The sequence below is a fragment of the Vibrio sp. Evd11 genome (assembly GCF_900382755.1).
Taxonomy (GTDB): Bacteria; Pseudomonadota; Gammaproteobacteria; order Enterobacterales; family Vibrionaceae; genus Vibrio; species Vibrio lentus.
On sequence record NZ_OSDX01000008.1, the window covers coordinates 57,672 to 115,342 of the forward strand.

The window sequence follows — 57,671 nt, forward strand, 5'->3', positions numbered from 1 at the left end:
CCGCGTTGAAAGGCGATCGAGAAACCTACTCGCAACAGTGGAACACAATGCGTGGTGGCATTGACTTGCTAGCCGAAGCCGACGAAAAGAAACTGGTCGCGATTGCCGATAGCTATACTCAGTACCTTCATACTTGTAAGGATAACGGATTGCACTGGGTACAACCGGGTCGATTCGTATTGCCGGGTGAGCTTGAAGGTGCGCCTGTGCTGCAATTCTTCCCGTGTGCTGCGCCCGAGGGTAAGTTCTCGAAAACCAGCAACTATGCAGTGCTAAAAGCTCGTTATGAAGAGTACCAACAGAAGGTCGTGAAAGCGTTCTACAAGAATCACTTTGCCACGTTCGACAGACAAATCGTGCTGGTGGATTGCTTACAACCACTTAACGCAGGCTATGACTCTTTCATGGACATGCGTGGTGCATTAGAACAGTTATTGAAGAGCTTTAAGTACGGGCGAAGCAATATGCTAAGACGCTTGTTTGCACCGAAGATCGACAAGATTTTGTTTGCAGCCACCAAAGCTGACCATGTGACACCGGATCAACATCCGAACTTAGTATCACTGTTACAGCAGATGGTACACCCTGCTTGGCAACAGGCGGCGTTTGAACATATCGACATGAGTTGTATGAGCATCGCGTCTATTCAAGCGACCAGTGCGGGATATATTTCGTCGGGTTCAGACAATGTTCCAGCACTGCAAGGTGTCACTTTAAATAACGAGCCTCAAACCATGTATCCGGGTGAGGTGCCGCGCAAACTGCCGAACAAACAGTATTGGGAAACCAACCAATTTGATTTCACGAGCTTTAGGCCAATGGAGCAACACTCCGATGAGCCTTGTCAGCATCTGAGAGTCGACAAGGTTTTAGAGTATCTCATTGGCGACAAGTTGAAGTAATTGAGGCAATTGAAATGAGTGAATTAAAAACAAAGCAGGTCTTTGATGAACCGTTGAAGACCTCGTTCGATGAGCCGGATAAGAATGAAGTTACCCCAGATTTGGGTGCTCAAAAGCTATTTACGGAACAAGAGAAGTTTGTACCCGTCGCGCCACAAGTGGAAATAGACCTTGATGGTGACGCTGAGCTGCAATTGGAACAAGTGATTCGACCGAACAAAAAGAAAAAGTGGTTTGGAACGGGTTTACTGGTCGCTTTCTCCGGTCTGGTGGGCTGGCAAGCGATTGACTCTGTCATTACTGCTATTCAAACCGCTGACTGGCTCGCGTTAGGTTGGGCAGGTTTCATCGCTGCCATTGCTTCATTAGGTTTAGGCGCGATAGGCAAAGAGTTGTGGAAGCTGCGTTCGCTGAAGGACCATTTCAGTGTGCAAGAGCAGAGTGAAGAGCTGTTACAAAGCCAGAGTGTTGGTAAAGGCAAAGCGTTCTGTGAAAACATTGCCAAGCAGGGCGGTATAGTTGCTGAGTCTCCTTCGTACGATAAGTGGCGAAATAGCATTAATCCGGCGCACAGCGATGCTGAAGTGTTGGATATGTACGATGCGTTGGTCGTGAGTCAGCAAGATAAGGTCGCTACTCAAATCGTCACTAAGTTCTCGACCGAATCTGCGGCCTTGGTTGCTGTGAGCCCGTTAGCAGCAGCAGATATGTTGCTGGTGGCGTGGCGTAATTTCACTATGATAGACAAGCTTGCCGACGTCTATGGTATTGAGCTTGGCTATTGGTCTCGCATTAAGTTGTTCAAGTTGGTGTTAATCAACATGGCAGCGGCAGGGGCAAGTGAGCTGGCGATTGATGCGAGTATGGACTTAGTCTCGATGGATCTTGCGGGTAAAGTATCAGCAAGAGCAGGGCAAGGGCTCGGTGTTGGTATTCTTACTGCACGACTTGGCCTCAAAGCCATGTCATTGCTTCGACCTATGCCTTGGCACAATGACCGAAAAGTAAAACTATCAGACCTCCGCAAAGCCGTCCTTTCTGAAATAAAGCGTATCACTCTCAAATAAAGCATTGAAAGCTCAATAGTTTGAGAAGAAGAGTAAACATATGTTTACTCTTCTTCTTGACTGAACTCAGAGCTTAATCCACACTACTGTCAACTTATCCTGACACCTATAATAGGACTATTTGTGCGTCTTGAAGTATTGTGTGAAGACAGACTCGGCTTAACGCGTGAGTTGCTCGATATCTTGGCCTCAAAAAGCATTGATTTAAGAGGAATCGAAATTGATGTTAAAGGCATTATTTACCTAAATTGCCCTGATATTAATTTTGATGCTTTTAGTGAACTTATGGCTGAAATTCGTCGAATTTCAGGTGTGAAGGATGTACGTAAAATCCAATTTATGCCGAGCGAAAGGCATAATACCGAGCTGATTGCTCTGCTGGCTAATCTGCCAGATCCCGTGATTGCGATTGACCTTAAAGGCTCTGTCGACATGGCGAACCACGCTGCATTGAACCTATTCGGCAAGCAAGAAGACGAAGTCATCGGTGAGCCGCTAGCGACGTTTGTGCCTAGCTTTAACTTTGCTCGTTGGATCGAAGGCGATGTAACGCGACACCGTGAAGTCGTGGTGTTAGAAGGTTTGGACTTCTCTATCGAGATACTACCGATTTATCTTGGCGGTGACGTTAACGAAGCGGTACTGGCGAGCGCAGTAATGACGATTCGTTCTTGTAATCAAGAGATGAACTCGCCAGATTCAATCCCTGAACAGAACAACCTAGGTTTTGAACACTTTGTTGGTGTCTCTAATCGCCATAAAGCCTTGATCAGCCAAGCTAAGAAATTGGCTATGCTGGATCAGCCTCTACTTATTGAAGGGGACACAGGTACGGGCAAAGAGATGTTGGCTAAAGCGTGTCATAACCGTTCGAACCGAGCGTCTTTCCCATTCTTGATTCTAAGCTGTGCATCAATGCCTGATGACGTGGCTGAAACTGAGCTGTTTGGTCATGCTCCGGGTTCATTCAATCATGAACAAGGTCATAAAGGAATTTTCGAACAAGCGAATGGCGGCACAGTATTTTTAGATGAGATCGGCGAAATGAGCCCGCATCTACAAATAAAATTGCTGCGTTTCCTGCAAGATGGTTCATTCCGACGCGTAGGCGAAGAAGAAGAGATGCACGCCGATGTGCGTATTATCGCTTCAACACGTCATCGTCTTTCTGAATTAGCCGACTCAGGTTCATTCCGTGAAGATTTGTTCTACCGCTTAAACGTTTTGACTCTGTCTATTCCGGCACTGCGTGAACGCTCAAACGACGTAGCACCTTTGTTGGAACTCTTTGTCGCAAAATACGCACAGCAATTGGGCATGTTAAAACCAAAACTGACGGTAGAACTTATCGATCAGTTAGGGAACTACCAATGGCCGGGCAACATCCGTCAACTTGATAACATGGTGCTGCGTGCATTGACTGAGCTGGATTCAGACACGTTAACCGTTGAGCAATTCCACTTGCCTCAACTAGAAACTATGACGGCAGGAATGGCGAACTTAAGCTTAGACGGTTCACTCGATGAGATCATGAAAGACTACGAGTCGCAGATTCTAGAGAAGCTGTATCAGTCGTTCCCATCGAGCCGTAAGTTAGCAAAACGTCTGAATGTTTCTCACACCTCAATTGCGAACAAACTTCGCGATTACGGTATCAGAAAGAACTGATCGAATAAGAACATGATTATGGAAGATTTGAGCACACCAGAACGCATTTATAAGCGCGATGGAAACCTGATTCTACGCACCGCAGAGATAGACGATGCGAATATGATCAGTGATTACTTTCAAACTAACCGAGAGTACCTTAAGCCTTGGGAACCAATTCGTGAAGATGTGTTTTTTGATAGAACGGGTTGGGCGCAGCGCCTGATTAAGCTAAATGAGCTTCATAAAATGGGGCTAGGTTATTACTGTTTGCTTGTTAATGATGACACTAACGAAATGTTGGGCACCATTTCATTCAGTAATCTGTCTCGATTCCCTTTCTATGCGTGTAACGTGGGCTATTCGCTTGCTGAAAGTGCACAAGGCCACGGTTACATGCGCAGAGGCTTAAGCATGGCAAAGGACTACATGTTTGATGTTCAGAACATGCATCGTTTGATGGCGGGTTATATGCCTCATAATGAGCGTAGCGCTGGTGTATTGGATCATTTAGGTTTTGTTCGTGAAGGCTTTGCCAAAGATTATTTGCAGATCAACGGTAAATGGGAAGACCATATACTGACTGCATTAGTTAACCCGAACTGGGAAGATAGGCGCGCTGTTTAGATACCAATAGTCATTAGGCGTAAGTATCAATTAAACGTAAATACAGATTTAGAGGCAGTGACGAACATAGATAAAATGAAACCGTCACTGTATCAAAAAGAGCATATAGGCATGGTAACCCATAAGCCTAAGAAGAAATTTGAGGAATTTTGATGTCATATACAACTTTGGACGAATACCAAAGAAAATGGATTTTTACTCACCAGTCGATGCCATTACCGGCAGAGGACTTGGAAAAGATTAAACCAATGACACAGGCAAGGGCGTCTCAGTTTTGGAAAGAGAACGTAAGCCCTCAAAGCCCGGACGCAGAAAGACTAAGTTCACAAGACTGGCCAAGCAAGGCATCCAACTGGAACGAAGAGATCAGCTGGATGGCAAATTGGGAAGCCGATGAGCCTGAAATGCCAGAAGAGATCCTTAACTTCATTGATTGGCAAGATGACGTAACTGTTTATTTTTGTTATGAAAAATATAACATTCTCGAAACTAAGTGGTCAGTTTTTAAGAAACACTGGAAGAACTTTTTGTTCTACGATGATGGCCCAATTTTGCTAGGTCGCCGCCGTTCAGAAGCACTTTGGTTTGCAACAAACGGCACCGTTAAAATTGGTAACCGAGCTTAAGTAAGACATTATTTATTTAAGTCGATATTGGACAAACGATCGATAAAAAGCGAGCTCTGAGCTCGCTTTTTTTGTACCTAAAGATCGTCGAAGATCATTGATAAATACCCGCTATTTGAAGTCGATTTATGATGAGAGTTTTCGTTAGCTCAGAGTGGGTAATTTTCGAAATTGAGATCGCTATCTCATTGGCTTAGTTGAAGTTTTGTGGGTTTGGGTTATCTTTAAAGTACTGCCTTAGTGGAGGTGAAGTATTATGATTTGGGATACTCTCGAACGTGTAAATAAACTTCGCAAGGAAGCAATGGAGGATCCGGATTTTCTGGATTCGGCAAAAATGCATGAGCAATGGCTTTTAAGCGAAACTCATAATCAATCTAAGAATGGAGAGAAAGAGAAGAAACCGAAAAAGTTATCAGACATCTATGAAAACACTGAATTTCCTATTAACCCAACCGGAACGAAACATTAATAATGATTAACTGCAACACGGCTAAGGCTCTTAACCCAAAAGCTATAAGTCGATTAAACATACCAGCCTTAAGCCACCAATAAAAAAGCCACTTTCAACGAACCGAAAGTGGCTTTTTCTTTTCTCGTTAGCTTCTTTACTCATTAACAACGAAAGCTAATCGTTTTGAATGCTAGCTATTGATCAGGCTTAAGCCGCTTGGCAATGCATCACCAAACACGCGCTTAGACTCGCTCTCAGAAAGCTCAGTGACTTCACTTACTAGCGTTAGCCAAGACTCTGGCACCTTGCTTTGCTTTAACTTTTCAAGAACTTGAGCACGGTAGTCATCAGAGATATCGAACTGACGGTCACCCGTCTTACGACAAATCATTACAGCCGCGAAGGCAATCATCTGCTCTTTCTGCCAATTCTGGTCAAGCAGCTTTGGTAACCACTGTTCTGCTTGCTCTCTTGGAATGACGCTGTGTTGGCTTCCGTATAACGGTGTGCGAGACGCTAAGCGACCCAGAGCCCACCAGTGAGCCTGTTCGAACTGATTATGGTTAATCGCTTTGCTTAAGAACCAAGTCGCTAATAGAACCTTGTCTTCCACTTCAAGTTGCTCAAGTGATGCTGCCAATCTCACCATGGCTTCATAACCATTGTCTTGTGCATCTTTAGCCGTTTTAGGGTTCTTCATTGCACCTGGGTGAAGGTACTTCGCGATATCAGCCAAGATGGTCTCTTGGTGCTCTTGATTCAGGCCACCCGCAACACGACGCCAGAATACCCACCAGTCTGTCCAACCTTGGTGGTTCTCGAACTGGATATTCTGTTGGTAAAGGCCCCAAATTTGTTCGATACGCCATGAGTCCGTTGGATCACCGAAGCCAGGTCGCATAGAGTAACCCGCTAAACGGAGCCAGTTTTTTTCGTGTGCTTCAGAGCGACGGCGACGCTTACGACCTAGTGAGAAGGTATCAAACAGATGACGAAGGGTCGTGAAGTCCCATTCATCGCGTTTACCCAGTCGCTTCTCAAGATCTTTAGATAGTGTCTTGATCTCTTTTGATTCAGCACTCTTTTTGTTGCCGCTGTAGAGACGAGAAATTAATTCCTTGCACTCTTCCAATCTTGGATGAAGTGTGGGTGTATCAGATTCATCTCCTTGCTTGTTTCTTACTTCAAACTCAAGCAACCAACGCTTACTGTCATCTTCCGTACTCACACATTCCATTTTCAATGTGCCGACTTCGGTTAATTGACAAGCGAGCAATACTTCAACGCGCTCCTTTTGGTTGGCTTGAAGCTCTGCAGTACCAGACCCTTCCAGCGTAGAAATATAAGGTGGAAGAGGGGAGAACAAGTCAGCGTCGACATTGACCATCACACCGTTTTGAATGGCGGTGTCGTGAGCAATTTGATCGTGTGTTGAAGTCAGTAGATTGAAACGTACCGGCTCACCTAAAGTCAGTGAGAAACGACGGCTGTTCAAGCGTATCTCTTGGCCTTCTTCTGTCCCTTTGGCAAGCAAACAAAGCGCTTTGCCCATCTTGTTCTTCTCTTGTAGATGCAAGAAGTAAGAACGAGCAGCGCCGCCACCGATTTTCAGTTGTGCACCACGACGAGCTTTACTAAAAGCAACCGCGCCAAGGGCTACAGACCAATCGGGGTGAGGGTTGTCTAAGACAGTGATTGGAGAACCATTCCAATTGCCAAGTAACTTAGTAATACGTTCAGTAACAAGTTCACTGTTGAACACACCACCGTTGAGTAGTACACCGACAGGAATAGCCGGTTTTGTCTCATCAAATTCGATTGCGCCAGATTTCTCTAATGCCGCTTTTGATACTTGTTGATGTGTCGCTAGGAATTCGGCAACGTGCTTACTTACCGCAGGATCTGCAGCGTAAGGTAGGCCGAACTCTACAACCGCGCTACGGCGTTTGTCTGGTACTTCAGTGAATTCAGAAAGCGGGAAGAAACCTTCGAGTGCAATCTGATGAACTTCTTGTTTCGTTAAACCAATACTCTTGGTACCGCCAAGTAGCTTTGAACCACTGCCCAGCATGGTGATCTTTACATCGTCTGGCGCGTTAGCAGAAAGCAGGCTCTCTTTTGCGGCGCGCGTCTGTTGAATCAGTTTGGTTAGGCTAGAGGCGTTTAGTTTCTTGTTTTGATTGAAGCGTTGCTCAGCAAGGTGAGCAAGCGCTAAATCGAGGTTATCCCCCCCTAGCATTAAGTGTTCACCAACGCCGATACGGTCGAGTGCGAGTTCTTGGTCATCGCCATTGCTTGAGTTGAAGCTCGCTTCGATCAAACTTAAATCGGTAGTACCGCCACCAACATCACACACTAAAATAAGCGGAATCTGTTGAAGTTCGTCTGCAGCGGTTTGTTGGTGACGTGCATACCAGTCATAACAAACGGCTTGCGGCTCTTCGAGTAACAGAATCTTACCTAAGCCCGCCAGTTCTGCCGCTTCGAGTGTTAGCTTACGTGCTGTCTCATCGAATGAAGCGGGAACAGTTACCACAACGTCTTGGTCTTCAAGCTTATTGCTTGGGTTACGGTAGTTCCATGCTTGACGGATGTGGTTCAGGTAGCTTGCGCTTGCAACAACAGGGGACACCTTATCGACGTCAGTTGCGCCTGCCCAAGGCAGAATATCGGAGTTACGATCAACCGCTTGGTGAGATAGCCAGCTTTTAGCACTGGATACTTGGCGGCCTTCAACCTTAGCGCCAAGTTCGCGAGCCCATTCACCTACGATGACGTGTTGAATATCACCTTCAACTAAGCTCGGTTCCCAAGGCATGGTGAGATCGGAAGGGGAGATCTGACCTTGTGCTGGGTGGTAACGAAATGATGGAAGTAAGGGTTTACGAACCACTTCACCGGGGCCGATGAGCTGGTCAATATCGAAAAGAGAAACGGGAGCATGTTGTAGGTCGTCGTTGATTTCACAGTAGGCAACCACAGTGTTGGTTGTGCCTAAGTCAATGCCGACTAAAAAACGAGGAGATGCCATACAAAACCTTATTCTGCCAAAGTGATGACCAGTTAATGGATAATCTTGGTCTTATTATTGTCTTTGTAATGCTTTAATACAGGGCTAGGGAGTCGCATTGATAAAGTAACGGCACCCGTTAAGGTACCGTTGATTCATTATGCTTGTTCGTTTGAGTCGCTATTCGTATCTTCACGAACGTCGAACTCAACGTGCCATTTCTGACCATTGTCAGTGGCAATCGCTTCTAGGTATAACGTGCCTAATTCAGTAACACGAGAAGCTAAAGTCACGGGAACCACTTCACCTTCGCGACGACCTTCAGATACAGGCAGTGTCACTTGGATCTCAGGAAGTTCATCAAGATCTTCTGGAGCCCAATGATCAAGGTGCGTACCGGCTTCGTCTTCACGACGTGTTGTTGAACCGAAGAACTGGAAGTGTACGGGCTGACCAATCACTAGACCAAACTCTTGGCTAGGCACTTGAACGCTTGAGCCTTCTTCCATACCAAATGGTGCAACACACAGTGCTTCCATCGGAGGAGCCATACCTGGGATTGCAGGCATCGCGCTTTCAATTCCTACGTAGTAAGAAGAAGCAATACCACCGCGGATACGAACGCCTTGGCCACGACGAACTGCACCGTAGTAAGAAGCGCCACTTGCAACTGCTAAGTCTAGATCCAATCCAGTAAGTTGTTTGGCAAACTCAGCGTCAGCATTGATCAACCATTCGTTGATCGTATCTGAAAGGCGTTCTGACAGTAGGTTCGATTTTAGAACACCACCATTGAACAGTACCGCTGTTGGTTTGATGAAGTCTGCCGCTGGCGCTTCTGACCCTTGCGCTTCTGTACCGGGCATACCGGGCATGTTTGCAAACGGGTTGAAATCTTGTTGAGCAGCTTCACCATTTCCAGAAAGCGCATTCGCTTGCTTAGAAAGGAACGCGGCAATATGACGAGTAATACCTGCATCTTGAGCGTAAGGCAGACCCATCTGAGTTAATGCACCACGAGTTTTCTGTACCGGATGATCCGTTACAGCGACCTGTGGGAAGAAGCCATCCACCAATGTTTGTTGTACTTCTTGCTGAGTCAGATCTGTTTTCAGTGTAGCGCCAAGTAGCTTAGAACCACGGCTTGGAACAACGATCGGCACAGATTGCAGTTCACCATCGTTTAACAGTGCTTCTTTCGCGTCACGACAAGCGTGAGTCATTGCCTGAACCTGCCAAGGAGCCAGTTCTTTGCCTTCTTGAGCCAGCTTCATTTTCAGACGGTATGCTAGCGCTAAATCCATGTTGTCGCCGCCAAGTAGAATATGTTCACCTACTGCGATACGGTTCAGGCTTAGATTGCCATCGTCTTGTGTTACTTCAACTAACGAAAGGTCGGTTGTACCACCACCGATATCGACTACAAGCACGATGTCACCCACGTCTACTTCATCACGCCATGTGTCGTTGCTGTTATCAATCCAACTATAAAGTGCGGCTTGTGGTTCTTCTAGAAGCGTCAGGTGAGTGAAGCCCACATTACGCGCAGCTTCAGCCGTTAGGTCACGAGCGGCAGGATCGAACGAAGCAGGGACGGTGATCGTTACATCTTGGTCTGCCAGTTTGTGCTCTGGATTCGCGTGATTCCAAGCATCTTTCAGGTGCTCTAGGTACAACTCAGTTGTCTTAAGCGGAGATACTTTTTCAACTTCTTCAGGGCTACCTGCAGGAAGGAAAGCATCACGACGGTTCACACCACCGTGGCATAGCCAAGATTTAGCACTCGCGACTAAACGGATAGGAGTTTTAGAGCCAAGGTTACGAGCAATTGCACCAACCAAGGCTTTAGGTTCAGATGACCAAGGAAGAACGCGAGAACCCGCATTCATTTCATGTTCGTGCGGCTGGTATAGGAACGAGCCAAGTTGGCTACGAGTTTCTACCGTACCAGGAGCCGTAAGTTGAGGAATTGGCATCACCTTGACGCGAGCGTCCTCATTGCTTGTGTCGATGTAAGACAAAACGCAGTGTGTTGTACCTAAATCGATACCAACACTGAACTTAGGCGCCTGATGTTGCTCTTGAGAAGATAGCTCTTGTGAATGCGTCTGTGCAGATGACTCGTGCGATGATGGCTGAGTTTGGTGTTCCATTATAGCTCCACCTCTGCCGGTGCAATTACAGATGCGTCGTAGTTTTGAGCTAGCTTAGGCAGGTTCATGTCAGTTGCTTTCCAGCCTTTATGAACCAGTGTGCCGTTGAATGGAGCATTGCCTGTTACGTTGCCTGTTAGACGGATTTCTTGAGGGTTAAAGCCTTCAACTACAGTAATACGAGTCTCTTCATCTTCATTACGGATGTGTGCAAGTGTTACGTAGTCTGCTAATACTTTTTGGCCGCCAGTGTGAATAACACGTGCTGCGGCACCAACTTCTTCATCAGAGAATGAAGTCAGGTCTTCTTTTAGGAAGTCGATTAAACGTGCTTCTTGCTGCATGATTGACAATAGTTGCATTGCAGAATCTGTTGGTGCTGTTGCCAGCTTAGATTCAACTTCTACTACTTTTTCGATCACACGTTCAACTTCAACAACTTTCTCTACTTCGACAATTTTCTCAACTGGCTTTTCAACTTCAACGATCTTTTCTACTGGTTTTTCGACGACTTTCTCAACCACTTTGGTTTTACGAGAAACGGCAATGAGCAGTAGTAAAACGCTTGATGCAGTTAGGCCTGCGTGAAGCATATCAAACGTTTGTGGGATTAGGTTCAAATCAACGATCATAGTGATTTCTCTTTAAAATTGATTTAACGGTATATTCGTCGGTTTAAAGGAATATACAGGTTGGAAAGAAACTCAGTGGCATAAGGCCGAAATGGTCACTTTCAAGCTATAAATATGGGTGGATACTAGCATATTCAAGGCTTAAGGGCTTTATTTAATGTTTTCAATAAACTGGCTTTTTGGTGAGTTAGCTTGAAAATTAATCGAGATTTGTTGGTTTGTTAGCCGCAAATGTCCATGGGTTGTAAATAGTGTTAGTTTTATCCCATTGTAAGAGCCAAAGATAAATAGAGCCTAGCATTCCGGCAGTGTATACTTTCGAATCGAAATAACATCACATGGGAAGCTGTATGCCCCACACTACCGACCCTATAACAGGGTTGAAGAAACGAACGTTGCCGTTAGTTGTCTTTTTTGCCACATTTTTGATGACGGTGTTGTGTTTTGTTTTGGTTGCATTGAATCAAAATAGGTCTTTGAATGAGAATCTGGATAGCTTTTCTCAGCATCAAACGCTCAGTTTAAAAGCGTTTATTGATAACGATGTCGCTTATATCGGTTCCGGTGCGAATTTTTTCTATTCTAATGATGTCGATAGTCGATAGTCGATAGTCGAGATCGATTTGATCGTTTTGCTCAGCAAACGATTAACGGTTCGAAAAGCCTGATCGGATTGCAGTGGATGCAAAAAGTAGCGGTAGAAGATATCGCCGAGCACACAGCCAAAATGAAAGCTCAATACCCATCCTATAGAATGTTTACTATCCCTAAACATGGGCCAAAAACTTATGGTTATGTCTTGGATGGCGAGCCCGTGTTTATCGCGACAGATATTTATCCGAATGATCCAGTGAACAACGGTGTTTTGGGTTTTTACTCTTCTCGTGAGCGGTTTAATCTGGTCATTGATAACATTAAAAAAACACGTGAAGCGAATATTTCAGACAAAGTTCGTCTGTTGCAAGACGGTTTAGACAGCAACACACCTAAGAGCGGAATGTTGGTCTACCACCCTGTGTTTGATGGTCAAACGGACAATTTGTTAGGGGTTGTGATTGGTGTTGTTCGTACCACATACTATTTTGAGAAACTTCTGGCATCTACTGTCGGCGATATGGACGTTTATGTGCGTGTTACCGATAGCGGTTTTGAAGCTGAAGATGCCCCGATAATGTTCGAAACCAATGGTTATGAAGCGGTAACTGGGCAACACATTACAAAGACGATTACATTAACTAACCGTGAATGGATTATCGACTTCAAGATAGATGCATGTATTTCATTTAATGGTTACTTAGTGTTGGCGGGAATCGGCATAGTTGGTACCACTATCTCATTACTGCTTGCTTATATTGTGAACCTGCAAATTCGAGAGAAAGAGCGCTTGTATCGAATGATTGATGAAAGAACAGAAGAACTTCGCTTTCTTGCCAATCATGACAGTTTAACGGAAATTTATAATCGCCGAGCTTTTAATAAGATGCTTGGTCAATCGATACAAAGCGATAAGCCGTTTAGCTTAATAGTGTTTGATGTTGATAAGTTTAAAGAGATCAATGATAAGTTTGGGCACCCAGCCGGTGATGCGTTACTTATCCATGTGATTAAGGTTATCTCAGTGAGCTTGAAGTCTGGAGATAACCTATTTCGGATGGGAGGGGATGAGTTCGGTATCATTTCGAGCATCACTGAACATGACTCATTGTCTCGCTATTTAGAATGTATTTTAGAGACTGTGAGTGAGTCTCATTGCGAGCATTCTGGCCAGCTATTGAGTTGCACTCTAAGCATCGGGGCTACCATCCGCACTAATGAAGACATTGAAGCGCTCCTTCAAAAAACTGACAGCATGTTATACCTAAGTAAGTCAAATGGCCGAAATCGAGTCACAATTGCAGGCTAAATGAGCACTTGATGCAACTGGGGTCGAGTTCTTTATTAGGCTCATGTACAATTTCACGAAATTTTTGACGAGAGAATTAGGCGACGTATGAATCACAATCGAGTGGTGTGTTTCGATTTGGAAATGTGCTGTTGGAGCGAAGACGGTGTAGGAACAACAGGGGAGATCATTGAAATTGGTCTTGCTGAGATCGATCTTGTATCTGGAACCATCGTGAAGCGCGCGCAATATTACGTTAAGCCCGAAAAAGACGAAGTCTCTCTATTCTGCGCCGAGTTAACGGGCATTACACCTCGTAAAATCGAAAAACAGGGTCGCCCATTAGAGTCTGTTATCAAGTCGATGATCAAGAACTTCGGTGGCCCCAAGAAGATCTATGCAGCTTGGGGGCGTGACGACCTTATCTTACACAAAGAGTGTATTGAGAAAGGCATCGAACCTCCGTTCAGCGAGTTCTTGAATATTGCCACGCTTTATCGAGTTCAGAATCGATTGAAAGAGAAACGTATTGGTCACCGTGCTGCTCAAGAAGCGAAAAACATTGAGTGGGAAGGTCGTCAGCACTCTGGTTATGTTGACGCTTATAACTTGGCAAAGCTTGCGCTTACGATGTTGTAATCGTTTGTATTTCAGAGAGGCGCTTAGTTAAAAACTGAAAGGTTAAACACTGAAAGGTTAAACACTTAAAGTTAGCCTGAATCTTGTGAGTTATTAAAATGAAGAGCCACCTACTTATTAGGTGGTTTTTTTGTGCCTGTTGTTTGAGGGTAGTGACGATCCAAATTGAGGGCAATGACTATTCACGTTAAGGGCAATGACTATTCCAAGAAACCTAATTTCAACAAGTGGTTTATCAATAGTGAATGGCTACATCGCTTATTTTACGAGTGAATAATATTCGTTTGAAATTTAGCTTTTTAATTAATATTAAATCGCAGGTTTCGACCTTGATTGGGTAGAGCTAGGTGGTAGCGTTAGCTCACCCAAAACAAGGAGAATAGGATGAAGAGCATTATTAAGTATGGATTGGCACTGGGGGCGCTAAGCGTAAGTGCGTTGGTTTCGGCACAACCCGTTGTATTGATAAACACTTTTTCAGTCGAGCCAGCCCATGAAGCCGCTACGTTAACGTATTGGGAAGATGCGCGAGACGTATTGGTGAAGCAACCAGGATATATCTCTACCAAATTGCACCGCTCGTTAAGCTCGGATGCGACATACCGTTTTATTAATGTTGCAGAGTGGGAAAGCAAAAAGCATTTCCATGATGCGATACAGGCGATGAGAAAAGAATTACCACCTTTAAAAATTGAAGGGGTTTCTGCTGACCCTAACTTGTATGAAATTATTCGCGACTAATTAGGAAGCCACCACAATGAAAACAACTCTAGGAACCTTTTTAGCTATTTTTAGCTTTCTATTTTCAGCCATTCTTTTTTCAACCCATGCCCACGCAGCGGCATACGGCGTGTCAGTGGCTTGGAAAACCGATGACGCCCAAGCCGTATTTGAGGCAATGCCTCATCAGAAAAAAGCATTTGCCAACCTGATTGATGCGGGCTTGGTCCACGATATGTTCGTATCACAAAGCTTTATTGGGGATAAAAAGTTTCCGATGATTAAGTTTGTGATTGAAGCGGACAGTGAGCAGCACGTTAGAGACTTGATTGGTAACTTACCATTCCAATTTAAAGAGCTTGTAGAGGTGACTGAAATCAGAGACATCGGTAATAAGTGGTTAAACACGGATGTCGCTTTCACAAACTACGCAGTAGAGCTCGCTTGGAAAGAGCCTGAGAATCAATTCATTGTCGATGAGGTTATTAGCAAAGATTTGCAAATGGTTGTCGATTGGAGTGCTCAAGGTGTGATTACGTCTGCTTACTTAAAACATCAAGAAATAGCAGAAGAGAAACCAAACCAAAAAGCGATGATCAGGCCAGTCTATTCAATGGCAATATTGGCTAAAAACGAAGAGCAAGCGCGCGAAGTTGCTAATCAGTTGAATGCAGTAAAGCTAGGCTTCGCTGAAGTTATGGTAAGTGAACTTGGATTCAAACTGGAACTCTAATTTCGCTAGAACAGAATTGTGACCTCGTTTTCAGATTGCGTAACGACGAGGTTTTAATATAGGGCCATGACCAGTTTAGAGTTAAACCTTGGCTATGTTCAAAGGTGAGTGAGTTTACGTGACTGACTCACCTTGTTGCTATTTTATATTGTTACTCACTGAGTTTATATTGTTACTCGCTGAGCTTATATTTAGCTTAATTATTGGCTAAACTTATCACTACTCTTTTCTATGTATGGTTTGCTATTAATTCGACCAAACAAACACTTTTTTGATGACCTTTTTATTTATGAACACCTCGCCGAAATGAACGCCAATAACCATGAAAAAATCACCTTAGACGCTTCGGGCATCGAGTTGATTAATAACACACTTATTGATTCGGAATCTGGTAAGCGGGTCACCTTATCCCCCTCAGAAGGTCTGATCCTTGAGCATCTAGTGAAGAACAGCCCAAAAGCCGTTGGTCGAGACTTTTTACTTGAGCATTGCTGGCCGGGCAGGGTTGTGACGGGCAGTTCACTTAATGTCGCGGTTAAGAACATTCGTACTGCATTACATTCGTTTGAGTGTGATTGCAAAATCTTAACGGTTCAAAAGGAAGGGTACAGCTTCAATGGTTTGAAACAGGTCGGTAGTTATTTATCGATGCCAACACCTACCGCTGAAGCGTATGTTGAAGCTGCGTTTTCAGAGAAAGCCGCCATCGTTTCAGAGAAAAACATCATCGTTTCAGAGAAAGGTGCCATCGTCGATGAATTGACATCAGCGCCACCGTTTAAGCCTTCAGGTATGAACCAACAAGCTGGGCAATCAAAGCAACAGGATCCACAATCACGTCAGTTCAAGGCGAAGCACTTTATCGTTCGTCACCAATCTCGTATTGCCGGAATTGTAGTCAGCGCGCTTCTTCTCATGCTGTTTTATCAGTTTGCATTTTTTATAGATAAGAGTGCCTACCGAGGTATGGATGTTTATCACGACAGTTTGAATTTTGATGAAGCCGTCATAAAAGAGTTGGATGCCGTGTCAGAGCTCGGTGTTGATTCGCTCTATCTGCATCGCATTGGCGTTGGGTGTCAAAATATCCAAGCCGTCGCCTTGATAAATGGACATTGGAAAGAGATAAGCCATCAGTTTAAAACTGTCTCTTGCGAAGGCGACAACAACAATGAGCGAGGGCAATAAGTATGAATCGTAAGTTTTGGATGCCTATCTTATTGACGCTGTTTGTAATTCTAAATGTAGGCTTAATCTCTGGGCTCGCAACCAAAAGTACCTATCGATTTTCTGCGGAATACCCGATGGTTGGGTGGGAGAGAATTTCGCTCCGATTGGAAAATGGTCGAGTCAAAATGCAGTACATTGGTTATGACATGGATGGGAATGTCGCTCAAACTAAGCAGATGTTTGGTGTGTTCTTGCGCTGGGGGAATCACTACTACCTTTATCAATTGGACCAGGATCAGGCCCAAGATAAGCAGACATTCAATATCAAGCACCTATACATTCAACAAACGCAAGGTAAGCGCAGTGTGTTGGTATCAAATCAGCGCGGCCTTTATGTCACTAAGAAGGGCACGCCGTTAGAGCTCAAAGGCATCATGTATGGCGATCGATTACGCTAAATAGAGACCGTCGTTTAGTCGATATTTATCTGCCTAGTAGAGCTCGTTTGCTCTATTGACGGTCATTAACGCTATTAGCACGATTAGCGACCATTAACGCTATTGGTGCCATTAACACGATTAGAGAGCCTTTGGTTAGTTTTTACCGAGGACGTTCAGCTTAGTCTTGATAAAGTCACTGTGGTCAACGTAGAGCAGTTCCGCTGTTTTACGGATCACAGAATCTTCGATAGGGTCAATTTCTCCGTCTGCGTGCGCCACTTCCCACATTGCTTTGATTAAGTCGATTCGCACTGGCTGAGACAGGTCTCTGAGTTGCGATGTAAAGTCATACAGCGAGACTGATTGCTCTACTTTCGGTTCTGCTTGCTCTAGCAGCACCTTTGCTTGTTCTTCATCTAAATCCAGCAAACGTTGCAGAAGCTGTAGCTTAGCGACTCTTTCTGATTCATTGATCTGATGGTCGGCTCCCGCGACTTCACATAATAAACTCGCAATGGCGACATTAGGTGATGTTCCTTGGTTTTTGCTTAGGTCCTGGCCTTCAATCAATTGTTTAAACATTGATGTGAGAGAATTGAACATAACGAGCTCCAGTTAAAATTTGTATCGGGTTCCGTAACGCTGATAGTTATCAACTATAACTATTGGGTCTACAGTGTGTGATCGCAAGCGTCTTTACTAAAAACTGACATTACGGATAGGTGAACGATAAGGCGCACTTTCTTAGTCAGGTTCAGGGAAGCGTGTAATTTTGCCGTCGCCACTGAGTGTCGTGATCGACTGTGGTTTACCATCCCCATCTAGCCTTAATTCCCCAATCGCACTGCAGTTTGAAAGGCGATAGAAGGTCTGATTATCAGGGCTTCGCTTCTCGATTTTTAAGCGCTTACGCTTCGTGAAATAGTTCAAAACTGAGCGAGGGCTGTATAACAGGCGGTCCCACACATCGCAGAATTTAAGCAGCGAAGCAGGGAACTGATTTTTAATGCCACTGCAGGTAATTTGATAGATGTTCGGACTGTTGCGACGATACCTAAGCTTGATATCGTAAGCAAAGGAGTAGTGAACATCACCAGAAAGCACCACGAAATTGGTCGGTGTTTTGGTATGGGTAAAGATACTGATCAGCGTATTGGCACTGCCCGGATGTGCCATCCAGTTTTCAGCGTCAATCACCAATGGCTTACCGATTGTGGTCGCCATTTTTTGCAGTGTTTCAATAAACTTCACGCCAAACATAGGCGCAGCAGAAACGATCACCACCTTATCTTGATTCATTAACTGATGTTGGAACTCAATCAAGGCTTCCCAGTCCATTAAACCTGAAGGCTTATTCATGCGTGACTCTGAACGCCAACGACGCGTACGAGTATCCAACACAATGACTTTGGGTGAGGTATCTATTGTGTAATGCCACTCTTCAAAGCGACTCAGCATCTCAATAAAGGCTTGATGCTTGTCTGGCTCGATATTGCTAACAGAGTGAGTAGTCACTGCATTGCCGGCTTCATTATGAGTTTGTTTAGTAATGAGCGGTTGATCGACAAAAAGCTGTTTTGCTTGCTCGATAAACGTTTCGTCGAAGCTCTCCGGTTTGTTACCCCAGCCTTGGCACATCCAATAGGCTACAAGGCCATTGCCAATCACTTGAGTCGCAAAGCGATTTTGATCAACGGCATGTTCCCAACCTACGGTTAAGTTCCAATCATCAGTGACATCGTGGTCATCGAAGATCATGTAAGTCGGAATATGAGCGAACAGACGCTGTACTTGTGGCAAGCCAGCGACGAAGTCATCAATGATAATGCTTTCGTCACGCCATTGTTGTTGCTCGGCAGGTGTTAATTGACGATCAGCCTGCTTGAAATCATTGTCGATTAATCGCTCACGGTTGATGCATTGCCACAAGGTCGGGGACCAAACCAGCAGATACATCGCGATGAATTCAGACAAGGTGACCAAGTGATTCTCACAATCGGTCGAGCTAAAGATAGGAATCCCGCGTTTAGGGAATAACTTATCGAGCAGCGAATCCGAAGTGTTGTGGTGTGGGAGTAGGTGATGACGCTGATAAAGGTGATATTCGCTCTCAAACAAGGCATCGCTGCTATTGATTTGGTTAACCTGTGAATCCGTTGGTAATGCTTCACCAATCAGACCAAGCAACTGAATCACTTGTTGAATGGCATCCAGCGTTGGGCCTGCCACATGGTCAGCGTAGATTTGGTCGCCGCTCATCATCAACATGTCCGGTCGTTCAAGTACCGTTTGATTTGCGATTTTGTTGTCTGCAGCAACTAAGCTGTCTTTGCTCGGATGGTGTGGGTTACGACAAGAGCCATGCAAAATGTAGTCGGCAGCTGCAGATATCTTAAATTCGACTCGAGAACTGTCGTTGTTGGTTCGCGTGTCCTTGTAAATCAAGTGCGGTGCCAGCTCGGTGATTGAACCTTGCTCGGTTTCTATTTGATATTCCAACGGAACGTTGGTGGGGAACTCACCCTGTAAATGAATCAAGGTGACCCAAGCGTGTGTGCCGACTTGAATCGACTCTTGCTCATCAAGTGATGACGAATAAAAAGGTGTCTCTTGCTCTGCATTGAATAGTTGAGTTGTGCCCGAAAGTGGGGCGCTGGTGACTACCCAGAGTACCACCTCAGTTGCGGTGGTTTTTCTTAAAATTGGGCCAGCAAGCAATAAGGGGAGAGGTGATGTCGTCGAGCGTTTCAATGCGGTTCCTAAATCGTTGTAGGTGAGTCGTTGAGATGTTTCGTTTCAAGAGCAGAGGTTTCGAGTTCTAGTGTTTGAGGCTCGTTAATTTCGAGCGCAGATGTTGCTAGTAGCGCCATATCAGACTCGTTTGCTTCGAGCTCCGTAACCTCAGGCTCATCCATCTCAGCTTCTGTTGTTTCAAGAACTTCGATAACTTCTGAGCTAGAAAGTTCATGACCCATTAGAAATATTGCCAATAGGGCATCGGCTTTTGTCTTGGTATCGGAAGGCTCGTCTAACAACAGTTCGAGTTTTTCTCGAATCATAGCAATCTCGTGCTCAACAAAGCCACGGCCTTCTTCATCCCCTTGATTGTCTTCAGGGGCATTATCGAATTCAAGAAATAGCATGTCGCCGTCTAGGTTGGTATCCACCAAACGCTCGGGCAGCCACGCATCACCCATAACAATATCTGGATCGGAATCTTTGGGTAACTGATCTATAATGTTTTGTAATTCTGAGACTTTCACAATACTTTCATTTAACCGAGAATATTCTACATTGTAACGGTCAATGTCGATCAAACCTAAAATTAGTTGGCTGACATGGCTAATAAATGTCTATTCAGTAACACAATATTTATTACAAAGAGCAATGACACAAGAATGAAGCACAAATTTTCACCGAAGCTCATTTCGTATGGGGCGGTTTTATTAGGTAACGCTTTTCTAGGTAATAGCGTGGCGTGGGCTGCTGAAGAGCAAGAGTGGGGCATTGCCGCAATGTTCCGTACTGCGAGCATTCCTTACGACACGTCTGGTGGTGACCAATCGGTTAACTCGTTTGTACCGATGTTGTTCTTCAAGAACGATTACGTATTTATCGACGGCACTGAAATGGGCGCATATCTCTATCAAGCCGACGATGAAAAGTGGTCACTGAATGCTATTTCTCGTATGCGTTTTATTGATATCCCAGCTTCAGAGCAAAATGCTATAGAAGGTGATACCGCCGATTTCGGTGCTCAATTTACTTATCAACTTGATGAGCAATGGGGCGTCGAAACGGAAATTATGAGTGACAGTGAATACAACTTCCACGGTAACCTGCGTGCAAAAGCCAAGTATGAAACCGGTGATTGGGAGCTTTCTCCGAGCGCTACGTTGCGTTACAAGAGTGCCGATTTCAACAGTGAATACTATTCTGCTGCGGGCGAAACCATTGGCGCAGGTGTGGATCTGAATGTCGGTGTAGAAGCGCGTTACCATGTGGTTTCGAACTTGTACTTATTGGGTTCAACCAGTGTGACTCGATTGGATGACAACGCCTACGATTCATCGATTATTGAAAACCGTTACCAAGGTGAACTCTACTTAGGCTTTGGCTTTTTTAATGATAAAGAGAAAGCACCGAAACCTAAGCTAAGCAATGCACCTTATCTGCGTGTGGCACACGGTTGGGCAACGCCATCAAACATTGGCGACATCATGAAGTTCAACGCGGAGAAAGACGAATACAACAACCAACTTACTTCGTTCTTCTATGGCCACCCATTAACCGATGAAATCTTCGGCTTCCCATTAGATATTTACTTAACGCCAGGTATCGCGCACCACTGGAGTTCAGACGTTCAATCGAGCAGCACCGAATACATTATTGCAATCAAAGCGTACTACACCTTTGATTGGCCAACCCAGTGGCGTGTTGGTGTGGCAGAAGGTATGTCTTACATCGATTCGATTACCTATATCGAAGGCTCGGAGATGGACCGTAAAGGGTATACCGCGAGCCACCTGTTGAATTATTTAGACTTCTCATTTGATGTGAACGTTGGCGACTTAATCGGTAAGAACGACTTGAACAACTTGTGGTTCGGCTACTCGTTGCATCATCGTTCTGCGATCTTTGAAAACGCATCCCAGTTCGGTCGTATCAAAGGCGGCAGTAACTACAACACCGTTTACTTCCAGTACGAATTCTAATTGCGGCTTTTATGGGGACGTTTTTAACAGCCGTTTCGATACATACGGTTTGTATTCGACCTTGCTTTCATAGCCTTCGCTAGTGTTAGCTTAAAGAATCAGCCTGATAGCAAAAGGTTTTCCCTTTGTTGTCAGGCTTTTTTGTTTGAGACTTGTGGTACAATCGCGCGAGTTTAATAAGTACAAGAATAGGACACGCTTTGACTTCGTCTCCGGAAAAAGCAGACAACAACAAGAATGCAGCACAGCCAAGTTCTCCACAGAACGAAGCGAAATCGAATAAGCCTGCATCGAACCGACCTGCTAAACAACCAAAAGCTAAACCTGCCGATCATTCAGCAGCAGCCAATACAAAAGCATCTCAAAATAGCCCAGCCTCTCTTCGTAAAGCGCTCAACGAATGTATGATGCGCGATCGCTTCCGTCTGAGTAAGCGAATTGCTGGTGCGAGTAGAATTAAAAACGAACAATCTAAGAACGTTGTCTTCGATGAGATAGCGTTAGACATTGCCAAGTCAATGATGACGGCAAATCAGCGTGCCTCGCACAAACCAACCATCGAATACCCAGAGATTCTCCCTGTTAGCCAAAAGCGCGATGATATTGCGAAAGCCATTTCTGAAAACCAAGTGGTTATCGTGGCGGGTGAAACGGGCTCGGGTAAAACCACTCAGTTACCAAAGATTTGTTCTGAGCTTGGCCGTGGTCGCTTTGGCTTAATTGGTCACACTCAGCCTCGACGTCTTGCGGCTCGTTCGGTTGCAAACCGCATCGCGGAAGAGATGGAAACACAGTTGGGTGATTTTGTTGGTTATAAGGTTCGTTTTAACGACCAAATTTCTGATAACACACAAATCAAACTGATGACTGACGGTATTCTACTGGCGGAAATTCAGCACGACCGTTTCTTAAGCCAATACGACACCATCATCATCGATGAAGCGCACGAACGTAGCTTGAACATCGATTTCATCATGGGTTACTTGAGAGAGCTTCTGCCAAAGCGTCCTGACTTGAAAGTGATTATCACGTCGGCGACCATCGATCCAGAGCGTTTCTCGAAGCACTTTAACAATGCACCGATCATTGAAGTATCAGGTCGAACGTACCCTGTAGATACGCGTTACCGCCCATTAGGTGGTGATGAAAGTGATTCAGACCGTGACCAAATTGAAGGCATCTTTGAAGCGGTCGATGAGCTTTGCGATGAAGGGCAAGGCGATATCTTGATCTTCATGAACGGTGAGCGTGAAATTCGTGACACGGCCGATTCGTTAAGTAAACGTAATTTACGTGATACTGAGATCGTTCCGCTTTACGCGCGTCTTTCTGCAGGCGAACAGAACCGAATCTTCCAGTCTCACACTGGGCGACGCATCGTTCTCGCGACTAACGTGGCAGAAACCTCGTTAACCGTTCCGGGCATCAAGTATGTCATCGACCCGGGTACGGCGCGTATTAGCCGTTACAGCTACCGTACTAAAGTACAACGCTTACCGATTGAGCCAGTATCTCAAGCAAGTGCGAACCAGCGTAAAGGTCGTTGTGGTCGTGTTGCGGAAGGTATCTGTATTCGTCTGTACTCTGAGGAAGATTTCGAATCACGCCCAGAGTTTACTGACCCTGAGATCCTTCGTACTAACCTAGCATCCGTTATCCTTCAGATGACAGCGCTAGGTTTAGGCGATATTCAAGCATTCCCATTTGTTGAAGCGCCAGATAAGCGCAACATTCAAGATGGTGTAAGACTGCTTGAAGAGCTCGGTGCGATCGCAACAGCCGAACCGGCTGCAAACAAAAACAAGAACCATGGCGACGACAAGAAGAAGCTAACCGCGATTGGTCGTAAGCTCGCTAAGCTGCCGATTGATCCACGTTTAGCGCGTATGGTGATTGAAGCGCCAAGCAACCGCTGTTTACACGAAGTGATGGTGATTGCTTCTGCATTGTCGATTCAAGACCCGCGTGAGCGTCCATCAGACAAGCAACAATCGTCTGACGATAAGCACAAGCGATTCTTCGATAAAGAATCTGATTTCATTACCTTTGTGAACCTTTGGGATTACGTTAAGCAGCAACAAAAAGAGCTGTCGAGTAACCAGTTCCGCAAACAGTGTAAGCAAGATTACCTGAACTATTTACGTATCCGTGAATGGCAAGATGTGTACTTCCAAATTCACCAAGCAATGCGTGAATTGGATACTAAGCTGAATACAGAACCGGGTAGCTACGATGGCATTCACATGTCTCTGCTATCAGGTTTGCTTTCACACATCGGTATGAAAGACCAAGAGAAGAATGAATATCAAGGTGCTCGTAATGCGCGCTTTCATATCTTCCCTGCGTCCGGCCTATTTAAGAAACAGCCTAAGTGGATCATGTCTGCTGAGCTGGTAGAAACCTCAAAACTTTGGGGTCGTGTTATCGCGAAGATTCAGCCTGAATGGATTGAACCACTAGCGAAACACCTGATTAAGCGCAGCTACAGCGAACCACATTGGTCGAAGAAGCAAGCGGCAGTAATGGCACACGAGAAAGTGATGCTTTACGGAATCCCAATCATCCCGAAACGTTTAGTGAACTACGGAGCGATTGATGCCACCGTCAGCCGTGAGTTGTTCGTACGCAGTGCATTGGTCGAAGGTGAGTGGGAAACCAAACACGCCTTCTTCAAGCAGAACCGTAAGCTACTGCAAGAAGTCGAAGAGCTAGAACATAAATCGCGTCGTCGTGACATCTTGATCGACGATGATGAACTGTTCGATTTCTATGACCAACGTGTTGGCGAAGAGGCGGTATCTGGTCGTCACTTTGATACATGGTGGAAGAAGACCAGTCAGAAAACACCGGAACTGCTGAACTTCGAAAAGTCGATGTTGTTTCGCGGTGATGCTAGCCACGTTACTGATTTGGATTATCCAAACTTCTGGCACCAAAATGGTATCAAGCTGAAGCTAAGCTACCAATTTGAGCCGGGCGACGACAACGATGGTGTAACGGTACACATTCCGCTGCCTATCTTGAACCAAATCGACCAAAACGGTTTTGATTGGCAGATTCCAGGCCTACGTCAGGAACTGGTGATTAGCCTGATTAAGTCACTACCAAAAACGCTACGCCGTAACTTTGTACCTGCGCCAAACTACGCCGATGCGTTCTTGGCTCGTGTGACACCACTTGAAGCACCATTGTTGGATTCTCTTGAGAAAGAGCTGCGCCGCATGACAGGTGTGGAAGTGGTACGTGATGACTGGAAGTTAGACCAGATCCCAGAGCACTTAAAGGTAACATTCCGCGCCGTAGATCATCGTAAGCGTAAGCTGAAAGAACAGAAAGACTTACATGAATTGAAAGAAAGCCTGAAAGACAAGGTTCAAGAAACGCTTTCTAAAGTGGCAGACGATGATATCGAACAGCAGAATCTGCATACGTGGAGCTTTGGTGAGTTACCAAAAGTCTACCAGCAGAAACGCGGCGGCTACGATGTTAAAGCCTTCCCAGCGCTGGTGGATTCTAAAGACAGCGTAGAGATCAAACTGTTCGAAACCGAGCAAGAGCAGATCTCGGCAATGAAATCGGGTCAGCGTCGTTTAATCCTGTTGAACGTGCCATCACCGATCAAATATTTGCACTCGAATTTGCCGAACAAATCGAAACTTGGTTTGTACTTCAACCCATACGGGCAGGTGCTCGATCTTATCGATGACTGTATCGCTTGTGGGATTGATAAGCTGATTGAAGAGAAGGGCGGTTTGGTTTGGGAGCCAGAGCAGTTTGAAGCACTGAAAGAACACGTGCGTGCTGAGCTTGGTGACAGCGTCGTAGAGATTGCTCAACAGGTTGAAACCATCTTAACCACGGCATTCAGCATCAGTAAGAAACTGAAGGGACGTGTCGATCTTTCTATGGCATTCGCACTTTCTGACATAAAAGCTCAGGTAGAAGGTTTGATTTTTAAGGGGTTTGCCACAGAATGTGGGTGGAAACGTCTGCCGGATATTCTACGCTATATGAAAGCCATTGAGCGTCGTATGGAAAAACTGCCGATTGACCCGAACAAAGATCGTCTTCATATGATCAAAGTTGAGTCAGTAATGAACGATTACAAAGAGCTGCTTAATAAGATTCCAAAAGGGATCGCGGTTCCAGAAAATGTAAAAGAGGTGCGTTGGATGATAGAAGAGCTTCGTGTAAGCTTCTTCGCACAGCAGCTCGGTACGCCTTACCCAGTTTCAGATAAGCGTGTTAAAAACGCTATTGATGCTTGCTAAAGGAATAAAGCTAGACGCAATGGCAAGGTTTGGGTATAAATCTTGCCTATTGCATTACTAATTAAATAGTTACTACAAAAAGGGCGACTTGGTGGCAATTTATTACCACGCAAGGCCTGCCACTAGGACGAAAAGGTCGAATATGAAAAAAACGTTATTGGCACTAGCACTGCTAGGTGCATCTTCAACAGCAATGGCTGATTCTTGGTTGTACGGCGGTGTTATGGGCGGTCAAAGCTCATTCGCTAGTGAAGATGAAAATGCGGTGGGCATCCACGTAGGTACAGGTATCCTTCCACTGATCGGTGTTGAAGCGGGTTACTGGGATCTAGGTTCTTTCGACAACGTTAGCTACGGTAACCGTGCTAAACAAGGTGTTGACGTAAGCACTGCTTACCTAGCGATCAAACCAAGCATCGACTTCGGTCCTCTTCACGTATACGCGAAGGGTGGTCTTCACTCTTATGAAGTGAAAGGCGATAACTTCAAACAAGATGACGTTGATATCATGTACGCTGTCGGCGCTGAATACTTCATCTTTGGTCCACTATCTGTAGGCGCTAGCTACCAAAACTTCAAAATGAAAGATGACGACGCAGGCGTTTTCTCTCTAAACGCAACTATCCACCTACTGTAATTAATCAGTAAGGCGATCGTAAATAGCGGTCGTTTAGTCGTTAAAGAGTTCGCAAGAATTCATAAAAAATGCCAGCTTGATAGCTGGCATTTTTGTATCTGTAGAATAGTAATGTCGCTGACTTAAGCGGTATAAGTTAGGCGAACAGCGCTATTTCTTACTGTTTAGAATTTTCTGAATTCTTGGGTTAATCGCTTTGCCGTGTTGGCTTTCGTACTCTTCACGTTTTAAATCGTTCAGGTTCTTTACGGAGTTAGCAGCAAGAAGGAACTGCGGTAATTCAGTTTCTAGCATGCCTTTCTCATCTAAACGTTTTGCTTCCAAATAGTACTTCTTAAACAGACCATCAAGCTTGTTTTCAGCGGTGCGTTTCAAGTCGTACAGCTTGTTTTGGATAAGCCATTTTTCAATGTTGTTAACAGCTGTGCGTGACAACACACGAATGCGGCTATCAAGTAGCTCTTCTTCTGTTAATGAGTCCTTTAGAATCCAAAGCTCACCCATTTGCGGCGGCCAACTGTTGCCTAGTTGAATACGCTCATGACAATGCATTAGCACGCGATTAAGGCCGTCTGAGTCAACAGAGTGGGCAAACTCAAGAAACTTTCCGCTTGGCTCACTACCGTATTGGTATTCCCACTGAGTTTCGTACACGCTTAAGAAAGAACCGAAAACATGGATACACCAATCTGTCAGCTCCAAATCAGCGGGATCTTGGTCAACAACAGGCACTTGTTGAGACGAACCCGTGCTAGCAGCATTGGGTGTCGCTACTTCAGTGCTCTGTGCTTCAATAACTTCAGGTATTACTGAGCCTGTAGAGCCAGGAACAACAGGTGAAGCTGGCTCAGAAGGTTGGCTTTTTGCCTTTTTGAATGAGCTGCTGCCTGAAGCGTTCAGATGGGCTAAGCTTTTGTCGATACCCATTTCCTTGAGCTTGTCCTGCATTTCCTGAATATTGAGAGGTCTTCTGCTGTTGTTGTCTTTCATTTTGCTTCTCGTTAACTAGCCAGTACTGCAGCTTGGATTCAATCCGAGATAGTGGCATTAATTCATTGGCTTTGGCTTTATACCAGAGGACAAATTTCTTCCATACTAAACTATGGTCACCGGTCAAACCGGAGAATTTAAACGCACGTTCTGCCCATGATGGTATCTCTTCTTCGTTGAGATCATGAGTAGAGACGGTGTTGCTGTTCATTGAGCCTCTGCCTTGTGGGCGAGGGGCGTGCTGCATCGGTGCCGGAGCAGGCTGAAACTTGGGTGCAGGTGCAGGTGCAGGTGCCGTAGAGTAGACCGGAATACTGTTGGTCGGTTGAACCTCAACGTGCGCCGTAGCTTGCTCTTGCTCAATGAGCATTTTGAAAACGTGAATCTCTTTTTGATCTCGATAGTCTACTTTTATCTTATCGAGAAAACCTTGGTCGACTAAACACTTAAGGCAGTCGGCTAAACCAAACGTAGAGAGAGCACAAAGTTGACCTGCTGTTTGTAAGCACACATTGGTGTAGCCGAATTCGTCAGCACCGTCTGCAAGCATCAATAAAACAAGCTTTTCTGCTGGGCTAGAAGTATTCACTTGCCAAGCTAAATAAGAATATTTGGCGCTCAATATCGTGTTCTCAAAAAAGGTAAGTCGTTGTCACTATTGTAAGTCACCCCTTACCTAATTTATAGCAACTTAGTAGAAAACGGCATTAGTAAGCCAAATATTAACCATAAGGAGAGGTCTGCACCAAAAAGTGAACCTGAACTCACTCATTCTCGTGGTTTACGTACCCCTCCATTCGGCTCGAATAGCTGACTGTCCTAAACCATCATGCTCTATTTAGATGAAGACAGCGTAATGGGTTTGTATTGGTTTCGCCAAACTAAGGCGCTTCTTGCTGTGTTGGTTAGTGATGCAGTGTCGGTTATTGATCTTATGTTGGTTACTGATGCTATGCCAGTTAATGACGGCAGGCAGGTGAATAACGCGATGTGACTATTGATGATCTTCTTAACCATTTCCCATTTATTCTCTTTCCATTCACAAAACGCATTAAATTTATAAAACATCTTGATGTGATCAATATTTGCGCTATTATGACGATAAGTCAGAAATGACGAAGCGTCACAAAATGGTTAACTACATGAATTTACCATTCGTGTTAATATATTGGATAGGAGCGTTTTAAATACTGGCGAAGCTTAGGTAACGGCTAAGCTCATATACGGACTGAAAAATTATGTTTGGCTTTAGTTGTAAAGGCGATAAACAAGGTATCTTTGGTTGCAAAGGCGTGTTGTCTAAAAAGCAGCAGTCTATCGCAGACCGAGAAGTAGAATTGATGTTGTTAGCAAAAGATCTGGTTCGAGAACAAGGGTTCGGAAACCTCACGATGGATAAGCTGACGGCCGCGAGCTGCTATTCTAAAGGTACGATATACAATCACTTTTGCAGCAAAGAAGACGTGGTTTTAGCTTTGTGTATTCATTCTTTAAAGGCCGAGGCATTGATGTTTGCTCGCTCTGGAGAGTTTGAAGGCAACACACGTGAAAAGATCGTCGCACTGCACGTTGCTTACCGAATCTATGCTCGCATGGAACCGGTACTATCAACTTGTGCGATCATGGCGAAAAGCCCGTGGGTACTAGAGAAAGCGTCTAGTGCACGTGTAACCGAGATGAACGAACTGGAAGAATTGGTGATTGAACAAGCCGATTCTATGGTTAACCAAGCAGTAGAAGCGGGTGACCTAAAGTTCTCTTCTGGTGTGGGTTCAGATGCTATCGTGTTTGCAAACTGGTCAATCGCATTTGGTTCAAATGCCTTGTCGCAAAACGCATCAAACAGTCATTGTATCAAGCGGTTACAAGACCCGTATTCAGTATTACATAACGCGAACATGCTTCTAGACGGCCTAAATTGGCAACCCCTTTCTAGCGATTGGGATTACCGAAAAACTTGGCGTCGTGTAGAACAAGAGCTGTTCAGTGAAGAAATCACTTACTTAGAATCAGTAGGTCGATAAGCTTCCATTAAGCCCACTCATGTGGGTTTATTAATAACCATTTATGACGATTCGTCATAAACTTAAGTTTAGCCTAACGTGGTTTTGGTTTTCTTGAGTGTATGACTAAGAATTGTGTCTTTTGTCAGCTTCGGCTGGCTTTTTAAGACACAACTATGACGAATCGTCACAAATGGAGACTGTGATGGAACATGACAGCCAGAAGCCCAATTTAGCTAGTAACCTCGGTTTAACTAAAAACCCCGATTTAGAGAGTCAGTCGTTCAACTCAGGTCAACAGGCTCATAATCTAGATAACAGTTGGCACTCAATACCGACCAAACGTTCGTTTATCGTTTTGCTGGTGGTTTTTTCAATCATCATGCTTTCTGCTTTTGGTGCGAAGAACCTCTACTTTAGAGGGGACTACAACATCTTCTTCGAAGGCACCAACAAACAGTTGATGGCGTTCGACGAAATCCAAACCACCTTTGCGAAAACCGACAACCTCGCGATTGTTGTCGCACCTGAAGATGGCAATGTCTTCACCCCAGAAACCCTTACCCTAATTCAAAATCTCACGGTCGATGCGTGGCAGATCCCGTACTCAAGCCGTGTCGATTCGCTTGCTAATTATCAGCATACCGAAGCGGTTGAAGACGACCTCTTGGTCGAAGACCTGCTGTATGAAGAATACGAGCACACGCCCGAGCGAATTGCCAAAGTTAAACAGATCGCCCTCAACGAGCCACTGCTTAAAAACGCATTAGTGTCAGCCTCTGGTGACGTGACCATTGTTAACGTCACCGTGCAATTGCCTGAAGTGGATAAAACCGCCGAAGTGCAAGAAGTGATCGCGGCTATCAATACTATGATCGCCAAGTACCAAGCCGATTACCCGAGCGTCGAGTTCCACAAGGCAGGCATCATTGCCATGAACAACGCGTTTATGATGTCGGCTCAAGAAGACAGCTCAACACTCGTGCCGTTAATGCTGTTGGTGGTGTTGGTGTTCCTTACCTTTATGTTGCGCTCGTTCTTTAGCGTGGTGGCTACCTTAGTTGTGATTATCTCTTCGATTGTCGCGACCATGGGCTTGTCTGGCTGGGCGGGGATGTTCCTCAGCACCGCGACGGTTAACGTTCCAACCTTGGTACTTACTCTTGCAGTTGCCGATTGTGTTCACGTGATTGTGACCATGAGACAAGCCATGCAGCGTGGGATGGAGAAAGCACGAGCCATTCAATACAGCATCAAGTTGAATGCGATGCCGATCTTAATTACTTCTGTCACCACAGCGATTGGTTTCTTGATGATGAACATGTCGGATTCTCCAGTATTGCGAGACTTCGGTAACTTGTCGGCATTGGGTGTGATCATCGCGTGTTTCCTCTCTGTGACTATGCTGCCTGCGCTGTTAAAGCTATTGCCAGTCAAAACTCTGCCAGCCAATGAGGCCGCGGAAAGCAAAGTCACTTTCATGGATAAGCTCGGTGATTTTGTCGTAGCGAACCGCAAAGCACTGCTGCCGATTTCTACCTTAGTGATTGTTGGCGCTGCCGCGTTAATTCCATTGAACAAAGTGAATGATGAATCGGTGAAGTATTTCGATACCTCAAGTGAATTCAGACAAGCTGCCGATTTCATGGAACAGACTGTAAGCGGCATGACGACCATTAGCATTGCGGTGAAAACCAACGAGTCTCAAGCGATTGCTGATCCTGTGTTCTTGCAAGCGATTGGTGACTTTACCGATTGGCTACGCGTACAACCAGAAACCGACCATGTGGCCACGCTTTCCGATGTTTACATGCGTTTGAACAAGAACATGCATGGCGATGACGATAGTTACTACCAACTGCCACTTAACCGTGAACTCGCCGCGCAATACTTACTGCTTTACGAAATGTCTCTGCCGTACGGTTTGGACTTGAACAACCAAATCAATGTCAATAAATCATCGATCAAAATGGTGCTGACGGTGGACAACCTAGGCAGTGTGGAATTGGTGGAACTCGAAGAACGCATCTACTCATGGTTTGCGGCTAATGCACCTCAGTATGAAGTGGTCGCATCGAGCCCATCACTGATGTTTGCTCACATCGGCGAAACCAACATGGCGAGCATGCTCTCAACTCTGCCTATTACCTTAGTGCTTATCTCTGGCCTGATGATCTTCGCATTGCGCTCGGTTCGCTTAGGCATCATCAGCCTAGTGCCAAACATTGCCCCGGCAATTATCGGCTTTGGTTTGTGGGCGTTGATCTCAGGTGAAATCAACTTGGGTTTGTCGGTCGTAGTCACGCTTACATTGGGTATCGTGGTCGATGATGCAGTGCATTTCTTAAGTAAATACCAACGCGCAAGAATGGAAGGGAAATCAGCAGAAGAAGCCGTTCGTTACGCCTTCCACACTGTTGGCCGTGCGTTGTGGATCACCACAGTTGTGTTAGTGGCTGGTTTCTCTGTACTAGCGATGTCGAGCTTCAGACTCAATTCCGATATGGGCTTACTCAGCGCGATTGTGATCTTCATTGCGCTGGTGGTCGACTTCATCTTGTTACCAAGCTTGCTGATGATCTTCGATAAACAGACTCACTATTCAGATAACCCTCAGCGCGAATCCAACCCTGACACCAAGCCACAGCCTAGCTCGACTGCCGAACTGTCTGCTTCAACCAAATAAGGAATCGTCAGCCTGCTACGGTGGGCTGACTCAAGGAGAAATTTATGAAAAGCGTTAAACAAACATTCGTTACTACATTATTCAGTATGGGCGCGGTATTAGCTTTCCCTGCGTTAGCCGACCCTGCGAAAGGCCTAGAAATTGCCGAGCAACGTAAAGCCGTTGATATGGGGTGGGGCGATTCTGTCGCGACCATGGAAATGCTGCTTCGCAACAAACAGGGCGAAAGCAGTACACGCCTAATGCGATTGAAGTCGTTAGAAGTGGATGACGATGGTGATAAAGGGCTGACTATTTTTGATGAGCCACGCGACGTAAAAGGCACGGCTTTCCTAAACCATTCACACATCACCAAATCGGATGACCAATGGTTGTATTTGCCTGCATTGAAACGTGTAAAACGCATCTCTTCACGCAACAAATCGGGCCCGTTTATGGGCAGTGAATTTGCTTACGAAGATTTGAGCTCGTTCGAGTTAGGAAAGTACACCTTCAACTACATTGAAGACGCCAAAATTGAAGGCGTGGATACCTTTGTATTAGAGCAAGTACCGACCGATAAAAACTCTGGCTACACCATGCAAAAGGTATGGCTAGACCAACAATATTACCGCCCAGTTCAAGTGGAGTTTTACGACCGTAAAGGCGCATTGCTCAAAACCCTGTCGTTCCAAGATTACAAACAATACCTAAACCAATACTGGCGCGCACACACCATGTCGATGCAAAACCACCAAACAGGCAAAAGTACGGTATTAACCACGACAGATTTAGCGTTCCAGACCGGTCTTAAAGACAAGGATTTTCAAAAAAACACACTTAAACGTGCAAAGTAAGGCAAGAATATGAAAAGGATTGTGTTAACAGGAACGCAGTTATCTTTAACCTTGGCAGCGACTGTGGGGCTTATGCAAGTGTCGTTGCCTTGTGTGGCAGCTGGTTTTAGCTCTGAGTTCGTAGAACAAGTCACCCCAGAGCTTGCAGGGCAAGTTAACCTTGAACACAGGCAGTTCTTCAGTGACGGTTTGCAAGGGCAAGATAAAGGACAAAGCTCACTGGTGTTACAACCAGAGTTTTATTGGGAGCAACAAGAGGGCAACGGCAGCTTTACCTTCACGCCGTTTTATCGCCTAGACAGCGAAGACGATGAGCGCACCCATGGCGACGTTCGTGAAGCTCTGTATCTCAATTATTGGGACGATTATGAACTGCGAGCGGGTGTCGGTAAGGTGTTTTGGGGTGTAACCGAATCGGCGCACTTGGTGGATGTGGTAAACCAAACCGATGCCATTGAATCGGTCGATGGAGAATCCAAGTTGGGTCAGCCTATGGTGCATTTCACTTCGATCAAAGACTGGGGAACCATCGATGCCATGTTACTGCCGTATTTTCGTGAACGTACCTTCGCAGGGGAGGACGGTCGATTAAGGCCAACGGTGCCTGTATCGGACGATGCACTTTACGAATCTTCGAGAGAAGAAAAGCACGTCGATGTGGCACTGCGCTATAGCCAAATGTACGGCGATTGGGATGTCGGTTTAAGTTACTTAGGCGGCACAAATCGCGACCCTTATTACCGCGTAGAAGGTAATGAACTGAAGCCGTATTACGCGCAAATGCAGCACTTCGGGTTGGATGTGCAAGGCATTATCGGTGATTGGTTATGGAAGCTGGAAAGCATTTATCGCGACAGCTACGACAACCACACTGGCGTCGCGACAGGTTTTGAATACACTTGGGTTGGGGCGCTTGAATCATACTGGGATATCGGCTTCATTGCTGAATACTTGTATGACAGCCGAGGCAACAACGCCCAAACCATCGGTCAAAACGATGTGTTCCTTGGTGCGCGCTTCGCCTTGAACGATGAAGACGGCACCGAAGTGCTTACAGGCATCACTCAAGACTTAGATAACAGCGATGTCTACAGTGCAAAGCTCGAAGCATCAAGCCGTATCAACAACAACCTCAAGTGGCGACTCAACGCTTGGTTGTTTGAGAACGAAACCCCAGAAGACTTGTTGTTCTTCGCGCGCAAGGATGATTTTGTTGAGATGGCGTTGGAATACTATTTTTAGTCTTTACAAAAAGTGAGCATTTCCAAAAAGTAAATATTAGCTTCATGAGGCGTTCTTCTTAAGGGGAGCGTCTCAAATTTAAGATGAGCCATATTTAGAATGTTCAACGTCGTCTTTTTATAAAGTGGATCAAACAATCGAATAGCCCCATAGGTAAGATGGTTATATTTTTCGAACCTCTATAACCTCCGAATATGCATGTAAGTTGTGCTGGTGGTATCGGCCCTAAGGGATTTATGAATTCATTTAATTGGGATAAAAACTTTGAAACAGGCATTGGTGTCGTAGACGAACAACATCAATACCTTGTTGGTTTTATCAATCACTACGGAAACCTGTTGTCAGAGAATACGATCTCTATAGACGACATGAGCGTCGCTTTACTCGACCTCACTCGCTATGCCGAATTTCATTTTAAAGAAGAAGAATCTTTGATGAGAGATTGCGGACTCTATGACTTACACATTGAAGAACACATCAAAGTGCATCGTGTGTTTATGCAAGATATCTACAGCATGCAAGCTTTCATCTTGGAAGAAGATCAGGCGTCAGCACGTCAGCTACTGGATTTCCTCATTCATTGGCTTGCTTATCACATCCTCGGCATCGACCAAAACATGGCGCGACAAGTGGCCGCGATAGAAGAGGGTGCAACCCCTCTCCAAGCCTTTGAAGCAGAAGAAAAGCAGCAAGACTCGTCAACCCTCCCTTTATTAGCCGCGCTTAAAGGCTTATTTGAGCAGGTATCTGAACGCAACAAACAGTTGTTACGCTTCAATCAGTTACTCGAAGACAAAGTCGAGGAGCGTACGGCAGAGTTAAAACAAGCGAATAAGAAACTTGAAGAACTGTCCTTAACAGACTCACTCACTAATTTGCCTAACCGCCGCTGCGCTTTTAAACAGTTAGCCGTGCATTGGCAAGACTCCAAAGAACTTGGCGTGCCTTTGGTGTGCATTATGATTGATGCCGACCACTTCAAGCGCATTAATGATACCAGTGGCCATGATGCAGGCGATTTGGTGTTAAAAACCCTCTCGCGTGAACTGAAAAACACATTCCGCAACGATGATATTGTGTGCCGATTAGGGGGCGATGAGTTCTTGGTTATCTGCCCTGATACCGATCTTAAAGGGGGCATGCACATCGCAGAAACGACTCGACAGAAAGTGTCTGAATTAGAGGTCGAAACCGGCAACCAAGCTTGGATTGGCAGCATTAGTGTTGGTGTGGCTGAAATGACCCAAGAATTCGAAACCATGAATGAATTGATTAAAGCGGCTGATGAGTCCGTTTATTTAGCGAAAAACGCGGGGAAGAACAGCGTTTGTTCGATTCAGATTTAGACCTCGATTTACTTAAGATTTAGAACCATAGCTCTCGTCAGTTTTAGCGCTCAGTTCACTTTAAATCTAAAACCTAGCTCGCTTTAGTTTTTGAGCGTGATTCGCTTCCAAATTAAGGAGTGGTACCAGTAATTGTTCCACTTCTTCCTACTCCTCATTAATATCCTGTTAAATTTGCCGTGTTTTTAGTCAATAACTTGCTCTTTTAGCGATTCAATTTGGCATTGGATGCGTGTTTGATTACTATGTGTAGCTATCTAAAAAAACTAATCATCCGATACGGACACTACCAACTGGTAGATGAGGAAATGATGCAACATCTAGAAGAGATCATTGCTAATGCAACGACTGCTATTGATACAGCAGATTCGTTAGTCGCACTTGATGAAGTGCGAGTTCAGTATTTAGGTAAGAAGGGTGAACTAACTCTTCAACTACAAAGCCTAGGTAAACTTCCACCTGAAGAGCGTCGCACTGCTGGTCAAGAGATCAACAAAGCGAAAGGTGCTGTTCAACAAGCGATCGCAGCTCGCAAAGACGCACTTCAACGTGCAGAGCTTGAAGCGAAACTAGCTGAAGAAACTATCGATGTGAGCCTACCAGGTCGTCGCATTGAGAACGGTGGTCTTCACCCAGTAACTCGCACAGTTGAGCGTATCGAACAGTTCTTTGGTGAGCTTGGCTTTAGCACTGAGTCTGGCCCTGAGATCGAAGATGCATTCCACAACTTTGATGCACTAAACATCGCAGACGATCACCCAGCTCGTACTGATCACGATACTTTCTTCTTCAACCCTGATCTAATGCTACGTACGCACACTTCTGGTGTTCAAATCCGTACGATGGAAAACGGCAAACCGCCTTTCCGCTTCATTGCTCCGGGTCGTGTTTACCGTAACGACTACGATCAAACTCACACGCCAATGTTCCACCAAGTGGAAGGTATGTTAGTTGATGAGAACGTAAACTTCGCACAACTTAAAGGCATTCTTAACGATTTCCTTTGTAACTTCTTTGAAGAAGAAGTTGAAGTGCGTTTCCGTCCTTCATTCTTCCCGTTCACAGAGCCTTCAGCTGAAGTTGACGTGAAACGTAAAGATGGCAAATGGCTAGAAGTTCTAGGCTGTGGCATGGTTCACCCTAACGTACTTCGCTCTGTTGGCATCGACCCTGAGAAATACTCTGGTTTTGCATTCGGTATGGGTGTAGAGCGTCTAACGATGCTTCGTTACGGCGTAAATGACCTTCGTGCGTTCTTCGAGAACGACCTTCGTTTCCTTAAACAATTCAAGTAATCCGGGGCAGTCAAAACTATGAAATTCAGTGAATCTTGGCTACGCGAGTGGGTTAAACCTGCAATTAACAGCGAAGAGCTAGCTCACCAAATCACTATGGCTGGTTTGGAAGTTGACGATGTAGAACCTGTTGCTGGTGAATTCACCGGCGTTAAAGTAGGTAAAGTGGTTGAGTGCGGTCAGCACCCAGACGCAGACAAACTACAAGTAACTAAAATTGATATCGGCGAAGAAGAGCTTTTAGACATCGTATGTGGTGCATCTAACTGTCGTCTTGGCCTAACTGTAGCAGTAGCAACAGTTGGCGCAGTACTTCCTGGTGACTTCAAAATCAAGAAAGCAAAACTACGTGGCGTTCCATCGCACGGCATGCTTTGTTCTTTCTCTGAGCTAGGTATCGACGTAGAGTCTGACGGCATCCTTGAGCTGCCAGAAGGCACAACGCTAGGTATGGACGTACGTGAGCTTCTTGAGCTTAACGACGTAACTATCGACGTAGACCTAACAGCAAACCGCGCAGACTGCTTCAGCATCCGTGGCCTTGCTCGTGAAGTTGGCGTACTAAACCGCGCAGACGTTACAGAGCCAACAGTTGACGCTGTTGCAACAAGCATTGAAGACACAGTATCTGTTGAAATCAAAGCAACTGATGCTTGTCCACGTTACCTTGGCCGTGTGGTTAAGAACGTAAACGTGAAAGCGGAATCTCCAATCTGGATGCAAGAAAAACTGCGTCGTTGTGGTATCCGTTCAATCGACCCAGTTGTAGACATCACAAACTACGTGATGCTAGAGCAAGGCCAACCAATGCACGCATTTGATCTAGCTAAGATCGAAGGCGGTATCGTGGTTCGTCTAGCAGAGCAGGGCGAAAAGCTAACACTTCTAGATGGCAACGAAGCTGAACTAAACAGCAACACACTTGTTATCGCAGACCAAAACAAAGCTCTAGCAATCGCTGGTATCTTTGGCGGTCAAGATTCAGGTGTTACTACTGAAACAACTGACGTTCTTCTTGAAGCGGCATTCTTCGCACCGGATCACATCCGTGGTCGCGCACGTGCTTACGGCCTTCACACTGATTCTTCTCTACGTTTCGAACGTGGTGTTGATTCAACACTTCAAGCAGCAGCTATGGAGCGTGCAACACAGCTTCTAGTTGAAATCTGTGGTGGTGAAGTTGCGCCAGTAAACGGCAGCGAATCTGAAGCTGATCTTCCTAAAGCAAACGTAGTTGCTCTACGTCGCGCTAAACTAGACAGCCTACTAGGTCACGAAATCCCATCTACAGACGTAGTGGAGATTCTTACTCGCCTAGGTTGTGAAGTTGAAAGCACTGATGCTGGTTGGACGGCAACGTCTCCATCTTGGCGTTTTGATATCGCAATCGAGCAAGACCTAATTGAAGAAGTAGGTCGTATCTACGGTTACGATAACATTCCAAACCAAGCGCCTAAAGCGGCACTTAAAATGAATGACCACAAAGAAGCTAACCAACCGCTTAAGCGCGTTCGTGACCTTCTTGTAGACCGTGGCTACCACGAAGCAATCACATACAGCTTCGTAGAACCAGAACAGCAAAAACTTGTTGTACCTGGTGTTGAACCGCTAATCCTGCCATTCCCAATCTCTGCGGACATGTCAGCAATGCGTCTTGGCCTAATCCAAGGTCTTCTAAACACAGTTGTTCACAACCAGAAGCGTCAACAGTCTCGCGTTCGTCTATTCGAATCAGGTCTACGTTTCATCCCTGAAGCAACGGCTGAAAACGGCATGCGCCAAGAAATGATGCTTGCGGGCGTTATCTCTGGTACTCGTGGCGAAGAGCACTGGGACATTGCAACTAACACTGTAGATTTCTTCGATCTTAAAGGTGACCTAGAAGCAGTTCTTGAGCTTTCTGCAAACGAAATCGCATACAGCTTCAAAGCAGCTAAGCACCCAGCACTTCACCCAGGTCAAACTGCGGCTATCGTAGTAGACGGTAAAGAAGTGGGTATCATTGGTACTGTTCACCCAGAACTAGAGCGTAAGTTTGGTCTTAACGGTCGCACTATCGTATTCGAAATCGAATGGGCAGCTATCAACACTCGCGTGCTTCCAGAAGCAGTAGCAGTATCTAAGTTCCCTGCAAACCGTCGTGATATCGCAGTAGTTGTTGACGAAGCAGTAGCTTCTGGCGACATCGTAGAAGCGTGTATCGCTGCTGGTGGCGAATTCCTAACAGGCGCTAAACTGTTCGACGTATACGTTGGTCAAGGCGTTGAAGAAGGTAAGAAGAGCCTAGCTATCGCACTTAGCCTACAGTCTGTAGAGCGCACACTAGAAGATGCAGACATCGCTGGTTCAGTAGATGCTATCGTAGCTTCAATCTCAGAGAAATTCGGCGCAGCACTTCGCGACTAATCTCTTCTGATAGATAGAAAACCAAAGGCCTCGCATTGCGAGGCCTTTTTTGTTTGCTAAGGAAGGATTCCTTCTTGTATTATAAATTAGTTAACCAAAATAATAGAGCTATAACGGTGGTGGGGAATATAGCTGGCAATAAAGTAATTAGAGTGTTTTTTATTGTGGTGGTTGCTGTTACTTCACCTCTATTGTCCGCTTTTAGTACGTTTGAGTGCTCGAATAAATTGAACCATTGAGTAAACTGCTCGGTAGATAAACACGCACTATGACCTCCTTTGTAGAACCTATTTATCATAATGTCAGTTAAACTTCCTTTAAAACCTTCTCTGCCTGCCATACCTAAACCAATTGCTAATGATTGGCTTGCTAAAAGTGCTTTGTCATTCAAAGCACAATTATTAACGATTTTTGTAATACCATGCTTTGTTACTATTTCTGACCAGTTATAGCCACTTTTTAACACTGAACCATTTAAAATTACTTTGTCAAAAGTTGGCGAATGTTCATTAGGAATATTTTTTAGAGCTTCGGCGATCAAATATGTACCGAAACTATGGCCGACTAATTGTACTTTCGCATTTGGATACTTACGCGCAACGAGCTGGAATTCTCTTGTTAACCTTTCGACCTCTATTTTTCTTCTAGGAGGAAATAAAAAACTGGTCACAGGGAAGTATTGGTAGTCGTATAGAAGGTGTGTATATTCACATCTGTTACCTTGAATAAATTGATCAAATTCGTTTTGCCACTCTCCATGTGTATTAATGCCATGGACAGAAAAGACTATTTTAGAATCATTGTTAGGTAACGTTTTGTCAGATGTTGTCAATTGATACTCTTCTACATAGTCAATGATTTTGGTTTTCCAAGTCATATCTGATGGACTATATAAGTAGGTGAAAACGCGATAACCTTGGTTCTCTTCAGTATATTTATCTCTTAGTTGTGAGTATTCAGTTAGGACGATAATGTTTTTTGGTGGTGTTATCTTTTTTCTTTTTTGTTTGTGTTTAACCCAGCGTAAAAGCTCGACTCCTCCTTCAGGGTTCTTAGCTTTTTCGTTTGCTGTGTTAGGTATTTGTATATCTAATATTACGAAAGCATAGCTTCTTTTAAGCATTTGCTGCATCGCATCTTCACTGTTTTCTACATGCTTAATATAGAAATTTTTATTAACAGATAATAGTAGCTCTTTAATACTCTCAAATTTTTCGGAAGAATCTTCGACAACTAAAAAATCAATCATTAATAATAACCTCTAATACAGAACGTAGTTTTTCCTTCCATGATTCATCAGATTTATCCCAAAATATTACATCATGAAGATTTTTAGAGAACTTGGTTAGTAATTCGTCTTTGAGTTTATTGAGAGCTACAGTGTCATCGTGATGACCAAATACGTCCCATTGTGTAATAATTACAGTAGGAGCTGACATTCTTTTGTGTTTCATGGTTTGAAGGATTTGTTTTCCTGATAAAGAACCTATTGAATTTTTCTCTTCTTCGTAACTAGGTAAACTCATGTCAAGTATAAATAAATCATATTTATTTTCTCGTAGGTTAGCAATTGCATCTGCAGGTGTTACTACGGTCTCAACATTTAAGTTATAAATATCTATAGCTTCGATTATAGATTCTAACTTAACAGGATTATCTTCAACTATAAGAACCTTTTTGTTTTCCATTCTAAACTCCTGAACAAATATCTAAACAATCAATCTCAATAGTAAATATAAACTCATCTCCTGAACTCTGAATTTCTATGCTATTTGGAACAGCAATATCAAGTTCTAAGTGTTTTTTAACCTTATATACGCCACTATTTTTTTCTTTATTAGCATTATGTAATTTGCTTACATCATTGATGTTACTATTGATCATATGGATAATTTCTTTATCTATATTTTTTGATAGGTTGGAAATTTCAATAGACACAGTCTCTTTCATTAATGATGTGGTTATTACTATTGTTATTTCGTCTTTGTTTTTTCTTCTTTTACAAGCATTCTCAAATATTAGTATAAATATATTAATAAATGACATTAAGTATTGCCCGTCAATTTTTTTATTGAAAGTGTTGTTTATTTCAAGTTCAACGTTTACATTGCAGAAAATTGTATCTACAAAACTTTTAGCTTCATACAAAGCAACTTCTAAGAGAAAATCATCAGCACTATACTCTGAGAAATTTAACCATTGAGATATGTTTTCTAGACGGTTATCTAATTCATTTCGAGTTATTGATATAGCGTCTATAAACTTTGTCGAAAAACTCCCTTTAAGAGTTGTTTCCAAGCTTTTTAATTCCTTCTTAAACAATTCACCAAGCCCAATTTGTATTAGAGCACGGCCAACATTTAAACACTCTTCGGACTTGTTATTCATAATCCCCAGACAATAATTAATACATGAATCAATGTCGTTATTACTATTTGTAAAAACAAGCAACTTAAAAACATCTGACTCGTCAATTATTATTTTGAATAATTTTTCTTTGTCATCCTTATCATTGGTGGCAACATGCATATAGACTGATTTTAATTTATTTATTCTTGTATCTATTCTCTTTGAGAATTTCTTGATTTTATTTTGAAGCTCTTCGTATTTATATCGGACTAGAAGGCTTCGGCATGTTGTCTCAAAATTTATATTATCTTTGTATTGATTGTTTTCATGGTCACATATGATCCCTTCGCTTTCAAAAATAGCTCTTAAAGATGGGACGATACCGTTGTGTCTTATATTTGTATTAAGTTGATAATCTAGGCCGTATTTTTGGTCTAACGTATAGATATCTCTAATAGCCATGAAAAACTCATATGCACTTACAAACAAGTTACTATTAACTTGACTTGAGATCTTATCTAAGCTGAACTCAAAGTTGTCTTTTTCATTCGCATAAGCCAGTTCAAAACTAGATATTATATTTTTCTTCTCGGACTTAAATATCTCGGCGATCATTTCTGTATTGATGTTTATTTTACCTGGTTCGACATCAGATACACATAAGTTTCTAGAGAATTGATGCTGAAGGAATTCAAGCTCTTTGGTTATTTCTTCTTCTTTGTATGATAAATCAGTTTTAAGTTTGGATAGAATCAGAGTCCTATCTAGCATTCTATCGTTTGATGTTGGGTAGATTTTTCTAATGATATGTAGAGACTCGAGAACGTCCAAGTTGCAAACTTTATGAAGCATAAATTTGTGTTTCTCATCATCAATACTTATATCGCTTGGCTTTGTTAGTTCTAGATAATCTAGATAATCATCTAAATGTAATGCTACTATCTGAGAGTCTTTCTTGGTCGTTAGTAAATGTAAGCTAATAGGGATCTCAACGGTAGGTTGATCTACAGGGTCACAATCTTCCAAGATGTCAATTATTTGTTTTTTGTCGAGCCTTTCAATACTTAGTTTACCTGAAAAATACATATCGGAAATGTATTTGCAAGCAAAATCAACACGATTGTTACTGAAGTACGATAGAATTATTTTATTGCTAATTTCACTAACCATATGGTGAGGGTTGTCTTGAATGCTTATATAAGTTTCAATGGCAAGGTCGAATTTTTTTTCGTGAAATAACTTATCGGCCAACCTTTTCTTTACTCTATATTCTGGTATCTGATCAATGAATTCATCAGAATTATTTGTAATACTTGAGCTTATCGAGGTGCTAATTATAAATTTTGAATTGAAAGGGTTCTTTGGTATTACAGTACACTCAAAGAAATCATAGATATTTTCAATTGATTTAAGCTTTTCTTCTGAAAATGAAATTATTTTTTTGTTCTTTCTAAGTGTAATAAATTGAACCGAATCAATGTTGTTGAACCTTAAAAATATCTTGTTTTTTCTAGCTTCATTTTTTTCATTATAGTCAAGGTTTAGTTCAATTAATTCCTTAAGTAATCCGTTATTATCTAGTGCAGCAACCCAATTTTCATTCAAAAGAGAATTACAGTAGAATTCATATATAGAAGAAGCATAAGGGTATTTGTTAAGAAAATCTTCGCAAAGACTGATACAATATCTATAGTTACCAGTGATATAAGTGTCACATATCTTGATAAAATCTTCTTCGATTTGTTCTTCAAGATAATTATCAAAATCATTGCTAAAATAGTTTTTTATTCTATTTGAGTTTGTTGAGTCTGCTAATTCTAGTAAACTACTTTTTAAGTAAGTAACTAAATCATAGTCAATAGAATTAGTGAACAACAGTCGACAGATGATATTATATATATCTACAATGTTGCTTTGCCAAAAATATGATATAATTGTTGTAGAGTCATACTTTTTTGAGGCATCAAATCTATGGAGAAAATCGACTACATGCGCATCGAATGCTTCTTCTTGTACTAATCCTTCTTTTAGTGAGTCTAATGAGAATTCAATCCTTTCAGCGATACTATTAGGTGATGTTCTTTCAAAGATTAGATCAATATCTCTCTTTTCAAGGTCAGATTTAGTGTTTTTAGTTAGCTCATTATAGAATTCTTCGAACTCATCATATTTTTCTAATGTAGCTAATAATGCAAATTTGCATTCAATGAACCAACAAGACAATCCAGATATATTTTTCACTTCTTCAATTGTGTTTAGAGCTTCTAGATAGTTTCCTTTTAATACTTGGCTTTCATATTTTGATTTTAAAATGTTGAATGAACCAAGTAGTTTTTTTTCTTTTTGTAATTTTATTAAAATTATTGATAGAACATGCTCAGGACTAGCATCTGGAAGCATACTTTCATCGCCACCGAACGGGGTTTTTAAAAACTTTGATTTGCTAAATAGCAGAGATGCTTGGAAAATCGGGTTGCTCAACTTTTTTCTTAGAGTTGTAATGAAAGTCGTAGCATCTTTAATTTTCAAACTCTGAGTCAATTCTTTCCTGAAGTTATATTGTTTTTTCATTTTACTAACTTATCTATCAATAGTTGTGTTTTAACTGTATGAATTATATATAATTTTCTCTATTATACCTAGCAGTTTGAACCTTAGCTTGAGATAGAAGCGCTCTAAGTGTGAATTCATTTATTTATGATCTAAGAGTCGAAAAGAGTGGTGTCGATGTAATGTAAAAAATTGAGTAGAGGTAACGTTTTTTCTATTTTATCTGAACCCCTTGACCCGACTACAACTTCACACTTTATAGTGGCTATATTGATTGAGAGGGACGCTTTCTGCGTTCCCTCCAAAGTAAGTAGAGAGACACTATGAAACGTTTAATTCTAAACCTCACACTCTTCGTATTCATGACGCTTGGTAGTATGAATGCCATGGCTCATGACTCAACGGTTAAGTATGGTATTGCGATATCTCACGATGGTGAGCAAATTGCTTATGGCAAAAGTGGGAGCGGGGATACGGCGCTGATCTTTATTCATGGTTGGAGCTTAGACAGTAGGCTTTGGCAAAACCAAGTGAGTGAGTTTTCAAAGCAGTACCAAGTGATTACTATGGACTTAGCAGGGCACGGTAACTCGTCGTTCAACCGCGAAGAGTACACCATGGTTGCGTTCGCTGAAGACATCAAAGCCGTAGTCGAGAAAGAACAACTCGAATCCGTCATCTTAGTAGGGCATTCAATGGCGGGTGGTGTGATTGCAGAAGCCGCTAAACTGATGCCGAAAAGAGTGAAGGGCATTATTGGTGTCGACACATCTCAAAACGTCGCACTAGCGGTTTCACAAAGCGACCTAGATGCAATGACCAAACCATTTGAAGCTGATTTCCAAACGGGCATTACTATGTTCGTGAAAGACTCGCTACCAAAAGACGTAGACGCAGATTTACTTTATTGGGTAACACAAGACATGGCCTCAGCGCCTCCAGCTATCGCAATAAACCAGTTTCGCCATTATCTAGGCCAATACGTGACAGGCGAAGCACACCGCGTGTATGAGAACGTGAATGTGCCAGTGATATTGGTTAACGCTCGCTTATGGCCAACGGATTCAGAAGCGAACAAGAAACACATCAAGGATTACAGCATTTACTACATCGAAGACTCAGGCCATTTCCCAATGCTCGAGCAACCTGAGCAGTTCAACACAACGTTGATGAACGCGGTGAAGTCAGTGAAGTAGGGCACTGTAGTTGTTAAAATATGGATGTAATCATCCTATAGATAAAACAAAGGCCTCGTGTGTACTAGGCCTTAGTTTTCTGAGTCAAATCGATGGAATCTGTCAATCTGATAGAGTCCATTATTTTTTGTCTTGAGATTCTTTATATTTTTTTGCAATCCACTCATGCAAATGAAGCCCCGTTTGACGCTTTAGGAATACACTGATACCAGCCAAAATTAACAGTCCAATTATTGTGCCCATAATCATCTCCACGCTTTGTCATTTTTAAATTCATTTTAATCAATACGTTAGTGTTTTGATTAATCCATTGATTTCATCATTTTATCTATATTAAGCCCACCAAGATCCTCGAGGTTGTTCTTAATCTCTTCATCGATTGATAGCTGGCGTTCCACTTTCTTTATTTCCTTCTCAAGAAACTTTTCAACTTCTTGAGATACATTGAACATTAGCCCTTGTTCACGCGCTGCTTTTCTCGCTAGTTTAAGGCGAGCATCCAAGTCTGAAGAGATTTTAATGTTCAGTGATACTTTAGGTTGCTTCTTCTGTAATGACATATCGATTCTCATTTTTAACGTAAAAATACTATAAACTTTTCTACCTTTTTAGCAAGAAATTTTGAGGTTGACGGATTCAGAAGCGAACAAGAAACACATCAAGGATTACAGCATTTATTACATTGAAGATTGAGGCTACTTCCCAAAGCTAGAGCAATCAGACCAGTTCAACGCAACGTTGATGAAAGCGGTGCAGTCAGTAAGGTAGGGCGCTGGTTCGATAAAAAATGAAGGCCTCAAGTAAGAGAGGCCTTTGTTGAAGAGGGTAGGGCTAATTTTAGATTGGCAAAATGTGTTTTAATCTTGTAAATGCAGCCAATCGATTTTTAGTATTATCATTGAATCGCGTTAACACTATGGAACTGAACACCCTACTCTAGTTTTGCTTCAGCTTCAGCTAATTTCAGTTGCGCTTCGGCCAACTCCACTTTTTTATTGATTACTGCAAGCTCTGCTTCGATTAAGGCCAAGGACTCACCTTGACCCAACTCTGCTGTTGCCAATTGATTCTCTCGTTGCTTCTTAATCATATCGAGCTTGGATTGCTCTCTATCGATAAGCCCTTGTTTAACTGCAGCTGATGTTTGGCTGGCAGTTAGGCTTAGAGCTTCTCCACTGCTTGTTCCTTTCGATGTGTACTTTACAAGCTCTGAACCATCGTTTCCAAAGCTTAGCCCTTGAGTCACATCAGAGAACGCTTTGGCATTTAACGGAATTATGGCTACACCACCAAGCTGCTTAACTGTGTGGAACCCACTGTAAGCCTCTCGTTTGTTAAGTAATATTTGTGCCTCAACCGCCCCCCCCAATCTGTACGGAATTCCAGCGAGCGGTTTACCGCTGTCTTTCAGCTGAGTGATACCCAAAGCTTTGTCACTAGGCCAGTCTTCTGATGATACAATCTTTAGCTCAATTATCGGATTCTTCAAATTGCTTGTGCCAAACAGCGCGTTGGCGTCTCCAATCTCGTCATAGAGCGCTTCATAGATATTCTCTTTTTTTTCAAAAGATAATTTGTTAGGGTCTATTTGTCTTTTCACAACGACCTCTTTGAGTAGCTTAGTTTCTACTTCCTTCTCAGTCGTTCCTGCCACTGCTACTGATATAGCAGTATTTACTACAGTAGATGCGACGTTTCCTACAATCTCAGTCGTTTTGTCATCGACAATGATATTAGTCGATTTAAACATCCCGTTCACAAAGTCTAGAGTGATATCTGTATCTTTAGTAAATGCGTCAAGACTGTTTGGATCAAAGACAAATGACGCTGAGTAATCAGGTACTGTGAGTGTTCTCAAGACAATAGGCTTTTCTAGGACTATCTTTTGCGTGGTAGTAGCTTTCCCTCTTTTCCCCTTGTCATCTATGGAGTATGTTTTTATTTCGTAATGCCCGTAGGAGATTTCCATCTCGAAGATTGTTTTTGGTAAAGAAAATGCAATTCCTTGCGGAGTTTGCGCATCTAAAGTTGTTCTCTGAGTTAATGGATGTACTTCACTGGTAGTTGTACAACCAATCAGCAGCAAAGTTAATGTAACCGCAGAAAAACTAGCTATTTGACGTTTCATATAAGCCTCTCTTTATCTCTTATTTATATATAGATTAACTGGATTGGAAATGTACCCAATGTGTGTCTTCCATCAGCCAACACATCATAGAAGACTGGTGTTTGTTCACTTGGATCAATGATTGCGGCAGTAGCTTCACCTAATTTGTCCCATATAATGAAATTGAACGCATGGCTTTGAGTAATAACCATCCCAATGGCCGGCGGTGAAACTTGTGCGCCTTGCCAAGCCTTTTGACGATATAAAGCAACGGTGAGTGCCTTCAATTGAAGTGCGTAGTCATCACAATCTGACAATTGATGACTAAATGTCGAACTATCTGGTATTAATAAGCTTGGACTTGTTTGAATAATCGACAAAATTTCGTCTTTGGTAACAGGGGTATACTGATCATCTAAGCCGATAACTACCTTATCTAAATCACTCATGGAAGCCGCGTTGGACTCCCAGCTTCCTTCAAAGTAATTCATTAAAGCGATTTTTATCGAATCTAGTTCTAGCTGCATGACATAACCTTTCTTATGTTTGGCTTGATTAAATATTGAGCAATTTGTGAATAATGGTAGTCGAGCGCATGTAGTGTCTTTTGGTGTTATCTCACACTTTCTGTAAAAGTGTAAAAAACTAGTTGCATAACTTTTCTTTTGTTGATCTAGATGTGTAAAGGCGCGTATTTGAGTTAGAATAAAATACCAATTTTGACGTTGTTACTGTTCGGTCTGCTGAATGTTCCCAAATGGTAAAAAGCTACTGTTTTCTCTAACTCGATTTCTCACACGCCTACCGCCTTTGAAGAACTAAAACCGATGTTCATCGAAGATGCTGGCCCAATCCCATCTTACTTTTCTAGAAACAGTGAATTGAGCCTGATTAATCAAGCCAAGCGCAGCTATGGTTTTTTGCTACACTTCACGACGTCATCACTGATACCAGTACTTACCAAAGTAAAGATCTAGAAGAAGACTTGAACCCACAACTGGCGTGTATCGTTGAAGGCCGTGGTCGTATGTTCATTTACCACGGCGGCTATGTGGCTTTCGTCGATGACGGGCAAACCTTCACTACCCGAATGGACTAAAGCCAGTGAAGTAGGGCGCTGTAGTTGTTAAAAGATGGATGTAACCGTTGATAGATAAAACTAAGGCCTCGCGTGTGCGAGGCCTTTTTGTGAGTTGGAGCTTTTGCTCGCTACATTCATTTCAATTTGCGAGTGATGATCGCATCGTTCATTCGTTTATGGTCCTTAAACGATGGCCTCATAGTTATATAAATGACCTATCACCCACCCCTAGATACGTAATTATCACCCCTGTTATTAGTAAGGGCTGACCGAATTTAGGAGGTACTTTCTAGTGATAATCACTTTAACTATGTGTTTAGGACGTCCTGCTATGGCTAAGAAAATAATATTCATTCATGGTCGCGCTCAAAAGCCCGATAAAGCTCACCTTCAAGCACTCTGGTACGATGCTATAGAGCATGGCTTACAGCGAGATTGTGGAGAATCAAGTTCATTACAAGCTTTTAAAGATGTCGATAAACGCTTTGTTTATTACGGTGAACTATCGAACACATTGTTAGAGAAACCAACGGAAGACCCTGCAAGTCGACAGCAAGCGCTGTCTGAACTCAAAAAGTACAAGACAAGTCAGTTCAATAAAACAACGTATAACCAGGTATCTAAAATTGGTTTTCTAAAAGAGGCGTTAGCAGACACATTTTCATCGCTATTTGGAAAGCTAGGTATGGCTGAGACACTCATAACGAAGGTCGCGCCGGACATGGCGCATTATTGGAATGAAGATACCTATTTTGGCAGCGATGTCAGGCATAGGCTAATGGTTGAGCTGAAGGAAGCGCTTGATAATCAGGATGACGTGATGATTGTATCGCACAGTCTCGGATCGATGATCAGTTACGACGTGTTGTGGAAGCTGTCTCATTACGGAGAGTATAGACACGGCTATGGTGCAGACAAGAAGGTCAACTTATTGCTTACGCTCGGGTCACCGTTAGGTGATGAAAACGTAAAAGATAGGCTAAAGGGGAGTCGCTTGAAAGATGAGAAGAAGTACCCTTTAAACATTCAGCAATGGATAAACATATCGGCAGAAGATGACTTTATCTCTCATGACAGCAAAATTAGAAATGACTTTAAAGATATGCTCAAACTGGATCTGATACCCGGCGGAATGAAAGATATTCACCCCATTTACAACCTCAATATTCGCAACGGGAAAAGTAATCCGCACGCTTCCATCGGTTATCTCATCAACCCTAAATTCATCACAGTATTGGACGAATGGCTCTCCAGTTAATTTAGTTTTACTATCGTAAATTGCTTCGCTGTTCGCTCGTTGATACTTAGATAAAACTAAGGCCTCGCGATTGCGAGGCCTTTTCGTATTTCGACCAAAACTCAATATTAATCGAGTTTAACGAAAGCTTGGGATAATCGCGGGAATCCCCGGTAGAAGGCCAACCAGCGCCATCACGCCACTTAGCACAATAAACATAATGCCAGGCAACACCCAACGGCTCATTTTACTAAGCTCACTACTGCGTTCTTTACAACCGACTAAGCCTAAGTTATCTAACAGCATGGTGAGAGCCCAACCAAATGCAGGGTTAACGAGCGCTGAAGAAAATACAACAATCGCTGCTGATTGTGTGGTTTTCCCTTCACGAGTCATTTCCATTCCAGCTTCTAGCAATGGCACAAATACCCCAACAATAAGTGCTACACACAATACAGGTTGCCAGATAGCTAGATCCATTGGGTAACCCCAAACTGCGGCGATGATACAGAACAGAGCTGTAAGCAATGCACCAGCAGGAATAGGGCGTTTAGCAATCGCCGCTGGTACGATGTAAGTACCCCATGAAGACGTAAAGTTAGTACCACCGAGCAGAGAGCCGAACGTTTGACGAATTGAAGCCGTGGTCATGGTGTCATCAATGTTCATGTGTACTTTTTCGGTACGTTCTGGATAGCTGATCTTTTGAAACACTTGATGCCCTAAGAAATCTGGCGACCACATCGCTACGGCTAGAATCGCAAACGGCAATACCACCATGAAGTGTTCAATCGTCGGTAGGCCTAGCATCCAACCTGTATCTTCTCCCCACCAATACATAGGGTTCATGTTAGGTAAGCCTGGCTCAGTGTGGAAAGCAAATGGCGCGCCCATGGCAAATGCAATCGTACCACCCAGTAAGCAGCTAAGAGGCACAGCTAGCCAACGCTTACGGAAGTGTTCCAATAACGCGTACAAGATAATGGTGCAAAAGATTACGACAAACGCGATATGGCTCATGCCAATTCCCTCTGCCCAAGCGAACAGCTTTTTCACTTGAGAGGCGGTTCCAACAAAGCCGAGGTAGAGCAATAAGCCACCACACACGCCTTTACTGGTGAGGTTGGCCAACATGCTGCCACCTTTACTGATGGCTAAGATTAGGCCAAAAGCGCCAATCAGCAATCCAAACGCCATAGGGTGACCGCCTGCTGCAACAACAATCGGAATTAAAGGGATGAGTGGGCCGTGTGTACCTGCGAGGTTCGCGGTCGGCAATAGGAAGCCAGAGAAAATAATAATGAAAACGGAGGCGATGAGGAGTTCATAACGAACGTTTTCTAGAATGAAGTCTTCATTTAATCCGAGAGCCCCCGCAAAGGTAGCAGCAATCGCGCCCACCATCACCACTTTACCAATGGTCGCTGCCATCGCTGGGATGGTGTCTTCTATCTCGAATCGATAATCTTTAAACGGCAAATTTGGACGCCAGCGCTTAGGCGACATGATTTGTAATTCGTGTTCTAAATACTGTTCTCGGGAGTCAAACTCTGAGCTTGGTTTGTGTTGTTGTTCATAGGAGAGTTCGTCCTCGTTGGCTTGAGGCTTATCTCTTCGTATATGTACCGACTCTAAAGTGCTGCTCATTTTGATTCCTTTCTTTCACACTCTGAGGTGTGTTGTTCCAACAAACGTAATTTACTCACGCAGAAGCGCAAACAACATGTCAACTTATAATTAAAGATTCATTAACATTTAGTAGTTATTACCTTATACCAAACCAAAAAAAACAAATAGACTCAGTTAGTTAGACATTAGTCGTAGAGTAGGTCGACTAGTATTAGACTCTGTAGATAGTGGGTGTCTGGTTATTTGTAGTCCTTTAATTTCTCCCACGTTATGCACTGATAGTGATAGAATCTCCGCATCAGAATTATCGAGAAACTAGGTATTTATAAACAATGTTTATCCATCATGTTAACGGCATCGACTGGCTGGTAATTACAGCTTTTGAAGAACTGAAAACTATGTTTATCGAAGATGCAGGCCCAATCCCATCTTACTTCTCTACTGTCAGTGAATTGAGCCTGATTGATCAAGCCAAACGCAGCTATGGATTTCTGCCTACACTCCGCGGTGTGATCACTGATACCGGCACGTATCAAAGTGAAAATCTTGAAGAAGATTTGAACCCACAGCTTGCGTGTATCGTTGAAGGGCGTGGTCGGATTTTTATCTATCACGGCGACTACGTGGCTTTTGTCGATGACGAGCAAACCTTCATTACCCGTATGGACTGAGAGTGATTCAGTGAGTTGAGATCGGCGAGTTGGCAAATCGGCGAGTTAGCCCACCTAGAATTTAAAACTAAAGGATTAATACGATGGCAAAAACGATCTCATTGGTACTTGGCAGTGGTGGCGCAAGAGGCTTGGTGCACGTTGGAATCATCCGCTGGTTAATGGAGCATGGCTATCAGATAAAATCCATCTCTGGCTGTTCAATTGGTGCACTTATCGGTGGTGTCTACGCTGCGGGCAAGTTGGATGAATTTGAAGAGTGGGTCACCAGTATCGACCAATCGGATATGGCTATGATGTTGGACTTTTCATGGCAATCGAGCGGGATGTTCAAAGGGGACAAGATCATCGACACACTACGTGAGTTGATCGGCGAGATTTCAATTGAAGCTCTGCCCATCCCTTATACCGCCGTCGCTGCCAACGTCGCCGATGAAAAAGAGGTTTGGCTGCAATCAGGCTCTCTTTTTGATGCTATTCGCGCCTCTATCTCTTTGCCACTGTTCTTCACACCTCATGTTATTAATGGCGAAGAGCTCATTGATGGCGGTGTACTCAATCCCGTACCGATAGCGCCTACCTTTGGAGACAATACAGACGTTACTTTGGCTGTGAACTTAGGTGGTGAACCTGAAATGGTACAACAGGAAGTGAACCCTGCTTCTTTACCTGCGAAAGAGGGCAACTTGCACGACAAGGTCGTCCACTTTATCGATAATCTAGGTAGCAGTGTAAAAAGCAAAATGAGCTTTAACTTTGCAGCCTACGACATTGCCAACCAAGCGTTTGATGCGATGCAATCGACCATTGCTCGCCAAAAACTGGCCGCTTATCCTGCCGATATTACGCTTGAGATCCCACGTAATGCCTGTGGCACCTTAGAGTTTGATCGCTCACAAGAGATGATAGATAGAGGCTACCATTTGGCACAGGCTAAACTGGGCAACCGACTTTAATGTGTTTGCTGCTGAATGAGATTAGGGCGTGTTGACCTTTCGCGGTTAAATTGTGTTCGAGATAAAAGCGTTTTAATCGCGGCGAGGGAGAAGTAGCCTAGTCATTCTAAGCAAATCTCCCTCAACAAAGAGTAAAACGCTTTTAGCCGAACCCTTCGGGCAGCGTTTGCTGGTCATTTCTACTGCGTTATCGGCTTCTCATGTAGGCTAGCTACACATCGATGCCTCTGCCTTGTATAAATACCCAGCAACTCGCTGCAAAAATCAGCTCGAAAGATCAACACGCCCTAATTATGGAAACTGAACTAAAAGAGCTTGAACTCCACGAGCTTATGGCAACAAAAGATGTCATCGTACTCACTAGCTCAGAAGCAGCTGCCGTATCTTGGCTGATAGATTGTTATCAAGAGAACGCTGATATCCAGATTATCGAGAACACACATCAGCTAGATACTGGAGCGGTTTTGGCGCAATGCCGAGACAGCCTGAGTAAAAGTAAAAAGGTCATACTTACCGCGCAGTTTCGCAGCCAGTTGCCTATCATCAATATCGCTTCACTGTGTAATGAGAAGCGTAAATCACTAATCAATATTGAGTTATCAGGCTGGGATGAAGAAAATCGTCTTCCTCATTCTTATAGCAGTTTCTAGGTTATAGCTGTTTCTAGTCAACTGCATTCGCTATATAGCAGCCGTTTAGGTCGCAGACAATGTAAGACCATCACTTCAAATGTCTGCCGCCATCAAGGTGCAAAGTTCTTCCTGTCATGTAATTACTGGCCAACACGAACTTGATGCCATCTATTATTTCCTCAAAGCCCGCTTCTGAGGGAATCAGAGCTTTCTTCAGCGCTTTGGTTTTGTATGCCTCATCGTCATGTTCATTAAACTTGATCATGGCTGGAGAGAGGGTATTTACTTTGACCTTGGGAGCCAGCATCGCTGAAAACGATAGCGTTAGGTTGTTGAGCGCAGCTTTACTGGCTGCGTAAGCGATGTGTTTTTTACTGCCTTTTTCCGCAACATAATCACTGATGTGGATGATGTCTGAAGTTTCATCGCCAGACATCAATTGGTCTTTGAGTGTTAAATTGAACAGGTAAGGCACGGTAGCGTGAATCGTCATCATCTGGTGCATGATTTGGGATGCATTGTCACTGGGCTTGTTTTTGTTCTCAGGCTTCCAGTCTGAAGCGTTGTGTATGACGGCTCGAAGTGTCTTATATTCTTGACCAACATAATCAAGAAAGCCCTCTAAGCTGCTTTGTTGATAAAAGTCTACTTGCTGCAAGTCGGCTCCACTGTCGCGCAACAGTTGCAGTTGAGGATAGTCGCTGCGGTAGGTGCCAACCACTTTGTATCCATCCGCTAAAAGTTGCTGCGCCAGTGCGAATCCGAGTCGCTTTCCCACGCCGGTTATCAGGATCGTTTCACTCATCGTAAAAACTCAGCTCTGGTTTGACGGTTAGTTTTGAAAATACCACCGAGAGCGGTCGTTGAGGTTTCAGAATTAGCATCCATCACGCCTCTGGATTTAACACAATAGTGCGTCGCTTTAATCGTCACGGCCACGTTTTCTGTTTCAACGAGAGTCTGTATCGCGACTAGGATTTGTTGTGTAAGGCGTTCTTGTACCTGAGGACGCTGAGCAAAGAACCGAACGATACGGTTGATTTTAGACAGCCCAAGAATCTTGTTTTCAGGGATGTAGGCGACTTCCGCTAAACCATCAATAGTAATGAAGTGATGTTCGCACGTAGATGTTAAGTCGATATCCGATACCTTAACCATTTCATCAACCGACATTTTATTTTCTATAACACTGATTTTCGGAAAGTTATCGTAATCTAGCCCTGAAAATATCTCATGTACGTACATCTTTGCGATGCGATGGGGTGTTTCAGCAAGGCTGTCATCGGTTAAATCCAGCCCAAGCGTACTGACAACTTCCGTCAAAAGTCCTTTGATGCGGTTGTACTTCTGGTTGGGATTCATTTCACTCGGTGTCATTGGAGTTTCAAGTCCTCTTGCGAGCAAAGCTTCTCTTACTTTTTCGGCTTCTGTATTCAGCATGACGCACTCCTTATGAATTATTGTCGCTGTCTGCTTCATAGCTCAGAGTGAGCGAAACAGAGTCGGCAAAACGTAGCGCATGAGGCTTGTCGATTCTCACTTGAGCGTATTTCACCCATGGATGATCGATACAGATGCCGAGTACGTCGCTGGTCAATTTTTCCAAAAGTAGAAACCTTCCGGATTCGACATGTTGAATGATCTTCTTGCAGATGTTTTTGTAGTTAAGCGCGTTGTCCACATCATCAGATAGGCAAAGGTTGTTAGCGGGGTAGTGGATTTCTGCGTTGATAACAATGTCTTGCTGCTTAGACTTTTCTTCTTCGTTGAAGCCGATGAAGGTTCTTAGTCTGAGGTTTGTAATTGTGATAATGGCGTTGTGATTCATAACAGTGTCCAATCCTTAGAAAGTGAAGTCAGTTACGTGCTTGTTTTAAAAAAAGATCAATAAAGCTCAGGTGATTAAGAGTTCAGTCGTTCATTTTGCAGCCGTTCTTGTCTCAGTCATGGAAAGGCTGAGTGAAACTGAGCTCGAAAGGGATGGGTTCGGTTTTCTGGCTCAACTGATCGAAGCTTTCCCAGAGCTGTTGATATGAGATGTCTAGAGTGGGGTGGTGTTCTTGCGCGGCAACATCGACTAACGGTCTGAGCACAAATGCGTATTCGGTGATTTCGCCTCTAGGCAGCTCTACACCATCGATAACGCCGACTTGATTACCATAAAGAAGGATGTCGATATCCATCGTGCGTGAAGCATAGGCTTTGGTCTGACGCTTGCGATCGTTCTCTGATTCGATTTGATGCAGAACCTTAACCAGCTCTGCGACAGGGAGGTCACATTCAAACCCAACGACAAGGTTTAGGAAGTTGTCCCCTTCGAAACCGACAGGCTCGCAATCGTAGAAATTAGAAATGTGAAGCGGTGCAAAGCGGTCATTCAATGCTTTGAGAGATTCTGTGATGTGGTGTTCGCGGTTAATGTTGCTTCCGATGCTGACATAGACGTTGGCCATAGTTTTCCTTCCTTTTAAGGAGCCTATACGTCCAACTCGCGATGAAGATCAGCTACGTATCTTCTTAGAGGTAGGAAGAGAAAAGAAAATACGGTTCTGCCGCAAATTTTGCCTGTTTTGAGTCAGAACAAAGGGAACTTGTGAGCTAGAAAGTGCCACGAGTAAAAACTCAGCCTACGAAGGTTCTGGGCATAAATGAACTACAGCTTCCCCCTAAATTTGCATTTACTAGAAAGCTAAAGGTAAATGAAAAAGCCCAAACAAAGGATTGGGCTCAATTCAATAATCATGAAACCATTGTCATGGGGGGTATATTCCGATTAATTTCCCCAGATTTGGCTTACAAATTCTGGATGGTCAATAAACGGATTACGATTCCCTTGGAAATCATGTACCGCCTTATTTCGGTCGATTTCTTTTTGGCTTACTGGATCTTCAGAATGCCAACGCTTTAGCATAGTAAGTAGCCAAGGTTCAAAAACGGTTGTATTGGTCCCATCCAGAACAGCATCGGAGCTTGTAGAGTTCCCTTCCCAATTAGCGATTTCATCTTCATAGCGTGTTGCCATGTAGAAATATGCTCTTGCGAAATCACCTTTAAACTCATCAATTGGCTCAAAAACCGTACCGACATAACCAAGAGAGTTCGTTGCACTGCCTAACTTAGAACCATTGCTTGATGTGTATGCCGCACTACTTACTTCACCAAATGGCCAATTACTACGTTTCGAGTTAACGTAGCCGTCAGTGGCAAATAAATGGTGACCGTCAGAGTTCATTGGCTCGACTTTCCCACCAAACCAGCTTTTCGGGAATGAGTGCTCACGGTTGTAGCAATCACCTTCTTTGCTGTATTGACCACATTGATCGACCACCTTAGTAAATTGGATTGAATCTGAGCCTGAAGGTTTCTCCGAATACATATCGAGAATCGACCCATCAGTGTCATAGTATGCGTCTAGGTCCGCCTCAGACACTAGTGTCCAAATAGCGGTGTAACCCTGACTACTATGATTATCAATAATTTGATATAAGGCCGTTTTTAACGCAAAGCCCACTTTGCCTTCAGCGTCTTTGTAATACTCACCTAACACTGGTGGTTCAGTCGGTGGTGTAGTTGAGCCACCAATCGTAAACTCTGTACTCTGACTTGCTTGGAAATCACCACCAGATGCCACAACGATTCCGTTTACCGACAAACTGTATGAACCATCCCCCACACTGCAACACATTCCATCTCCATAAGAGTCTGATACTTCTAGGGTGTAGCTACCATCTGCTAAACACATTTCCACTTCATTGATGGTGTTACTTTTATAGTCCGAACCAGAATAAAGAGTTTGAGAAACTGAGTTTTTGAGAGACCAACTGGTTTCAGAGCCATAGTTATCCGTCACGAGCGTGAGTGCGGCACTTGTGTCATTGCAGCTTTGTGTTGGTGGAGCCTCCGTAGGCTGAAAGTTATCTAAATACACCACTTCCGAACCATCAAAACCGGCATTATCATAAAATCGTACGCCCACAACAATATCTTTGGTGCTCGTAGCACTGTACGAGTGAGTCAATGCTTGCCACTGATTCGTTAAACCATTATTCGAGTAACCTAAATAGCCATCAACAAAAAGGCGAGCTTTCACGTTGCCTTCCGTGTGGTAAACATCGACAGAGAAATCATAAGTTT

47 protein-coding genes and 3 pseudogenes (2 of these 50 cut by a window edge) are annotated in these 57,671 nt (G+C 43.7%); 30 read left to right on the plus strand and 20 right to left on the minus strand.

What is annotated here, in order from left to right; all coding sequences use genetic code 11:
* The 6 genes from ED652_RS05250 to ED652_RS05275 all read left to right on the plus strand — a co-directional run.
* A protein-coding gene (locus ED652_RS05250) for a YcjX family protein (protein WP_122053747.1) crosses the window boundary here: on the plus strand, positions 1–902 show its 3' portion. 472 nt of this gene lie to the left of the window's left edge; the window shows 902 of its 1,374 coding nt (coding positions 473–1,374); the start codon falls outside the window, past its left edge; its stop codon occupies positions 900–902.
* 14 nt (positions 903–916) lie between these two features.
* Positions 917–1,969 carry a YcjF family protein gene (locus tag ED652_RS05255; RefSeq protein WP_122053748.1) on the plus strand — a complete coding sequence of 351 codons (1,053 nt, stop codon included), beginning with the start codon at positions 917–919 and terminating at the stop codon, positions 1,967–1,969.
* Between the two features lie 123 nt (positions 1,970–2,092).
* Positions 2,093–3,637 (plus strand): transcriptional regulator TyrR, encoded by a 1,545-nt coding sequence (tyrR, locus tag ED652_RS05260; RefSeq protein WP_017108195.1) that lies wholly within the window; start codon positions 2,093–2,095, stop codon positions 3,635–3,637.
* An 18-nt stretch (positions 3,638–3,655) separates the two neighbouring features.
* Positions 3,656–4,243, plus strand: coding sequence for a ribosomal protein S5-alanine N-acetyltransferase (gene rimJ, locus ED652_RS05265; RefSeq protein WP_122053749.1), 588 nt, complete (start codon positions 3,656–3,658; stop codon positions 4,241–4,243).
* A gap of 152 nt (positions 4,244–4,395) precedes the next feature.
* Positions 4,396–4,869: a DUF2947 domain-containing protein gene (locus ED652_RS05270; RefSeq protein ID WP_029223379.1), complete on the plus strand. Its 474-nt coding sequence runs from the start codon at positions 4,396–4,398 to the stop codon at positions 4,867–4,869.
* A gap of 256 nt (positions 4,870–5,125) precedes the next feature.
* Positions 5,126–5,341 carry a hypothetical protein gene (locus tag ED652_RS05275; protein ID WP_017108192.1) on the plus strand — a complete coding sequence of 72 codons (216 nt, stop codon included), beginning with the start codon at positions 5,126–5,128 and terminating at the stop codon, positions 5,339–5,341.
* Between the two features lie 172 nt (positions 5,342–5,513).
* Here ED652_RS05275 and ED652_RS05280 read toward each other — a convergent pair whose 3' ends face one another.
* The 3 genes from ED652_RS05280 to ED652_RS05290 all read right to left on the minus strand — a co-directional run bounded on the left by ED652_RS05280 (position 5,514) and on the right by ED652_RS05290 (position 11,118).
* Complete coding sequence (locus ED652_RS05280; protein WP_122053750.1) at positions 5,514–8,354, minus strand: Hsp70 family protein; 2,841 nt, start codon at positions 8,352–8,354, stop codon at positions 5,514–5,516.
* A 137-nt stretch (positions 8,355–8,491) separates the two neighbouring features.
* A complete protein-coding gene (locus ED652_RS05285; RefSeq protein ID WP_122053751.1) occupies positions 8,492–10,486 on the minus strand; it encodes an Hsp70 family protein in 1,995 nt (664 codons plus the stop codon).
* A complete protein-coding gene (locus ED652_RS05290) occupies positions 10,486–11,118 on the minus strand; it encodes a DUF2760 domain-containing protein (RefSeq protein ID WP_102516608.1) in 633 nt (210 codons plus the stop codon). The genes ED652_RS05285 and ED652_RS05290 overlap by 1 nt, the downstream gene beginning before the upstream one ends.
* A 350-nt stretch (positions 11,119–11,468) precedes the next feature.
* Between ED652_RS05290 and ED652_RS05295 the strand changes: the two are divergent.
* The 6 genes and pseudogenes from ED652_RS05295 to ED652_RS05320 all read left to right on the plus strand — a co-directional run bounded on the left by ED652_RS05295 (position 11,469) and on the right by ED652_RS05320 (position 16,720).
* Positions 11,469–13,021: pseudogene (locus ED652_RS05295) on the plus strand (diguanylate cyclase).
* Between the two features lie 87 nt (positions 13,022–13,108).
* Complete coding sequence (locus ED652_RS05300; RefSeq protein WP_004734743.1) at positions 13,109–13,639, plus strand: 3'-5' exonuclease; 531 nt, start codon at positions 13,109–13,111, stop codon at positions 13,637–13,639.
* 384 nt (positions 13,640–14,023) lie between these two features.
* Positions 14,024–14,380: an antibiotic biosynthesis monooxygenase gene (locus tag ED652_RS05305; protein WP_122053752.1), complete on the plus strand. Its 357-nt coding sequence runs from the start codon at positions 14,024–14,026 to the stop codon at positions 14,378–14,380.
* A 16-nt stretch (positions 14,381–14,396) separates the two neighbouring features.
* The gene (locus ED652_RS05310) at positions 14,397–15,092 is read left to right on the plus strand and encodes a hypothetical protein (protein WP_004734745.1); all 696 of its coding nucleotides are present in this window, start codon (positions 14,397–14,399) and stop codon (positions 15,090–15,092) included.
* Positions 15,093–15,323: 231 nt separating this feature from the next.
* A complete protein-coding gene (locus ED652_RS05315) occupies positions 15,324–16,280 on the plus strand; it encodes a winged helix-turn-helix domain-containing protein (protein WP_122053753.1) in 957 nt (318 codons plus the stop codon).
* Positions 16,281–16,282: 2 nt separating this feature from the next.
* Positions 16,283–16,720: a hypothetical protein gene (locus tag ED652_RS05320; protein ID WP_122053754.1), complete on the plus strand. Its 438-nt coding sequence runs from the start codon at positions 16,283–16,285 to the stop codon at positions 16,718–16,720.
* A gap of 135 nt (positions 16,721–16,855) precedes the next feature.
* On the opposite strand, the gene ED652_RS05325 is transcribed toward ED652_RS05320, so the two are convergent.
* From ED652_RS05325 to ED652_RS05335, 3 genes are all read right to left on the minus strand, one after another.
* Positions 16,856–17,305, minus strand: coding sequence for a TerB family tellurite resistance protein (locus tag ED652_RS05325; protein WP_122053755.1), 450 nt, complete (start codon positions 17,303–17,305; stop codon positions 16,856–16,858).
* 141 nt (positions 17,306–17,446) lie between these two features.
* Positions 17,447–19,453, minus strand: coding sequence for an alkaline phosphatase family protein (locus ED652_RS05330; protein ID WP_122053756.1), 2,007 nt, complete (start codon positions 19,451–19,453; stop codon positions 17,447–17,449).
* Positions 19,454–19,461: 8 nt separating this feature from the next.
* Entirely contained in the window at positions 19,462–20,019 is a 558-nt protein-coding gene (locus ED652_RS05335) for a hypothetical protein (protein WP_122053757.1), read from the minus strand.
* An 81-nt stretch (positions 20,020–20,100) separates the two neighbouring features.
* Between ED652_RS05335 and ED652_RS05340 the strand changes: the two genes are divergently transcribed.
* The 3 genes from ED652_RS05340 to ED652_RS05350 all read left to right on the plus strand — a co-directional run bounded on the left by ED652_RS05340 (position 20,101) and on the right by ED652_RS05350 (position 26,325).
* Positions 20,101–21,417: a MipA/OmpV family protein gene (locus ED652_RS05340; RefSeq protein WP_122053758.1), complete on the plus strand. Its 1,317-nt coding sequence runs from the start codon at positions 20,101–20,103 to the stop codon at positions 21,415–21,417.
* Between the two features lie 200 nt (positions 21,418–21,617).
* The gene (gene hrpA, locus ED652_RS05345) at positions 21,618–25,688 is read left to right on the plus strand and encodes an ATP-dependent RNA helicase HrpA (RefSeq protein WP_122053759.1); all 4,071 of its coding nucleotides are present in this window, start codon (positions 21,618–21,620) and stop codon (positions 25,686–25,688) included.
* A gap of 142 nt (positions 25,689–25,830) precedes the next feature.
* The gene (locus ED652_RS05350) at positions 25,831–26,325 is read left to right on the plus strand and encodes an outer membrane beta-barrel protein (protein ID WP_017109710.1); all 495 of its coding nucleotides are present in this window, start codon (positions 25,831–25,833) and stop codon (positions 26,323–26,325) included.
* A 150-nt stretch (positions 26,326–26,475) separates the two neighbouring features.
* Here the strand turns inward: ED652_RS05350 and ED652_RS05355 are convergent, their stop codons facing one another.
* Positions 26,476–27,252, minus strand: coding sequence for a hypothetical protein (locus ED652_RS05355; protein WP_122053760.1), 777 nt, complete (start codon positions 27,250–27,252; stop codon positions 26,476–26,478).
* Complete coding sequence (locus ED652_RS05360) at positions 27,173–27,937, minus strand: hypothetical protein (protein WP_122053761.1); 765 nt, start codon at positions 27,935–27,937, stop codon at positions 27,173–27,175. Before ED652_RS05360 ends, ED652_RS05355 begins: the two co-directional genes overlap by 80 nt.
* A 207-nt stretch (positions 27,938–28,144) precedes the next feature.
* Here ED652_RS05360 and ED652_RS23700 point away from each other — a divergent pair, with 207 nt between their 5' ends.
* The 8 genes from ED652_RS23700 to pheT all read left to right on the plus strand — a co-directional run bounded on the left by ED652_RS23700 (position 28,145) and on the right by pheT (position 39,129).
* Positions 28,145–28,309, plus strand: a complete 165-nt coding sequence (locus tag ED652_RS23700; protein ID WP_162929916.1) for a hypothetical protein — start codon at positions 28,145–28,147, stop codon at positions 28,307–28,309.
* Positions 28,310–28,553: 244 nt separating this feature from the next.
* On the plus strand, positions 28,554–29,339 hold the full coding sequence (locus ED652_RS05365; protein ID WP_017109714.1) for a TetR/AcrR family transcriptional regulator: 786 nt from the start codon (positions 28,554–28,556) through the stop codon (positions 29,337–29,339).
* 121 nt (positions 29,340–29,460) lie between these two features.
* Positions 29,461–32,004, plus strand: coding sequence for an RND family transporter (locus ED652_RS05370; protein WP_122053762.1), 2,544 nt, complete (start codon positions 29,461–29,463; stop codon positions 32,002–32,004).
* Between the two features lie 44 nt (positions 32,005–32,048).
* Complete coding sequence (locus ED652_RS05375; protein WP_099166777.1) at positions 32,049–32,840, plus strand: outer membrane lipoprotein-sorting protein; 792 nt, start codon at positions 32,049–32,051, stop codon at positions 32,838–32,840.
* Positions 32,841–32,849: 9 nt separating this feature from the next.
* A complete protein-coding gene (locus ED652_RS05380; protein ID WP_104210539.1) occupies positions 32,850–34,082 on the plus strand; it encodes a hypothetical protein in 1,233 nt (410 codons plus the stop codon).
* Between the two features lie 236 nt (positions 34,083–34,318).
* Positions 34,319–35,428 carry a GGDEF domain-containing protein gene (locus tag ED652_RS05385; RefSeq protein ID WP_122053763.1) on the plus strand — a complete coding sequence of 370 codons (1,110 nt, stop codon included), beginning with the start codon at positions 34,319–34,321 and terminating at the stop codon, positions 35,426–35,428.
* A gap of 311 nt (positions 35,429–35,739) precedes the next feature.
* Positions 35,740–36,723, plus strand: coding sequence for a phenylalanine--tRNA ligase subunit alpha (gene pheS / locus ED652_RS05390; protein WP_004734764.1), 984 nt, complete (start codon positions 35,740–35,742; stop codon positions 36,721–36,723).
* 18 nt (positions 36,724–36,741) lie between these two features.
* A complete protein-coding gene (gene pheT / locus ED652_RS05395; RefSeq protein ID WP_102344653.1) occupies positions 36,742–39,129 on the plus strand; it encodes a phenylalanine--tRNA ligase subunit beta in 2,388 nt (795 codons plus the stop codon).
* A 79-nt stretch (positions 39,130–39,208) separates the two neighbouring features.
* Here pheT and ED652_RS05400 read toward each other — a convergent pair whose 3' ends face one another.
* Genes ED652_RS05400 through ED652_RS05410 form a run of 3 tightly spaced genes read right to left on the minus strand, consistent with a single transcriptional unit; the run spans position 39,209 to position 44,049 of the window.
* Entirely contained in the window at positions 39,209–40,378 is a 1,170-nt protein-coding gene (locus ED652_RS05400; protein ID WP_122053764.1) for a response regulator, read from the minus strand.
* The gene (locus ED652_RS05405; RefSeq protein ID WP_122053765.1) at positions 40,371–40,817 is read right to left on the minus strand and encodes a response regulator; all 447 of its coding nucleotides are present in this window, start codon (positions 40,815–40,817) and stop codon (positions 40,371–40,373) included. The genes ED652_RS05400 and ED652_RS05405 overlap by 8 nt, the downstream gene beginning before the upstream one ends.
* Before the next feature lies 1 nt (position 40,818).
* Positions 40,819–44,049, minus strand: a complete 3,231-nt coding sequence (locus ED652_RS05410) for a hypothetical protein (RefSeq protein WP_122053766.1) — start codon at positions 44,047–44,049, stop codon at positions 40,819–40,821.
* A 302-nt stretch (positions 44,050–44,351) separates the two neighbouring features.
* On the opposite strand from ED652_RS05410, the gene ED652_RS05415 reads away from it, so the two are divergent.
* Positions 44,352–45,224, plus strand: coding sequence for an alpha/beta fold hydrolase (locus tag ED652_RS05415; RefSeq protein WP_122053767.1), 873 nt, complete (start codon positions 44,352–44,354; stop codon positions 45,222–45,224).
* 302 nt (positions 45,225–45,526) lie between these two features.
* Here ED652_RS05415 and ED652_RS05420 read toward each other — a convergent pair whose 3' ends face one another.
* On the minus strand, positions 45,527–45,784 hold the full coding sequence (locus ED652_RS05420; protein WP_122053768.1) for a hypothetical protein: 258 nt from the start codon (positions 45,782–45,784) through the stop codon (positions 45,527–45,529).
* Between the two features lie 64 nt (positions 45,785–45,848).
* On the opposite strand from ED652_RS05420, the pseudogene ED652_RS23950 reads away from it, so the two are divergent.
* A pseudogene (locus tag ED652_RS23950) lies at positions 45,849–45,992 on the plus strand (alpha/beta hydrolase); the annotation flags it as partial.
* Positions 45,993–46,155: 163 nt separating this feature from the next.
* Here ED652_RS23950 and ED652_RS05425 read toward each other — a convergent pair.
* Both ED652_RS05425 and ED652_RS05430 read right to left on the minus strand, forming a co-directional pair.
* Positions 46,156–47,352 (minus strand): hypothetical protein, encoded by a 1,197-nt coding sequence (locus ED652_RS05425; RefSeq protein WP_122053769.1) that lies wholly within the window; start codon positions 47,350–47,352, stop codon positions 46,156–46,158.
* Between the two features lie 23 nt (positions 47,353–47,375).
* On the minus strand, positions 47,376–47,858 hold the full coding sequence (locus ED652_RS05430; RefSeq protein WP_122053770.1) for a hypothetical protein: 483 nt from the start codon (positions 47,856–47,858) through the stop codon (positions 47,376–47,378).
* Between the two features lie 300 nt (positions 47,859–48,158).
* On the opposite strand from ED652_RS05430, the pseudogene ED652_RS05435 reads away from it, so the two are divergent.
* Both ED652_RS05435 and ED652_RS05440 read left to right on the plus strand, forming a co-directional pair.
* Positions 48,159–48,430, plus strand: a pseudogene (locus ED652_RS05435) (cytosolic protein).
* A gap of 313 nt (positions 48,431–48,743) precedes the next feature.
* Positions 48,744–49,670, plus strand: coding sequence for a hypothetical protein (locus ED652_RS05440; protein WP_122053771.1), 927 nt, complete (start codon positions 48,744–48,746; stop codon positions 49,668–49,670).
* 117 nt (positions 49,671–49,787) lie between these two features.
* Here ED652_RS05440 and ED652_RS05445 read toward each other — a convergent pair whose 3' ends face one another.
* Positions 49,788–51,296 (minus strand): DUF3360 domain-containing protein, encoded by a 1,509-nt coding sequence (locus ED652_RS05445; RefSeq protein ID WP_122053772.1) that lies wholly within the window; start codon positions 51,294–51,296, stop codon positions 49,788–49,790.
* 314 nt (positions 51,297–51,610) lie between these two features.
* Between ED652_RS05445 and ED652_RS05450 the strand changes: the two genes are divergently transcribed.
* From ED652_RS05450 to ED652_RS05465, 3 genes are all read left to right on the plus strand, one after another.
* Positions 51,611–51,949, plus strand: a complete 339-nt coding sequence (locus ED652_RS05450) for a cytosolic protein (protein ID WP_122053773.1) — start codon at positions 51,611–51,613, stop codon at positions 51,947–51,949.
* A gap of 83 nt (positions 51,950–52,032) precedes the next feature.
* Positions 52,033–52,905 (plus strand): patatin-like phospholipase family protein, encoded by an 873-nt coding sequence (locus tag ED652_RS05455; RefSeq protein ID WP_122053774.1) that lies wholly within the window; start codon positions 52,033–52,035, stop codon positions 52,903–52,905.
* A 293-nt stretch (positions 52,906–53,198) separates the two neighbouring features.
* Positions 53,199–53,555, plus strand: coding sequence for a hypothetical protein (locus ED652_RS05465; RefSeq protein ID WP_122053796.1), 357 nt, complete (start codon positions 53,199–53,201; stop codon positions 53,553–53,555).
* Positions 53,556–53,625: 70 nt separating this feature from the next.
* On the opposite strand, the gene folM is transcribed toward ED652_RS05465, so the two are convergent.
* The 5 genes from folM to ED652_RS05490 all read right to left on the minus strand — a co-directional run.
* Positions 53,626–54,342: a dihydromonapterin reductase gene (gene folM / locus ED652_RS05470; RefSeq protein WP_122053775.1), complete on the minus strand. Its 717-nt coding sequence runs from the start codon at positions 54,340–54,342 to the stop codon at positions 53,626–53,628.
* The gene (folE, locus tag ED652_RS05475; RefSeq protein WP_122053776.1) at positions 54,339–54,977 is read right to left on the minus strand and encodes a GTP cyclohydrolase I FolE; all 639 of its coding nucleotides are present in this window, start codon (positions 54,975–54,977) and stop codon (positions 54,339–54,341) included. The genes folM and folE overlap by 4 nt, the downstream gene beginning before the upstream one ends.
* 10 nt (positions 54,978–54,987) lie before the next feature.
* On the minus strand, positions 54,988–55,365 hold the full coding sequence (gene folX / locus ED652_RS05480) for a dihydroneopterin triphosphate 2'-epimerase (protein ID WP_017109730.1): 378 nt from the start codon (positions 55,363–55,365) through the stop codon (positions 54,988–54,990).
* A 112-nt stretch (positions 55,366–55,477) separates the two neighbouring features.
* Positions 55,478–55,990 carry a 2-amino-4-hydroxy-6-hydroxymethyldihydropteridine diphosphokinase gene (gene folK / locus ED652_RS05485; protein WP_122053777.1) on the minus strand — a complete coding sequence of 171 codons (513 nt, stop codon included), beginning with the start codon at positions 55,988–55,990 and terminating at the stop codon, positions 55,478–55,480.
* Positions 55,991–56,310: 320 nt separating this feature from the next.
* On the minus strand, positions 56,311–57,671 hold the 3' portion of the coding sequence (locus tag ED652_RS05490) for an endonuclease (RefSeq protein ID WP_122053778.1). 256 nt of this gene lie beyond the right edge of the window; 1,361 of the gene's 1,617 nt are visible here — the last part of the coding sequence; its start codon lies beyond the right edge, outside the window — the gene reads right to left on this strand; it ends in the stop codon at positions 56,311–56,313.

What these genes read in the sequence shown, in the direction of transcription:
- ED652_RS05420 (WP_122053768.1), bottom strand. Translation starts at nt 45,784, where the DNA reads ATGTCATTACAGAAGAAGCAACCTAAAGTATCACTGAACATTAAAATC.
- ED652_RS05275 (WP_017108192.1), top strand. Translation starts at nt 5,126, where the DNA reads ATGATTTGGGATACTCTCGAACGTGTAAATAAACTTCGCAAGGAAGCA.
- ED652_RS05385 (WP_122053763.1), top strand. Translation starts at nt 34,319, where the DNA reads ATGAATTCATTTAATTGGGATAAAAACTTTGAAACAGGCATTGGTGTC.
- folE (WP_122053776.1), bottom strand. Translation starts at nt 54,977, where the DNA reads ATGCTGAATACAGAAGCCGAAAAAGTAAGAGAAGCTTTGCTCGCAAGA.
- ED652_RS05415 (WP_122053767.1), top strand. Translation starts at nt 44,352, where the DNA reads ATGAAACGTTTAATTCTAAACCTCACACTCTTCGTATTCATGACGCTT.
- ED652_RS05430 (WP_122053770.1), bottom strand. Translation starts at nt 47,858, where the DNA reads ATGCAGCTAGAACTAGATTCGATAAAAATCGCTTTAATGAATTACTTT.
- ED652_RS05310 (WP_004734745.1), top strand. Translation starts at nt 14,397, where the DNA reads ATGAAAACAACTCTAGGAACCTTTTTAGCTATTTTTAGCTTTCTATTT.
- ED652_RS05300 (WP_004734743.1), top strand. Translation starts at nt 13,109, where the DNA reads ATGAATCACAATCGAGTGGTGTGTTTCGATTTGGAAATGTGCTGTTGG.
- pheS (WP_004734764.1), top strand. Translation starts at nt 35,740, where the DNA reads ATGCAACATCTAGAAGAGATCATTGCTAATGCAACGACTGCTATTGAT.
- ED652_RS05305 (WP_122053752.1), top strand. Translation starts at nt 14,024, where the DNA reads ATGAAGAGCATTATTAAGTATGGATTGGCACTGGGGGCGCTAAGCGTA.
- ED652_RS05270 (WP_029223379.1), top strand. Translation starts at nt 4,396, where the DNA reads ATGTCATATACAACTTTGGACGAATACCAAAGAAAATGGATTTTTACT.
- ED652_RS05465 (WP_122053796.1), top strand. Translation starts at nt 53,199, where the DNA reads ATGGAAACTGAACTAAAAGAGCTTGAACTCCACGAGCTTATGGCAACA.
- ED652_RS05285 (WP_122053751.1), bottom strand. Translation starts at nt 10,486, where the DNA reads ATGGAACACCAAACTCAGCCATCATCGCACGAGTCATCTGCACAGACG.
- pheT (WP_102344653.1), top strand. Translation starts at nt 36,742, where the DNA reads ATGAAATTCAGTGAATCTTGGCTACGCGAGTGGGTTAAACCTGCAATT.
- folK (WP_122053777.1), bottom strand. Translation starts at nt 55,990, where the DNA reads ATGGCCAACGTCTATGTCAGCATCGGAAGCAACATTAACCGCGAACAC.
- ED652_RS05400 (WP_122053764.1), bottom strand. Translation starts at nt 40,378, where the DNA reads ATGATTGATTTTTTAGTTGTCGAAGATTCTTCCGAAAAATTTGAGAGT.
- ED652_RS23700 (WP_162929916.1), top strand. Translation starts at nt 28,145, where the DNA reads ATGCTCTATTTAGATGAAGACAGCGTAATGGGTTTGTATTGGTTTCGC.
- ED652_RS05255 (WP_122053748.1), top strand. Translation starts at nt 917, where the DNA reads ATGAGTGAATTAAAAACAAAGCAGGTCTTTGATGAACCGTTGAAGACC.
- ED652_RS05455 (WP_122053774.1), top strand. Translation starts at nt 52,033, where the DNA reads ATGGCAAAAACGATCTCATTGGTACTTGGCAGTGGTGGCGCAAGAGGC.
- ED652_RS05320 (WP_122053754.1), top strand. Translation starts at nt 16,283, where the DNA reads ATGAATCGTAAGTTTTGGATGCCTATCTTATTGACGCTGTTTGTAATT.
- ED652_RS05365 (WP_017109714.1), top strand. Translation starts at nt 28,554, where the DNA reads ATGTTTGGCTTTAGTTGTAAAGGCGATAAACAAGGTATCTTTGGTTGC.
- ED652_RS05405 (WP_122053765.1), bottom strand. Translation starts at nt 40,817, where the DNA reads ATGGAAAACAAAAAGGTTCTTATAGTTGAAGATAATCCTGTTAAGTTA.
- ED652_RS05440 (WP_122053771.1), top strand. Translation starts at nt 48,744, where the DNA reads ATGGCTAAGAAAATAATATTCATTCATGGTCGCGCTCAAAAGCCCGAT.
- ED652_RS05290 (WP_102516608.1), bottom strand. Translation starts at nt 11,118, where the DNA reads ATGATCGTTGATTTGAACCTAATCCCACAAACGTTTGATATGCTTCAC.
- ED652_RS05410 (WP_122053766.1), bottom strand. Translation starts at nt 44,049, where the DNA reads ATGAAAAAACAATATAACTTCAGGAAAGAATTGACTCAGAGTTTGAAA.
- ED652_RS05280 (WP_122053750.1), bottom strand. Translation starts at nt 8,354, where the DNA reads ATGGCATCTCCTCGTTTTTTAGTCGGCATTGACTTAGGCACAACCAAC.
- rimJ (WP_122053749.1), top strand. Translation starts at nt 3,656, where the DNA reads ATGGAAGATTTGAGCACACCAGAACGCATTTATAAGCGCGATGGAAAC.
- ED652_RS05450 (WP_122053773.1), top strand. Translation starts at nt 51,611, where the DNA reads ATGTTTATCCATCATGTTAACGGCATCGACTGGCTGGTAATTACAGCT.
- ED652_RS05355 (WP_122053760.1), bottom strand. Translation starts at nt 27,252, where the DNA reads ATGGGTATCGACAAAAGCTTAGCCCATCTGAACGCTTCAGGCAGCAGC.
- ED652_RS05350 (WP_017109710.1), top strand. Translation starts at nt 25,831, where the DNA reads ATGAAAAAAACGTTATTGGCACTAGCACTGCTAGGTGCATCTTCAACA.
- folX (WP_017109730.1), bottom strand. Translation starts at nt 55,365, where the DNA reads ATGAATCACAACGCCATTATCACAATTACAAACCTCAGACTAAGAACC.
- ED652_RS05315 (WP_122053753.1), top strand. Translation starts at nt 15,324, where the DNA reads ATGTATGGTTTGCTATTAATTCGACCAAACAAACACTTTTTTGATGAC.
- ED652_RS05325 (WP_122053755.1), bottom strand. Translation starts at nt 17,305, where the DNA reads ATGTTCAATTCTCTCACATCAATGTTTAAACAATTGATTGAAGGCCAG.
- folM (WP_122053775.1), bottom strand. Translation starts at nt 54,342, where the DNA reads ATGAGTGAAACGATCCTGATAACCGGCGTGGGAAAGCGACTCGGATTC.
- ED652_RS05445 (WP_122053772.1), bottom strand. Translation starts at nt 51,296, where the DNA reads ATGAGCAGCACTTTAGAGTCGGTACATATACGAAGAGATAAGCCTCAA.
- ED652_RS05340 (WP_122053758.1), top strand. Translation starts at nt 20,101, where the DNA reads ATGAAGCACAAATTTTCACCGAAGCTCATTTCGTATGGGGCGGTTTTA.
- ED652_RS05380 (WP_104210539.1), top strand. Translation starts at nt 32,850, where the DNA reads ATGAAAAGGATTGTGTTAACAGGAACGCAGTTATCTTTAACCTTGGCA.
- ED652_RS05375 (WP_099166777.1), top strand. Translation starts at nt 32,049, where the DNA reads ATGAAAAGCGTTAAACAAACATTCGTTACTACATTATTCAGTATGGGC.
- ED652_RS05425 (WP_122053769.1), bottom strand. Translation starts at nt 47,352, where the DNA reads ATGAAACGTCAAATAGCTAGTTTTTCTGCGGTTACATTAACTTTGCTG.